At 44.0% G+C, this 47,038-nt stretch carries 36 protein-coding genes and 1 pseudogene; 20 read left to right on the top strand and 17 right to left on the bottom strand.

Annotated elements, in window-relative coordinates:
• Window positions 1–656: 656 nt before the first annotated feature.
• The gene (locus QUA00_RS23330) at window positions 657–2,168 is read left to right on the top strand and encodes a mechanosensitive ion channel domain-containing protein (RefSeq protein WP_333411268.1); all 1,512 of its coding nucleotides are present in this window, start codon (window positions 657–659) and stop codon (window positions 2,166–2,168) included.
• Between the two features lie 10 nt (window positions 2,169–2,178).
• A complete protein-coding gene (locus QUA00_RS23325; RefSeq protein ID WP_333411267.1) occupies window positions 2,179–3,354 on the top strand; it encodes a flagellar assembly protein H in 1,176 nt (391 codons plus the stop codon).
• A gap of 88 nt (window positions 3,355–3,442) precedes the next feature.
• On the opposite strand, the gene QUA00_RS23320 is transcribed toward QUA00_RS23325, so the two are convergent.
• Window positions 3,443–4,051 (bottom strand): TetR/AcrR family transcriptional regulator, encoded by a 609-nt coding sequence (locus tag QUA00_RS23320; protein ID WP_333140798.1) that lies wholly within the window; start codon window positions 4,049–4,051, stop codon window positions 3,443–3,445.
• A gap of 115 nt (window positions 4,052–4,166) precedes the next feature.
• Here QUA00_RS23320 and QUA00_RS23315 point away from each other — a divergent pair, with 115 nt between their 5' ends.
• From QUA00_RS23315 to QUA00_RS23305, 3 genes are all read left to right on the top strand, one after another.
• Entirely contained in the window at window positions 4,167–5,594 is a 1,428-nt protein-coding gene (locus tag QUA00_RS23315; RefSeq protein ID WP_333411266.1) for an HlyD family efflux transporter periplasmic adaptor subunit, read from the top strand.
• Window positions 5,595–5,760: 166 nt separating this feature from the next.
• The gene (gene devC / locus QUA00_RS23310; protein WP_333411265.1) at window positions 5,761–6,945 is read left to right on the top strand and encodes an ABC transporter permease DevC; all 1,185 of its coding nucleotides are present in this window, start codon (window positions 5,761–5,763) and stop codon (window positions 6,943–6,945) included.
• 237 nt (window positions 6,946–7,182) lie between these two features.
• Window positions 7,183–7,899: a DevA family ABC transporter ATP-binding protein gene (locus QUA00_RS23305; RefSeq protein WP_333411264.1), complete on the top strand. Its 717-nt coding sequence runs from the start codon at window positions 7,183–7,185 to the stop codon at window positions 7,897–7,899.
• A gap of 80 nt (window positions 7,900–7,979) precedes the next feature.
• On the opposite strand, the gene QUA00_RS23300 is transcribed toward QUA00_RS23305, so the two are convergent.
• Together QUA00_RS23300 and QUA00_RS23295 are read right to left on the bottom strand one after the other, a co-directional pair.
• Window positions 7,980–8,993 carry a glycoside hydrolase family 104 protein gene (locus tag QUA00_RS23300; RefSeq protein WP_333411263.1) on the bottom strand — a complete coding sequence of 338 codons (1,014 nt, stop codon included), beginning with the start codon at window positions 8,991–8,993 and terminating at the stop codon, window positions 7,980–7,982.
• Between the two features lie 404 nt (window positions 8,994–9,397).
• Entirely contained in the window at window positions 9,398–10,306 is a 909-nt protein-coding gene (locus tag QUA00_RS23295; RefSeq protein WP_333140811.1) for a YihY/virulence factor BrkB family protein, read from the bottom strand.
• Window positions 10,307–10,419: 113 nt separating this feature from the next.
• Here QUA00_RS23295 and QUA00_RS23290 point away from each other — a divergent pair, with 113 nt between their 5' ends.
• The gene (locus tag QUA00_RS23290) at window positions 10,420–11,505 is read left to right on the top strand and encodes a hypothetical protein (RefSeq protein WP_333411262.1); all 1,086 of its coding nucleotides are present in this window, start codon (window positions 10,420–10,422) and stop codon (window positions 11,503–11,505) included.
• Window positions 11,506–12,024: 519 nt separating this feature from the next.
• On the top strand, window positions 12,025–12,921 hold the full coding sequence (locus QUA00_RS23285; RefSeq protein WP_333411261.1) for a CNNM domain-containing protein: 897 nt from the start codon (window positions 12,025–12,027) through the stop codon (window positions 12,919–12,921).
• Window positions 12,922–12,932: 11 nt separating this feature from the next.
• On the opposite strand, the pseudogene QUA00_RS36910 reads toward QUA00_RS23285, so the two are convergent.
• Window positions 12,933–13,103 (bottom strand): annotated as a pseudogene (locus QUA00_RS36910) (Rieske 2Fe-2S domain-containing protein); the annotation flags it as partial.
• Window positions 13,104–13,189: 86 nt separating this feature from the next.
• Between QUA00_RS36910 and QUA00_RS23280 the strand changes: the two are divergent.
• Window positions 13,190–13,381: a hypothetical protein gene (locus tag QUA00_RS23280; protein WP_333140819.1), complete on the top strand. Its 192-nt coding sequence runs from the start codon at window positions 13,190–13,192 to the stop codon at window positions 13,379–13,381.
• 112 nt (window positions 13,382–13,493) lie between these two features.
• Here QUA00_RS23280 and QUA00_RS23275 read toward each other — a convergent pair whose 3' ends face one another.
• From QUA00_RS23275 to QUA00_RS23245, 7 genes are all read right to left on the bottom strand, one after another.
• On the bottom strand, window positions 13,494–14,057 hold the full coding sequence (locus QUA00_RS23275; protein ID WP_333140821.1) for a DUF7638 domain-containing protein: 564 nt from the start codon (window positions 14,055–14,057) through the stop codon (window positions 13,494–13,496).
• 340 nt (window positions 14,058–14,397) lie between these two features.
• Window positions 14,398–19,887, bottom strand: coding sequence for an O-linked N-acetylglucosamine transferase family protein (locus QUA00_RS23270; protein ID WP_333411260.1), 5,490 nt, complete (start codon window positions 19,885–19,887; stop codon window positions 14,398–14,400).
• A 27-nt stretch (window positions 19,888–19,914) separates the two neighbouring features.
• Entirely contained in the window at window positions 19,915–20,787 is an 873-nt protein-coding gene (locus QUA00_RS23265) for a GDP-mannose 4,6-dehydratase (protein WP_333411259.1), read from the bottom strand.
• Window positions 20,788–20,790: 3 nt separating this feature from the next.
• Window positions 20,791–24,288: a methyltransferase domain-containing protein gene (locus QUA00_RS23260; RefSeq protein ID WP_333411258.1), complete on the bottom strand. Its 3,498-nt coding sequence runs from the start codon at window positions 24,286–24,288 to the stop codon at window positions 20,791–20,793.
• A gap of 36 nt (window positions 24,289–24,324) precedes the next feature.
• Window positions 24,325–25,584, bottom strand: a complete 1,260-nt coding sequence (locus QUA00_RS23255) for a class I SAM-dependent methyltransferase (RefSeq protein WP_333411257.1) — start codon at window positions 25,582–25,584, stop codon at window positions 24,325–24,327.
• A 16-nt stretch (window positions 25,585–25,600) separates the two neighbouring features.
• Window positions 25,601–26,056, bottom strand: coding sequence for a hypothetical protein (locus tag QUA00_RS23250; protein ID WP_333411256.1), 456 nt, complete (start codon window positions 26,054–26,056; stop codon window positions 25,601–25,603).
• Between the two features lie 352 nt (window positions 26,057–26,408).
• Window positions 26,409–26,792 (bottom strand): hypothetical protein, encoded by a 384-nt coding sequence (locus QUA00_RS23245; protein WP_333411255.1) that lies wholly within the window; start codon window positions 26,790–26,792, stop codon window positions 26,409–26,411.
• A gap of 285 nt (window positions 26,793–27,077) precedes the next feature.
• Between QUA00_RS23245 and ftsH3 the strand changes: the two genes are divergently transcribed.
• On the top strand, window positions 27,078–28,916 hold the full coding sequence (gene ftsH3, locus QUA00_RS23240) for an ATP-dependent zinc metalloprotease FtsH3 (protein WP_006633639.1): 1,839 nt from the start codon (window positions 27,078–27,080) through the stop codon (window positions 28,914–28,916).
• 319 nt (window positions 28,917–29,235) lie between these two features.
• Here ftsH3 and QUA00_RS23235 read toward each other — a convergent pair whose 3' ends face one another.
• Window positions 29,236–29,397, bottom strand: coding sequence for a hypothetical protein (locus QUA00_RS23235; RefSeq protein ID WP_333140834.1), 162 nt, complete (start codon window positions 29,395–29,397; stop codon window positions 29,236–29,238).
• Window positions 29,398–29,776: 379 nt separating this feature from the next.
• Here QUA00_RS23235 and QUA00_RS23230 point away from each other — a divergent pair, with 379 nt between their 5' ends.
• Window positions 29,777–30,415, top strand: coding sequence for a bifunctional 4-hydroxy-2-oxoglutarate aldolase/2-dehydro-3-deoxy-phosphogluconate aldolase (locus tag QUA00_RS23230; protein ID WP_333411254.1), 639 nt, complete (start codon window positions 29,777–29,779; stop codon window positions 30,413–30,415).
• Window positions 30,416–30,516: 101 nt separating this feature from the next.
• Complete coding sequence (locus QUA00_RS23225; RefSeq protein WP_333140838.1) at window positions 30,517–31,038, top strand: L,D-transpeptidase; 522 nt, start codon at window positions 30,517–30,519, stop codon at window positions 31,036–31,038.
• Window positions 31,039–31,383: 345 nt separating this feature from the next.
• Here the strand turns inward: QUA00_RS23225 and QUA00_RS23220 are convergent, their stop codons facing one another.
• Window positions 31,384–32,211: a YwqG family protein gene (locus tag QUA00_RS23220; RefSeq protein ID WP_333411253.1), complete on the bottom strand. Its 828-nt coding sequence runs from the start codon at window positions 32,209–32,211 to the stop codon at window positions 31,384–31,386.
• Between the two features lie 73 nt (window positions 32,212–32,284).
• Window positions 32,285–33,874 (bottom strand): Hsp70 family protein, encoded by a 1,590-nt coding sequence (locus tag QUA00_RS23215; protein WP_333411252.1) that lies wholly within the window; start codon window positions 33,872–33,874, stop codon window positions 32,285–32,287.
• A 74-nt stretch (window positions 33,875–33,948) separates the two neighbouring features.
• On the opposite strand from QUA00_RS23215, the gene QUA00_RS23210 reads away from it, so the two are divergent.
• The 3 genes from QUA00_RS23210 to QUA00_RS23200 all read left to right on the top strand — a co-directional run bounded on the left by QUA00_RS23210 (window position 33,949) and on the right by QUA00_RS23200 (window position 36,788).
• A complete protein-coding gene (locus tag QUA00_RS23210; RefSeq protein WP_333411251.1) occupies window positions 33,949–35,280 on the top strand; it encodes an AAA family ATPase in 1,332 nt (443 codons plus the stop codon).
• A 1-nt stretch (window position 35,281) separates the two neighbouring features.
• Window positions 35,282–35,827 carry a hypothetical protein gene (locus QUA00_RS23205; protein ID WP_333411250.1) on the top strand — a complete coding sequence of 182 codons (546 nt, stop codon included), beginning with the start codon at window positions 35,282–35,284 and terminating at the stop codon, window positions 35,825–35,827.
• A gap of 271 nt (window positions 35,828–36,098) precedes the next feature.
• On the top strand, window positions 36,099–36,788 hold the full coding sequence (locus QUA00_RS23200; RefSeq protein WP_333411249.1) for a type II CAAX endopeptidase family protein: 690 nt from the start codon (window positions 36,099–36,101) through the stop codon (window positions 36,786–36,788).
• 28 nt (window positions 36,789–36,816) lie between these two features.
• On the opposite strand, the gene QUA00_RS23195 is transcribed toward QUA00_RS23200, so the two are convergent.
• Entirely contained in the window at window positions 36,817–37,050 is a 234-nt protein-coding gene (locus QUA00_RS23195; protein ID WP_333306161.1) for an ATP-binding protein, read from the bottom strand.
• A 1,348-nt stretch (window positions 37,051–38,398) separates the two neighbouring features.
• Between QUA00_RS23195 and QUA00_RS23190 the strand changes: the two genes are divergently transcribed.
• The 5 genes from QUA00_RS23190 (at window position 38,399) to QUA00_RS23170 (ending at window position 44,468) form a co-directional block, all read left to right on the top strand.
• The gene (locus tag QUA00_RS23190) at window positions 38,399–39,559 is read left to right on the top strand and encodes a glycosyltransferase family 4 protein (RefSeq protein ID WP_333140846.1); all 1,161 of its coding nucleotides are present in this window, start codon (window positions 38,399–38,401) and stop codon (window positions 39,557–39,559) included.
• Between the two features lie 436 nt (window positions 39,560–39,995).
• Window positions 39,996–41,117, top strand: a complete 1,122-nt coding sequence (locus QUA00_RS23185; RefSeq protein WP_333140848.1) for a glycosyltransferase family 4 protein — start codon at window positions 39,996–39,998, stop codon at window positions 41,115–41,117.
• Between the two features lie 105 nt (window positions 41,118–41,222).
• Window positions 41,223–42,590, top strand: coding sequence for an O-antigen ligase domain-containing protein (locus QUA00_RS23180; RefSeq protein WP_333140850.1), 1,368 nt, complete (start codon window positions 41,223–41,225; stop codon window positions 42,588–42,590).
• Window positions 42,591–43,035: 445 nt separating this feature from the next.
• Window positions 43,036–43,830 carry a WecB/TagA/CpsF family glycosyltransferase gene (locus tag QUA00_RS23175; protein ID WP_333411248.1) on the top strand — a complete coding sequence of 265 codons (795 nt, stop codon included), beginning with the start codon at window positions 43,036–43,038 and terminating at the stop codon, window positions 43,828–43,830.
• Window positions 43,831–44,024: 194 nt separating this feature from the next.
• Window positions 44,025–44,468 (top strand): DUF4079 domain-containing protein, encoded by a 444-nt coding sequence (locus tag QUA00_RS23170; protein WP_333140855.1) that lies wholly within the window; start codon window positions 44,025–44,027, stop codon window positions 44,466–44,468.
• Window positions 44,469–44,548: 80 nt separating this feature from the next.
• Here the strand turns inward: QUA00_RS23170 and QUA00_RS23165 are convergent, their stop codons facing one another.
• A complete protein-coding gene (locus QUA00_RS23165) occupies window positions 44,549–45,457 on the bottom strand; it encodes an alpha/beta hydrolase (protein WP_333411247.1) in 909 nt (302 codons plus the stop codon).
• 365 nt (window positions 45,458–45,822) lie between these two features.
• Between QUA00_RS23165 and QUA00_RS23160 the strand changes: the two genes are divergently transcribed.
• Window positions 45,823–45,981: a hypothetical protein gene (locus tag QUA00_RS23160; protein ID WP_333411246.1), complete on the top strand. Its 159-nt coding sequence runs from the start codon at window positions 45,823–45,825 to the stop codon at window positions 45,979–45,981.
• Window positions 45,982–46,002: 21 nt separating this feature from the next.
• Here QUA00_RS23160 and QUA00_RS23155 read toward each other — a convergent pair whose 3' ends face one another.
• Window positions 46,003–46,740: an alpha/beta hydrolase gene (locus QUA00_RS23155; protein ID WP_333411245.1), complete on the bottom strand. Its 738-nt coding sequence runs from the start codon at window positions 46,738–46,740 to the stop codon at window positions 46,003–46,005.
• Window positions 46,741–47,038 lie beyond the last annotated feature (298 nt).

Raw genomic sequence — 47,038 nt, 5'->3', positions numbered from 1 at the left:
TTGAACGTGGGTGGGGGGCCCCGCCCGTCCAAAATGGCCGGGGGGGACGCCCATCCTACAATAACAATTAAAATTGTAAGTTATTTAATTCGCGATCCTTAGAAATAAACAAGACGGACACCACTGGCAGAGTAATAGCGATATCTCTCCCACCAGTTAAAGTCATTGTAATACTTGGATATTTGACTTGTCCACTTAAATAGTTATTGAATAATCCCTGCTTGAGTTTATAAGGGGAATTCCAAAACAAATTAGTGGAGAGTATCATAAAATCGCCTTGAGTTAATGTTGAATAAATTTACTATAGCAATCCTTGCAGGAGTCGTATTTTTTTACCCCACCCCAACCCTCCCCCCGGGTTCGGGGAGGGAGTAAGAAGTTCACAAATGATGCGATGATTGCTATAGAGCAATCACTTTAATAATAGATGAGTCGGATCTCGTCTCGCGCAAAAATGGCACAATAACCGCAGGTCTGGGAAGACAACGTATCCGAAAAATTGGAAATAGGGAGAACTGCGTAGTATGAGGAACCACATATCTATGTAAAAACTTCAGTTTTTTTACCAAAATAGGCTAACATTTGTGATAAAGACTTCAGTATTTTATTTTTAACTTGGGTACTGAGGACTTTATTCTTTACTACCCACTTAAAAAATGACAACATCAAAAACCTTAGAACCGGAATTCAAATTTAATACAATCCCAGAAGAAGTATTGACACAGATATCGCAAATATTTACAGCTACCCTATTTAAAATCGGTGAAAATCCTGTATCCATGCAGTCACTGGTGGAACTGATTGTATTGTTTATGGCTATCCTTGTCATAGCACGCTCTTTTACGAACTTTCTTAAGGAACGGTTGCTAGTCCGACTGGGAATTGACGAGGGAAACAGGGAAGCCATCGCAGTAATTATTGGGTATTTAATAGTAGCTTTGGGGGTGATAGTCGCCATCCAAAGCATCGGTTTCAACCTCGCTTCTTTTGCAGTAGTCGCGGGGGGATTGGGAGTCGGAATTGGCTTCGGAATCCAAGATTTAACAACTAATTTTGTCAGTGGCTTAACGCTGCTTTTAGACAGACCTGTGAAAGTCGGAGACTTTGTGGAATTAGAAGGATTAATGGGAATCGTCAAAAAAATATCGATTCGATCGACCATCCTACAAACTACTGAGGACTCTAGCGTCATAGTTCCCAACAGCAAAATGATTAGCAACAAAATTGTTAACTGGAGTTACGAAAACTCCCTACTCTGTCTGCGAGTTCCCGTAGAAGTAGCCGAGAATAGTAACCCGCTGTTAGTGACAGAAACTCTGTTAAATATTGCTTACGCAGAAGCTGGAGTCTTGTACGAACCGAACCCGAAAGTATTGTTTGTCGAGTTTGGTGATGATAGTTTTAAATTTGAACTTTTAGTGTGGACGGACAGGCCGACTGAAAGAGAATTAATTAAAAGTTCTTTGAATTTTGCAATTGAATACAATTTCCGCCAGCAAAAAATCGAATTTCCGTTCAATGACAGAGAAATTTATTTGCAAAACCCCGAAGTTCTGTTGTCAATGTTAAACAAAAAAGAAACTGCAATTGACCTCCCGAACAGTTACACGGAAAATGAGCAAAAACCGCCAATTTTTGCAGAGAAACTCAAAAAGCCATCGTCGCTTAGCGGTTTGCTAAGAGAGGTGGAATACTTTGAAAATCTGACCGATCTGGAATTGCGGCAATTGATTGAAGTTGGATACCGCAAACGGCTGCGATCGCAAGAATATTTGTTTCACGAAAACGACCCCGGAGATGCTTTTTACATGATTCTTTCAGGTTCAGTAGAAGTTTTTGTAGAAGCTATTAACAAACATCTGAATAACCTCGGTTCTGGTCAGTTTTTCGGGGAACTTTCTTTGATGTTGGGCATCCCCAGAACAGCTTCGGTGAGAGCTTTAGAAGAAACTATTTTGTTTGCCATCAATAAAGAAGGTTTCCAGAAAGTTTTAACTGAAAGACCGGATTTATCTGAACAGATTATTAAAGAAATAGTCAAACACAAAGAAGAACTCAGCGAGAGACAGCAATTATTGCGAGAAATGGAATTAGTAGAGGCAGCAGAAGAGGAGGAAAATCCTGTAGAATGGGTGAGAAAACGGCTAAAAAATCTATTTAGTGTTTGAAATAATTCCTATGACGCGATTTATTCACGATCTCTTTGCAAAAGAATACCTGGAGGAATTGCTGTCGCCGCTCGGAACGGTTAATATCGGCCGCGATGTGAGTTCCGAAGTTCGAGAAATCGATGTTTATTTCACTCCCAGCACCGCAATTCCCGAATACTCAGAAACGTTGGGATTGTTGGGAAAAATGGCACAGACAACTGCAATTTTTGAACCGTTTCGCAATCCGGCAAACGTCAGCGAAATTTGTAGCTGTCTGGGCAAGTTATTGGACGTGCGAGGTGAATTGGAGCGAAAATTTAGAAGAGAAAATACTCGCTATGATGACGCTCAGTTACCAAAACTGTGGATTTTGATGCCCACAGCATCGAAAGCATTGGTAGATAGCTTTAATGCGATACCAGACACAGAGAATTGGATGCAGGGAATTTATTTCTTGGGGGAATCTTTGCGAACTGCAATTGTGGCGATTCACCAGTTGCCAGAAACTCCAGACACCCTGTGGTTGAGGATTTTGGGCAAAGGGGGAGTGCAGCAAAGGGCTATTTCCCAATTAAGCGCTTTAGCAACAGACGATCCGTTGCGGATTATCGCGCTAGAATTGCTGTATCGGTTACAGTCAAATTTGGTAACCGATGCGCCACAAGAATTACAGCCAGAAGAGCGGGAGTTAATTATGGCCATTGCACCACTTTTTCAACAACAAATACAAGCAGCACAGCAACAAGCTAGAGAAGAAGGACTAGAACAGGGACTAGAACAAGGGCTAGAACGAGGGCTAGAACGGGGACTAGAACGAGGACTAGAACAAGGACTAGAACGAGGCAGACAAGAACAACAGCGCTTAATCTTAGAAAACTTTCTGCGAGTTCGATTTGGAGAATTAAGCCCAAAAATGACGGCTTTTCTATCTCCAATATCAAAGTTGGCGGCAGCGGAATTTACAGTGCTGTTGTTGGCAATATCGATGCTGACAGTCGATGAAACAGGGCGGGAATCAGCGGTTAAATTGTTGGCTGAAAGTGCGTTGCAAATACGATCGCCTGAATTGGGCGATATTCTGCCTACAGTCGTTACTAATTTATTGGCCTTGCCTGTGGCAGAATTGACATTGTTGGTAGAACAACTGCTGCCACAGTTATCGGCTGAGGAATTGAGGGACAGGTTAGGGAAAACACCTGACTAAAACCTGCGATCGCAGCCATAAAGGCATCTCGCTCTTTATGGCATTTAAATCATTCTCAAATAAAATTCCTAGATTCTGTCGATCGCACTTAGGAATTGGACTGCGGGGATAAAATCAAGTGCAGCAGAGCGTCGATCAGTCGATCGCGCTCCATTGGGATAATATCTTTGCCGTGCATCATATGCTGCGTTAACTGGAAATATACCAGCGATCCAATAAAAATCCGCGCCGTTGCCTCCGCATCGGATAATTTTAACTCTGGATGCGATGCCAAATATTCAGTGAGCCGCTCGATCCCCGGTTTACCTAAGTTTCTCACAAAAGTCTGCGCTAGCTGGGGAAAACGCCCCGACTCCGCAATCACTAACCTCACAAAATTGAGATATTCTGGTTCCTGGGTCACCTGATCCAATATAGTTGTGGCAACGAATCGCAGCGCTACGGCGGGTTCTTCATCCAGAACCGTAAAATGGACTTTTTTTCGCGCCAGCCGCTGTACCAAGGCCGCGAATAATCCTTCTTTATCGGCAAAATAGCTGTAAACCGTGGCTTTGGAAACTCCTCCCGTCTTCGCTACCTTGTCCATACTCGTCCCCGCGTAGCCGTGGGTTAAAAATTCTTGCATCGCGCCTTGCAGGATTTGCTCGGTTTTGTCACTTGCTGCGGCGTCTGCTTCGATCGGTTTTGTCCTTGCCATACCTTGCTTCTGTAATTTTTATTTGGGAGCTTGACATTATTATACTGAACGGTTTAGTATGAGAAGACCTCCTAACTAAACCGTTTAGTTTCATTTTCTCACAAAGAGGTATGTCATGGTAAACCAACCAACAGCAGACGGCTTATCCTCAAATCCATCCCTAGTTAAACAACTCCTAGTTGTGGCAGCAGTAGCAACCCTGGGGGCAGCGGGAACCACAGGCTACACGATCTGGCGATCGCGCATACCCGATCCCAATGCAGTAGCCGCAGCAGCAGCCGTCACAGCATCCCAATTAACCACAGTTACAGCCTTGGGGCGACTCGAACCCAGAGGAGAAGTAATTAAAGTCTCCGCCTCCGGTGCAGCCGAAGGAAACCGGATCGATCGGCTTTTGGTAAAAGAAGGAGACAGGGTGAAAACAGGCCAGGCGATCGCAATTTTGGACAGTCGCGATCGCCTCTCGGCCGCCCTCGACCAAGCTCAAGAACAAGTGCGCGTCGCCGAGGCAAACCTAGCAAAAGTCAAAGCTGGAGCCAAAAACGGCGAGATTCAAGCCCAGAAAGCCACCATTGCCCGCATAATGGCCGATCGCAGCAACGAAATCACAGCGCAACAGGCGATCGTTGCCCGTCTAGAAATCGATCGCAGCACCGAAATGGCAGCGCAACAAGCCACAATTGCGCGCATCAGGGCCGAACAACAAGGAGAAATTCAAACCCAACAAGCCACAATTGCCCGTCTACAAGCCGAACTCCGCAACGCCATAAGCGAGGATCAGCGCTACTCCCAACTGTATGAACAGGGAGCAATTTCCGCCTCAACTAGCGACAGCAAAAGCCTCGCCGCCGAAACAGCCCAACAGCAAATCAACGAAGGAAAGGCAAAACTGAATCAAATTCGCCAATCCCGCCAACAACAAATTAACGAAGCCCAAGCCAAACTAAATCAAATTCAACAATCTCGCCAACAACAAATTAACGAAGCCCAAGCCAAACTCAGCCAAGTTGAGCAATCTCGACAACAGCAAATCGACGAAGCCAAAGCAAATCTCGATCGCATCGCCGAAGTGCGTCCCGTTGACATAGCAGCAGCAGCAGCCGAAGTCAGTTTGGCCGCAACAGCCGCCAAACAAGCCAAAGCCAATCTGGATCTAGCTTACATCCGTGCTCCCAGAGACGCCCAAGTCCTGAAAATTCACACGCATCCGGGGGAAAAAGTCGGAAACGACGGCATTGTCGAACTCGGACAAACTCGCGAGATGCTGGCTGTTGCGGAAATCTACGAAAGCGATGTGGACAAAGTACGCCTCGGACAAACCGCCAAAATTACTAGCGATGCTTTGACCGGCGAATTGCGGGGAACTGTCGAACATATTGGTTTGCAAGTGCAGCGGCAAAACATTGTTAACACCGATCCTTCTGCGAATATTGATAGTCGAATTGTCGAAGTAAAAGTGCGCTTAGATGAAGCTTCCAGCCAGAAAGTAGCGGGATTCACCAATTTGCAAGTCAAAGTGGCGATCGGGGAAATTAAAGATTAAGTAAAAAATGTTACTTTCTCCCCGGTAAAAAACTCTCTACTTCTTCCTCTCTCTTCCTTCGTGTCCTTCGCGTCTTCGCGGTTCAATAATCACATATTCTTTCAGTACGAAGAGAGTAAACCATCAGCCCTATCTCTTCAATCCCAAATCCCAAATCTAAAATCCTATGCTTGGACTCATAAAACCATTACAACAGTTAAGACGCAGAACTTCCCTCGGATGGCTGCAACTGAGTCACGACAAAGGGCGAATGCTGGTTGCAGTAGCAGGAATTGCCTTTGCTGACGTTTTGATGTTCATGCAGTTGGGCTTTCAAAATGCGCTTTACACCAGCAATACGCGGCTGCACCAAAGCTTGGAAACAGACTTAGTTTTGATTCACCCCCAAGCGCGAAATTTGATTAATTTGTCTTCCTTCCCCAGACGCAGATTGTATCAAGCAATGAACGTACCGGGGGTGAAATCAGCCGAGCCGCTTTACGTGAAAATTGCTAACTGGAAAAATCCCGAAACTCGGCGCGAAACGTCGCTGATGGTGGTCGGTTTCAATCCCAACCACCCGGCGTTTGCGCTTCCAGAAGTTAACCAAAATTTGAGCGCGATTAAATTGCCGGATACCGTGTTGTTCGATCGAGCTTCTAGGGGAGAGTACCAAAAAACGATCGCACAAATCGATCGAGGCCAAGCCGTTAAAGCTGAGGTAGAGCGACGCACGATTAACGTCAGCGGTTTATTCACAGTTGGAGCATCTTTTGCCGCCGACGGTATTTTGATGACTAGCGATCAAAATTACCTGCGCCTGTTTGCGAGACAAAACGCCGCGAGTGTTAATGCCGGATTAATTCAACTGCAACCGGGTGCTGACCCCGTGGAAGTTCAACAAGTTTTGAAAGCATATTTACCGCCGGATGTCAAGGTACTAACTAAACAAGAATTTATCGATTTTGAGAAAAACTATTGGGCTAAGAATACTGCGATCGGCTTTGTGTTTAATTTAGGCGTCGCGATGGGTTTTGTAGTTGGTGTCATTATTGTTTATCAAGTTCTCTCAACCGATGTCAGCGACCACATGGGAGAATACGCTACTTTCAAAGCGATGGGCTACCGCAATGTTTATTTACTGGGCATCGTTTTTGAAGAAGCTCTAATTCTTTCCGTCCTCGGTTTTTTGCCAGGAGTGGGAGTTTCTTTCGGACTTTACTCTTTAACTCGCAAAGCTACAAATTTACCCCTTTATATGACGCTGCTTAGAGCAGTTATAGTATTACTTTTGAACGTGATTATGTGCAGTATTTCGGGAGCAATTGCCACTCGAAAACTGCAAGCAGCAGACCCGGCAGATATGTTTTAACGGAAAATGAAGAATAGAGGGCTAGAAACCTGTTTATAAGACTCGGCGGTTGAAACCGCTACTACACAAACGAAGTCCGCCTCCGCGGACTAAAGAATAAAGGGGGTATTAAAGCCAGATTTTGTATAAACTCCTGACTACACACATATTTTTTGTAATCATTCTCTTTTTTTCTCTCGGCATTTTCGGCGAATAAAGCTGTTTATTCTTAAATCTAAAACCTCAAACCAATAACTTATGAATTCTACTACTAGCTCCCCAAAAACCAACGCCTTACAGATTCCTACGCCTATAATTTCCGCGCACCAACTCGACCACTACTTCGGTCAAGGTCAACTGCGAAAACAGGTACTTTTTGACATTAATCTCGACATTAAAGCAGGTGAAGTTGTGCTAATGACGGGGCCTTCCGGTTCTGGAAAAACTACGCTTTTAACTTTGATTGGCGGATTGAGATCCGGTCAATCGGGAAGTCTCAAAATTATCGGTCAAGAAATGTGCCATGCGAGTGCAGACGAATTGGTAAAGGCGCGGCGCAAAATTGGCTATATTTTTCAGGCGCACAACTTGCACCGGAGTTTGACGGCGCTGCAAAACGTGCAGATGGGTTTGGAAGTTCACGGGAATTTGTCGCGTTCTCAAATGCGCGATCGCTCTGCAAAAATGCTAGAGTTAGTAGGACTGGAACAGCGGCTTAACTATTATCCAGATGACTTATCAGGGGGACAAAAACAAAGAGTTGCGATCGCCCGCGCTTTGGTCAGTCAACCGCAAATTGTTTTAGCTGACGAACCGACAGCCGCGCTGGACAGCAAATCCGGTCGCGAAGTGGTGAATTTGATGCAGCAACTGGCTAAAGAGCAGGGTTGTACTATTTTGTTAGTAACCCACGATAACCGAATTTTGGATATTGCCGATCGCATCGTTCACATGGAAGATGGAAAATTAGCATAAATAGTTATTAGTTAGTTGTTATTTGTTGGTTGTTATTTGTTGGTTCTAATAACAAATAACAAATAACCCATAACAATGAACTAATTGCTAACAACTAATCCTTGCCGATAAATCCCCAAGTTTTGCAGGTACATTGCTTCGAGTTTGGGCATCGACGATTCCACGGAACCGCCATAACGCCGAAAAGAAGGCCAGATGTAAGCGAGTTTTCTGACTGCTGACTCCAATCGACCCGCTTCTATATCTTCTAATGCACCTTTTTCTCGGATTAACTCTATAGCCATCAAATCTTGATTTTCTGGGCTGAAATCGCGGACGCCAAATTTTTTGGCAAATCTGTCCCAAGTTGTGCTGAGAAACTGATATCGCCCCGCTGCGTCGGAACAGAGTTTTTTGCCATAGCGGCGGCCGCACCTCATTTCTCTGGGATGATCTTGAAAGCTGACAAATTTTGTACCGGTGTACTGGGTGCGGTAGCCGTCGGGGCTAGCGGTTCCTTCGGCGGCTGCTATGGTGTCGAGAAAGGCTTTGACTCGAAGTTCGGGCGCGATGCTATCGAGTCTGCTATCCTGTATGGGCTCTGGTGAATTCAGGGTTGCAGTTTCGGGCGATCGATCGCGATCGATGTTATCCTCTCCTTTGTCTGGTGAGTCGATCGCCGCAACTTCCGGCAGGCGTTTCGGGGTGGGCGAGCTTTCTGCCGAGACCGATTGCCCCCACAGTCGCGGCGTCATTCTACCTAAGAAAAAGCACAAACAGATTAAGAAACCCCAAGAGAGTTGAAAACGAAGGCGTTTGGAGCGATTCCCGCGCAGAACCGGCCACCGGTGAAGGGGGAGTGTTGCGGGCAAAATTTTCGTTTGCTGGCCGAAGGCGAACAGCGATTTCAGCGCTACCAAGGTTTGCTGGTAGAAACGCGGTGGAAGTTTCCGAGCTCTCATCGCTGCGGCGAAAGTCTCCACATCTGTCAAAGTAACTTGTGCCAGTGGTTTTGCGACAAACACTCGAAAATGGTTGGCCGCCTGCCAGCTAAAGCGCCGGTTGCGGGGGGATTTACCGTTTACCCACAGGCGAATTAGCTCCATGTCTGACATAGGGAGCAGGTGGCTTCCCAGATGTTTTGATGCGTACAAAAGTACCTCCTGATATGAGTTCAGGTTGAAATATCCCTGTTTGTGGACTTGAGATTGGTTTCACCGTTGAAATTCGGGACTGGCAAGGAAACAAATCTTTTTCGGGGCGATCGCAAACTTCAAATTTTTCGGTCATCACCGAAGGGCAGCGACAGGGATCAAGATAAACTGGTTTCAACCATATCCAGTGATACTACTAAGTGTTCGCCCGGTCAAGTTCATGGGCAGATTTGGCGATGGGTTGAGTCTAAAATTTAGTGATTCCACAGGCCTCGCCGTCCCAACTGACATAGGTTTCAAGGTGCTGGCATCCGGCTGACTCAAAAGTGAGCGATCGCATTTTTTTGTATCTAATATTAAGAATTCTACCGGTGTTTGGGCCCGGAGGATTCCTCAGCTTGAATGCCGATCAAATTTTTGCGTTTTGCCAGCATCAGGGAACCGTAGCGGTTAGCCCAAACTTGAGTAAACTCAGCACCTAAGAAGAGAATCTGAGCTGAATAATTGATCCAAAGTAAGATAATCACGAACGATCCCGCAGCACCGTAGGTAGAGGCAATACCGCTACCTCCGAGGTAAACTCCAATTATGGATTTGCCAATAGTAAACAGCACTGAGGTGATGGCGGCGCCGATCCAAACATCATTCCAGGCAAGATGGACATCGGGCAAAAGTTTGTAAATTAAGGCAAAAAGCAGCGTAACTACGCCAAAGGAGAGAGCAAAGTCCACAATCTGCCAAATGCCGACTGGTAATTGCAGCAAGCCGTTCAACCAATAGCTGACGGCGGCTAAAATGGCGCTAATGACTAAAGATACTAGCAGTAGAAAGCCTATGCCTAAAATCATTGCAAAAGACAATATGCGGTCTTGCAGGAATCCCCAGATGCCTCGTCCGGGGGGCGGTGAAACATTCCAAATAGTATTGAGGGCTTCTTTGAGATTAGTAAATACGTTGGAAGCCCCCCACAAAAGTGTAGCGATACCTACTAAAGTCGCAATCATTCCCGACTTTGGTTCGGAGGCTTTGAGGATGAGTTCTTGGACGGTTTCGGCGCCTTCTTTGCCGATTAAACTTTGGAGTTGGGTGACGATTTGACCTTGGGCTGCGTCTGCACCAAAGACTAAACCGGCGATCGCAATTACGATAATTAGCAGCGGGGCGAGGGAGAAGACTGTGTAATAGGCTAGGGCGGCGGCTAAGGTTGGCGCTTTATCTTCTTGCCATTCAGTAAAAGTTTGTTTTAGGAGTGATATCACTGTTTTTAAGTTCACGGTCTTGGGTTTCCTTATACTTAGCGTTTACCAGGGATTTTAAGAGGTTAGGAGTTTTTTAGCGTCGGCCACAAGATAGATTTATCGATTACCCAATTCGGAAAATTACTTTTATGTCAGATTCCCACACAACTGTTAACAACACCGATGTAACATTGTCTAAAAAAGCAATTTCTTGGGCTAAATTAAGCGCATTAGTAGCGGTAGTTAATTTCTTGCTGGTGCTTTTCCATTTCAGTTACCTTCAGTTGCGCCCTGTTTATCAGAGCTTTTTTCCGGGTTTAGTTAAAATTTATGACCCGATTAAAGGCATTGATTCGAGTTTGCCAAATCCCGAATATTTGAAAAGCGCTGACCAGTTTTGGCGAATTGATACGTTTTTTATCGGTTTTTTTGGGGCGGAGTTTTTGATTAAAAGTCTGTTCCACACCCGCCGTAAACCGGGGGTAACTTGGTTTGATTTTCTGCTAAGGCGCTGGTACGAGGTGTTTCTGGTGATGCCGATTTGGCAGGGGTGCCGCATTCTGCCGGTATTGGTGCGGCTGCACAAGTCGGGTTTGGTGAATCTCGATCGCGTAGTTGCTCAAATTACCTACGAACCGGTGGCTTATTTAGCCCATACGATGTCGGAATACATGATGGTGCGGTTTATCAATCAAGCTAAAACTTCGATAAAACAGGGCGACGCGGCGCAGATGTTGCTGGCGCAGCAGCCGTACCTTCACGTCAATCAGGAAAATACGATCGAACAAATTACCAAGCGGATTTTGGATCTGACAATTTACAAAGTTTTGCCGCAGGTACAACCGGATTTAGAAGAATTGCTGCACCACAATTTGGAAACAACAATCAAACAGTCGGATTTCTATCAAATCCTGCAAACTTTCTCTCCGATTAATATTTTGCCTACGGAGATGACGGAACAGCTAGCGAATTATTTGGCTCAAACTGCTGTTGATGTGGTATCTACTACTTATGAAGACGATAAAGGTAGAAAAATTCTAGATAATTTCAGCCAAGAATTTAATCAAAGTTTGCGGCGGGAATTGCAAGATGAGAAAACTCTTGGGGAATTGCAGTCGCTGCTGTCGGATTTGTTAGAAGAAGTGAAGTTGAATTACATTCAAGGCGGGTTGAAGTCCGATCCGGTGCAGACTTTTACGGAAATTAACTCGCTCCGGGGAGTAAGGGAGAGTTGATACAGCAATCAGTTCCGGTGTTGTGAATTAGATTTTTTTTTACTCACATCTTGCACCATTGTCAACAACAGGCTTTCCGGCCTGTTCCACAAGAAAATTCATCTCTTGTGGAACAGGCCGGAAAGCCTGTTCCTAAACAAGTAATTGAGGATGGTACAATATCTCAGTTAAAACTGATATCTTGCACCATTGTCAAGAACGGGCTCTCCGGCCCGTTCCACAAAGAATGAGTCTTCTTGTGGAACAGGCCGGAAAGCCTGTTCCTAAAAAAGTAATTGAGAATGGTGCAATATCTCAGTTAAAACGAACCGCTTCGAGGTGCGTTAGCGAAGCGGCGCGTAAGCGCTAGGGCGCGAAGGAAGAGAAGAGAAAGAGTTTACAAGTTCTACGGGTAAGGTGCAGCCGCACCTACGAATACGGGTAGTGCGGAGATCCACAATGTCTGGCGATCGATCTATCTCAATCCCCAGCTAAAATAAAATAATTAACTTAAAACATCTATCATATTAGATATCTATCTTGAACAACCTTACTTGCCTGGAAATAGAAGTCGCTCAAACAACGCTGAGATTAGCAATGTTGGCGGGCTTAACACTTTTAATCGCCTTTTTTGTGGCGTCAGAACTAGCATTAGTATCAGCAGATCGCCATCAAATCCGCCAACTTGCCCAGTTGGACGATCGCCCAACCGCTAAAACTGCCGAACTCGTCCACCAAGCTCAAAACAACATACCGCATTACCTGTCTGTGACTCAAACTGGCACAACAGCAGGGAGTTTGCTGTTGGGTTGGTTGGGTGAGGGCGCGACTGTACACTGGATCGAACCGTGGATCGACAAATTGCCGATCGGTCATTTTTCGGCCGTGCTGACTGCTCATTCGATCGCAGTTCCCGCAGCATTCATCTTAGTAACTTACGTCGAGATAGTATTAGGAGAACTAATCCCGAAAGTATTAGCAACCCACGCCCCAGAACGCACCGCTTTGCTGTTGATGCCGGCCCTCGAACTCTGCTCAAAATTACTGTGGCCGCTGCTAGCAATTCTCAACGGTACCGTCCGGCTGCTGACCGGTTGGATTACCAGTAAAGAGTCTCAACCGCTGCTGTTACCTTCCGAAGCAACTCTCGTTCAAAAAGATGCTCATTCGGCACTAATTTCTGGCCTATGGGAAGTGACAGCAGTTAACGAAAAACTCGGGTTAAACCTGCCGACTAACCAAGCTTACCAAACAATCGCCGGATTCGCGATCCACAATTTAGGTAAAATGCCCAATCAAGGCGATCGGCTAGTGTGGGGCGAGTTGGAAATAGAAGCAGCAAATGTAGTAGAAGGCAGTTTAGAAACCGTGCTGCTGCGTCAGGTAACTCGCCCCTTATTTGAGACTCAGCAGCCAGAATTCGCAGTGAGTAGATAGCAAATCGGGCTTCAAATTTGATTGTAGCTCCAATCGTGATAATGGCATTGCAATGCGCCGCTACAAACCTTTCCTGCGGATAAAGGACGGCAGCGGTGCAAACAGCGATCGCGTAATGTCGCAGCTTGTCCATCTTGTGGGCGAAAAATTGCTAGCCACTCCCCGTCAGGCGCTCGGGCTAAAACAGTGTTAGGTTGTAATTAGTCGCTCAGTGCGACAATGTACCAAAAATCTGCAAATTGCATAAAGCACAGTTTATGAGGTGGATATGCTGAAAACACTTTGGGCTACTGTTCGACAAGGGAAAATTGAACTGCTGGAGTTATCAGAGTTACCCGAAGGGGCAAAAGTATTAGTAACACTCTTACCTGATGATGAAGCTGAGTTTTGGCTTCAAGCGAGTCAAACATCACTAGATAGAGTTTTGGACAATACTGAGGATTCAGATAGTAGTAAATGAGCTGTCAAATACATGAGTATGTCATTGCGAGTGAAACGAAGCAATCGCAAGGTTTATTATAGCTTTACTTCTTGTGATATACCAAAGTTTATTTACACATACCTACCTTCGCTTAATTTAACCGTTCCAAGATCCATTCATAGTGCCTCTTAAAGCTTTCTAGAACTTTCTGGGAAACTTCTGTATCTTCGATACACATTCTGATAGCAGAATCTTTACAATCCATATCACCAAGCACATAAATTCTCAGATGTTTGGGAATAGCATTGTAAGCTTCTCGCAAGCTACTTTTATTTTCTTTTGTTGGGAATGTTAGGAATTTAGCAAAGGCTTGAACACAAGTATCTGCAACTGTTTGCTTTCCCTGAAGCCGGTTTATCGTATCTTCTACTTCTTTTACAAAATCATCAATCTCTATATAAAACTCTAAAGTCGAATTTCCGTAGTAGAGATGGTGACAGCTTATCCTCGCACCCTTGGGAACTTGGGTAACAACCCATCCCTCGGCAACTTTGGTTTTGAATTCCTCAAAGTTAACCCATTCCCAACAATCGATCATACCGTCTTCAAAAACTCGGATGATGGTTTGGTAGTAGTCGCCGTTGTGTATAAAGGCCGACAACCCTTTACCCCGAATTATTTCTCCATTTTCACCGTTTCTATATAATTGAAGCATTTCTTTTGCCCTTAACAATCAAGCGTATTCCAGTAGGGAAACGGCACTGCCGTCTCCTCTTACGGACACGGCGCCGTGCCCAAGGGGTGTCAACTTAAGGTAAAACCCATAGTCCGGCAAGGGTTGAAACCCCTGCCTCAAAGCGAAAGTCCTCTCAAAGAGGACTAATGAGTTAAGAATTCTTCTTCTCAGTCCTCTTTCAGAGGACTTTCGCTATTAGACAGGGAATTCATTCCCTGGCGGACTGCCGGGTGAGCGGGAGAACTGGCGGACTAAAAGCTTAAGTTGACATTAATGGGCAGTGCCGTTTCCCTACAGATATCGCCTACTCCGCCTTCGTTTACCCCACAGCCACCTTAACGGCACCCCCAACCAACTGCTCGTAATCCGCCAACAACCACTCCGGCAAACAAGTATTCGCATCCTGAACCCGTAACAGTCCAGGGCGACAAAACAGCATCGCCGCCAACAAATTATTCACCGCATTAGGCGTTCCAAACCCTTTACTCAACTCAACAACCAACGAGTTAAAAAACTCGCGATCGCTCTCATTCAATGGCTCCTTAATAAACCCGCTGCCCAGCATTGCTTTGTAACCCTTACCAAAATCGCTCCGGTACAAAACTTCTACTTGTTCGCCGGAAACGCTCAGCCACAAATCGGCAATTTGCTTGCGAATATGCCGCAAATCTGCTATTACCAATTCAGCCGTCGGGTCGATTTCATAGAGATTGACCGCAGCAGTTAATTGATTGAGAAACTGCGGCATATAATCTTGTTTGACAACTGTTGGTTCTGTTGTCGCGAATGCGCTTTCAAACACCTTTTCGTAATCTTCAAGCAACCACTGCGGCAAGCGGGTGCGAGCATCGGGAACCAGCATTTTTCCGGGTACAAAATACAGCATTGCCCCCAGCAGAGCATTGATAGCTTGAGGCTGCACCAACCCTTTGCTAATTTCAGTCAATCTCTGCAAAAACTGCTGTTCGGCTTCAGTCATTGATTCTGCTTGCAAGCCGCAGCTAAGTATTGCTTGATATCCCTTGCGAACCTCTCCTCGGTAAAAAGTTTCGAGTTTCTCTGAAGGAACAGTCAGCCAAAAATCAGCCATTTGTTTTCGGATTTGGCGGAGTTCCAAAACAACCGATTCGTCTGACGGATCGATGCGGTAAAGATTGACGCATCCTAACAGTTGATTCGCAAATTGTGGCGATTGAATGTATTGAGCTAGCAAGTCAGAAGTAGACTCAGACTTGGCGGCGGCTTCCGTCTCAAAAACTTGTTCGTAATCCCCAATTAACCAGTGCGGCAAGCGGTTGCGAGCGTCGGGAATTCGCATGGTTCCCGGCGGGAAATACAGCATCGCGGCAAGCAAGGCGTTGACAGCTTTGGGATGCACTAATCCTTTGCTAATCTGGGTTAATTGCTGCAAAAACCTTTGTTCGCTTTCGATCATCGCTTGACGTTGGAAGCCGCTCTTGAGCAGGATTTGATAGCTCTTACCTGAAGCGCTTTTGTAGGCTGCTTCGAGGTTTTCGGCGGGAACGTTCAGCCAAAAATCAGCGATTTGTTTGCGGATTTGACGCAGTTCGGATATTGCTGAGATGTTTGAGGAGTTTCTTTGGTAAAGGTTGACGGTGTTCGAGAGAATTTCGTCGAAATCTGGCTGCTTGGGAATGCTATCCTGTAAGTGGCGCGATGCTTCCAGGTGGCTGCTTTGCCATTGGCCAAAGAGTTCTTGGAATAATTTGCCGATCGCCCCAGAGTATGCCACACTGTCAAAACAAGCCGGATTAGCTTGCATTTTCTGCTGAATTTCCTGGCGATAGCGCTGCCGAAGTTCAGGATTAGTGCCGAGGGTAACTGCTAGTTGAATGTAAGATGCTTCGCTATTGGCAATTAAATCAGGCATAGAGAGCGATCGTACCACCGCAGCCCCCATTCTCGATCGCAAAGTATCACCATCCCTAACCACAGTTGGAAGTCCCACCTCTAACGGATCTACAAGCGAAGTAGTCCCCGCATAGGGATAGGAATCTAAATAAACATCTCCCAACTTCAAAACTTCTTTAACATCCGCACGGTTAGGAAAACTCTTCAACACGCGCAAACGATTACTCTCAATGCCATACTTAGCAAAAACGGCTTTCATATTATTCACAAAAGCCCCCCCAGGATAATGATTAGTCCAGCTAGGGCCGAAGGGCATTAAAAACAGCACAGAATTAGGAACAGCCGCCATAATCTTTGCCCATGTTTCCCTTAACTCCGGCACTAGCTTATACAAGTTCGCACTCGAAATAAAGACCACCGATTCCTCGGAAATGCCGATACTATTTCTGGTGAAATTAATGTTAGGAGTGTAAGGTTCGAGGGTATAGCTAAAACAGCAGCCAGGCCCGTCAATAGTTGCTAATTGCTCGCGATAATGCTCCTGTCCTTCAAGTGCAGGTTCCATCAACTTACCAGCAATGTAATAGTCAATGTGTCGCATTCCTGTGGTAACGGGAGAATTAAAACAGGTAGTTTGTACCCGCGCTAATCGATGCAGCGCCAGTAAACTAATCGGATGAGTGACCGCAGTAATATTGGTAGCAATCAGCAGAATATCTAAGTCATCAGCGCGGATTGTCTGAACTTGACTGGGCAAGTCATTAGACAGTTTAACCAGTCTGTCAGCGCGACTCTGACAATACTGTTCTAGTTTATTCCCGTCGAGATTGAGAGCGTACAAAATAATTTCAAATTGCTCTCGATTCAGATATTCAAAAGCTGGCAAAGTAGCGAAAGTTTCCGTCATCGCCCCGAAATGTTTAGTCAGGACACCAAGGCGAATTTTCTGCCTGTTCGCAGGTCTAGCCGGAAAAATGCAATCAATCGCAGCGCCACGATTTTTCATGGCATATTCAATAATATCTGCGCGCTTTGTGTATATATCCTTGAGATTTTCACTATTGAAGTACAGAGGAATAAAGTTAGCGCTTTGAGTGAAAAACCAGGCGATGTCCTGCCAGACTTGTGAGTTTGGGTTCTTGAAGATATTGCTATGCAAATAACTGACCCATCCCTGCACATACCGACAATAATTGTCAGCCTCTCCTATTTCTTGAAAGAGAGTAGGCGCAGCAAACATAAATTTGAGGTAGTCGTTGACAAACCAGTTAGGTATAACTGCATTTTCATAGTTCAGCATTAACTGATCTGCACGACGATAGAGGGCGGCTGCTAGTAGGTAGTTAATATCTTTGGGATTTTTAACTCCCTGGCAGAGATGCGATGCTAGTCGATCGATAAATGTTTTTTCTGTGTCCGTAAATGGGTCATCTTTAATGGCACTATTGAGTAGCATTTGATGTGTCTTGCCTAGTTCGCTGGCATAAGCATTTTCTAGTTGCTCAATAGGTAAACTCAGCCAAGTTTCAGCAAGTTGTTTGCGAGATTTATGTAGTTCATTAAGAGGCTGTGTTGTTAATCCAGGATGTTGTTTGCCTAACGCTGTATACTTATTAAACGCTTCCTCTCTTAAGTTTTGAGGATAGCGATCGTCTACATGAATTTTGTGATAAAATTTATACCAATCTGATAAAATAGTCTGTCTAGTTTCAGAATTTTTCCGAGTTTGTTGACTAGGATGAATCCGAAAATGAGAAAGAGTCTCATAGACAAACCCAATTTTATATTGGCTCATAATTCGGAGCCACATTTCAACATCCACAAGCTGACATAAATCAGCATCAAAAACTCCTACTCGATCGAAGACGTTCTTCTTAATTAATATCGTAGTTGGTTCTCCTATTTTGTTAATAGGATCGCTCAATAACTGAGGTTTTTCTAGCAGTTCTTGTCCTGATTGAATCGCTTTCAAATTCAACCAAGCTTTGTAGGTGTCTTTGGCATTTTGATAATCTGGCATATAAGCAGAATTAGCTTCAGCACCCCCAGACATCAAAATATTACGAGGTGAGAAAACTAAGCCGATTTGTTCGTCTTGTTCCGCTAAATTCACCATTTTTTCTATACAGTCCGGTTCTAGTAGATCATCTTGGAACAAAAATTTAATATATTTCCCTTTAGCTTGGGATATACAGAAGTTCCAATTTTGGACTAATCCATATTGATGATGATTTAAGATCGTAATTTTAGCTGGATACTTTTGTTGAAATATTTTTGCTATTTCTACTGTTTTGTCAGTTGAGTTATCATCGGAAACAATTATTTCTATGTGAGAATAAGTTTGGGCAATTGCACTTGCTAGCGCTGCTTCTAGAAATTGTTCACCATTGTAAGTAGGAATACAAACACTGACTAAAGGCATTTGTCTCGCTAGCTGTTTGTTAGTTTTAACAGCCTCTTGAGGAGTTTGTGGCTTTTCTTTGCTGAAAATGAAATCTTCTAAGAGTTTAGTACACACTTCATCAGAGAGAAGTGGGGGCGTTTGTACACCTAATGTTGGCATTAATTCTGTCTGAATAAAGGTTTTAAGCTGCTGATGCCAGCCATATCTTGCTACTGTATTTAGAAGTGAGCGAGATGCTTTGACATAATGTGGAAAAATAAAACTGCGAACATGAGTGAGATAAAAATTAAAGTCTACTTGTATTTTTTGATGAAATTTTAGACGAGCTTCGGCAAATCCTCGTGTCAGCGCCAGGTAAACACATTCAATCAGTCTTTCTGGAGGCAAATCAGTCATTTCTAAAACTTGTTCTGATGACAGTCCCCAGTATTCTAAGTCATGTGCGATCGAGGCATATACTGATGTTGATGCCAGTAATAACTGAATCATGGGCAGTGGTTTTGCCCAATCTGTCAATGCTGTTTGTGTCACTCCACTCGAACAACCGATAAAAAGAGAACAATATTTTGTTAATTCTGCATTTTCTCGTAGACTTAAGGTGCTACCATCAACAATTCGCGCATCTACTACCGGAACTTTAGATTTAGATGAAAGAATAATACTACAATCTGGCACAAGAGACAGCAATCCCTGGGCAAAGGACAAAGCAAAATCAAGTGTAACAAATGATTGATTACTGCTGGATGCACACTCAAACAAAATTATATTACGGCGGTTCTGTAGGTTGTGTTGTTCGGCAAATATTCGCACTTTTTCTACTTCCGTTTGGCGTAGTCTCAAGATATTTTGTAAAGGAACTGTAATTGGTTTAGGATAGCCTCGCAATAGAGAAACTTTCGTTGTCCCATCATAATTTTGAGTATTTCCTGGGTAAATTTGTGTGAAAAATAATTCATCAAATTCACCCTGCTTAACCCGCTTTTGTAATTCCTGTTCAAACTGATACCAAGCAGCAAATATTTGATTCCAATTTTCGGCTGGAAATTCCCAAATTTCATCCACGAAGGGATTTTCTTCGATTATGCTACGACAAAGAGATGAAATTGCCCAAGTTAGATGACATCCTGGATAGTCATGCTTGATTTGTCGAGCTACAACAGTAGCATGAAGACAATCACCATTTAAACCTAGTTGTCCCAACAAAATTCGTTTGCCAGAATTATTTTTCGGAAAATCAGGAGTAAAAAAACCAGACCAAGAACGTTCTGTTTGCAAACGCGGTATCTCAGTTTGGAGAAATTTTGCGCTTCCCTCCATAACCACAACTTGGTCAAGGCAAGGATTATTTTGCAACATAATCTCACTTTCGGAAGTAATGAACCATGTAATTATGCAGTTTGGTTCGCTATTTTTTAGATTTTGCGCTGTTTCCAGATAGGACAATATTTCCTGTGGTCCAAAAACCGCAAAACCGTAATGTTTGTGCATCGGTGTATAGGGATAAGAAGCGGGCTGAGATAATGGTTTCATCATGGAAATACCTAAAGGTGGATTATGATTTTATATGGCGTCGATCATCATAGCTGCGAGTTGTCGCAGGTCTATTTTGGGTTGCCAATGTAGGCTGTCCATTAGCGCAGGATTGGATACTAATCGTTTATATTCCGGCTGAAAATTTTCAGCTTGTTCTAGATATCGAGTCCAATCCAAACCCAGGTGTAAAAAGCAGACTTCTATCCAATCTTTTATAGAATGAGTTTTGCCGGAACCGATAACAGCTTCAAAAACATTTTCCTGTTCTACCAGCGTCATAATTCCCTCTGCTACATCACCGGCAAACGTCCATTCTTTCTCTACATTAACATCGCCAATTTGAAGTTTTTTCTCAGATCCCTGAACAATACGCTTAGCGGCGACTACAATTTTTTGGCTGACATGATTTGGCTTTCTGAGAGGGCTTTCATGATGGAATAAATATCCTACATAGGCTTTGATACCGAGACTTCTGTAATATCGGGCAGCATAAACTGATTGGATTCGAGCAACGGCATAAGCACTACTTGCTTCAAAAGCAGTATCCTCAGAAATAGGATTGCCATCATTATAGAATTGAACGCCGCTACCTGTAATAAAAACTTTAGAGGTGGGGCTGTGCTTGTAAACTGATTCTAAAATATTCAGTGTACCAGTCGAAATTGCTGCATGATTTTCAAACAGCGCATCATGTCGCGTCGTTGATTTAGCAGCTAAGTGAAATATATAGGTTGGTTTGTATTCTTTTACGAACTCCTCAACCTGCTCGCAGTCAGATACATCGCCACGAATCCAATCTCCCGATCGCGATAAGCCTGTAGATTTGATTCCTTTGGACTTGCACAACTCACTGAGATAATATCCGTCTTGTCCGTTAGCACCAAAAATCAGAGCATTCATAATTTATTTTTTTTGAAAGACCAGCATTCCAAATGTGTATTGTATGCTTAAGTCTGGAGAATGATAATTAGGGTTAATTACCGCTTCTCCCAAAGACCAATCTACTTCATCAACTAAGTGTAAGTTTTTCTCTTTACACTCTTGAATTAAATTGACTAATTCACTTTTATCAAAAATATTCCATTGTTTGTCAAATATTCTTAATTTCGATACAACTTTGGGGTTCCAATAATCTACAGTTATATACAGCTTGCCCTGCTCTGCCAAAATTCTAGATACTTCGCTTGCAAACCTTTTAATATCTACTTCATGCTCCAGCACGGAAAGACAAGTGATGTTCTGAAAAAACTTATCCGGTAGACCAGTATCCATCAAGTTACCAGTAAAATATTTTACTTCATCTAAAGGAACATCTGGTTTTTGAAGATCGATCCCGTATTTATATCCACGTAAACCCTTAATCAAAGCATTTTTTAATAGATATGAATCAGAACTTCCCATATCTAATAAATTCCCATCGGACAAATCCTCAATGATATTGGCTAAATCCCAATCTTTGCAACCAAGCCTATGTGATACATAGCCCCTTTCTTTTAAGTATTTTGTACTTTCATTAACCTCAGTTTTAGATTTGAGAAACTTACACAGACCTTTTTTCTCAGCATTAATATGCAATTGAGTGACAGAAGTTTGTTGGTTCCTACTATGGTTCGGATTTGCTAAAACTTTATTTAAAATATTTTCATAATCTACAATAAAGCTATCTTCACTCCACTCATTATAAAAAGGAACCAAGGGTGCAACACCATTTTGTATAATTTCCTTTAAGGTTTTATGCTCAACAGAAATATTACTGATAACAGAGGATAAGTGCCTCAATACTTTGGTCTTAGTAACAGCTATTGGCCGCTGCACGGCAAGAGCCCAGTCAATGACAGTTGAAAGTCCTCGATACTTTAATGGATCGTATAAGAAAGCATTGATTGTATTGCTTGCCAAAAAATTGAGCAGTTGTTGTTTACTTAAAAACTCGTGGTTGATGATAAGCTCTATGCCTGTTTTAGAAATAATCTTGCGACAGTTCTCCGCAGTTGCTAGGGCGTATTGTCCTTGGCGATCCACAACATTGTTAAAAGGCAAATGAAGCACGATTTTTGCCCGTTCCAGCTCTTCCTGTACAAGGCTAACCAAACGCTCACAACCTTGGTCGCTGAATCCAAAACCAAAACTTCCTATAGTGACAATATTAGGAACATTTTGAGAATTAATATAAGCAGGAACCAATCGTTTTGTCTTGAAAACAATAGGATTATTTTCTACCAAAGTTGGATCTGGACATAAATGCCAGTCAAATAGTTCTCGCGTAACTTTGTCAGCATCCTCCTGGGTAAAATCGTGCATGATACCTAGCTGTGGTATCTGATACTGTCTTACCATCTCTTTTGTCAGCCAAGGCATTGTTGTCTGATAGTAATTGTAAATAATTGCAGCCGGATTTGTTTGAGCTACTGCATTCTTAAGTTCTGTGTAATTGGAACACTCCGCATAAGCAAAGGCATAGCGATCGGATTTTTGCAAAGCTTCTGTAATGTTGACACCGTACTGGTAAATACCGCATTGTTTTTGTTTGTGAGAAACAATGAGTATAGTGGTTTTAGGCGATTCTTCAACTTTAATCTGAACTTCCTTCCGTTCAGTTTTGGGAAGCACTCCAAAATCTTCTAATACTTCTTCAAATTTTATGGCAAAGTTTTGGGGATGCCAGTCTTTTTGCATTTGCTGCACTTGCGGTACAGAGGATGCGATCGCATCCCTTAAACTTTGGAACGGATACGGCTTAATGTAGCGATGAATGTGCCGAAATGTTTCATTAGCTGAAATTGCTAAGGGTCTTCCACTGGATATGGCTTGATCTGTAGTTGCAGAAAGCCCCGGCTGATTTCTGTTGTAAAGAAAACAATTCAGCGTATTCTGGCTGCACCACTCAATGAGTTGGTCTTTAGTCAGAAACTCATTGGTAATAATTACTTGTACTCCGTTCTTGGCTACTTTATTGCACAACTCACTTAGATACTCTGCATAATTTCTCTGATACATTTTCCACATATGGGGATCGCCATAGGTGGATGTAGGAATATTAATCCTGACAATTGCCTCCTTAAATTCTTTATTAACAGCATCCACGACCAATTCAAAGCCTTTACCAACCGTTGCAAATCCAAAAGTACCAATCACAGGAATTGATGATTCACGGTAAGGAGTGACTAAGGTAGGAACTTCCAAAGGGCGTGGGAAAGCATACACTCTCTTGTCTGCCACCTTCATGGTCGGATCGATCGCTAAATAAGCATCAAAATCCTCAGCAGGACACAGAACAAAGGGATTATTAGTCAACGTTTCCAGCACTAGCGTAGCTTTTAATCCTGGCAGCAACCCTACTTTTTTTGTGTTGAGCCAGCTCATCGTTTGATGATGATAATTGAAAATGTAAAATTCATAGTTATTTGGGATCTCACAAGCAGTTTGGCTAATTTCCAAATACTCAAGCTCGTACTTTCCAGACAGCAATAAACATTCATAAGCCATTTTGCCAGACTCGTAGATGCTGCAATTGGCTTTAACTGTATTCAGAAACAAACCGCGTGGTTTTCTTAAGCTGGGAGTAAATATTACAGAGTCAGGTAATGCTGTATTTTCCGCTACACCTAAACTAGAAAGGAATGCTTTTAGTTCACCATAATTTTTAGCATAAACTACCGGATTCTCCAAGTTATCCCAAAGCTTCTCTGGTAAGTCCCAGCCAACAATACAGCGAGGCTTATATCTATTAATCTCCGTTTGGGAAGCCGCGTTTATAGCACTTCCTTTCATCAACAAACCAATACATTTATCTCCCACTTGAGATAACTCTTTAAGGTTCATTCCGCTGCAATCAATAATATTACTAGCGGTAAATTTAGGTTGATCTGAACAGTAAAAATTTAGTTGAGGGAAATCTGAAGCTATCTGCTTCAGGTGTTCGTTTAAATAAAAATAGTTTTGATGAGAAAAAACTACTCCATTTTCTACTAAAATGCTATTTTCTCTAACTTCTATTTCTTTCTCTGGCTGCCCCAAAAAAGTAATCATGGGGGTGTAAATCGGTATCGGCAGCAGGTATTTATGATTGAGATGCTGCTGATACATCTGACGATTAAAGGTATGAACGTTATTTTGGTAAGTCATACCGTAGAGTTTCAAAATATCATCAAAAACGCCAAACCACATATTGACAAATATGGCATCAGGGGGGCAGTTTGGCGTTGGTTCTGTGCCTTGGTATTCGCTGCCTTGATACAGCGCGATCGGCAAATCTAAATCCTGCCAAAGATAAGTAGAGACTTCAGGGCACTCCAGGGTAATTTTAACCCCCGAGAAACTAATTCTAACCGCCTGAATTACGGCTCTTGTCAAAATTACATCGCCGCTGTGAAAACTGTTATGAATGAAGAAATGTGTCATAGCTTTATCCTATTGTGCGCTGTCTTGTTTCTTGACTTAGTATTTGATAATTTCCACGTTAGGCAAAGGGAAGATTAGACCAACACCCCTTTGCAGTATTTCTTCCTCGCGCTTGAGAAATTCTTCCTTAAAATGCCACGGCAAGACTAAATAATAATCCGGCTTCATTGCCCTTGAATCCGCTTCGCTGACAATCGGAATGTCAGTACCGAGCGTATAGGCGCCGTATTTATCTGGGTTTCTCTCCGCCGCTACATCTATAATGCGATTGTCGATGCCGCACCACTGCAAAATTGTATTGCCTTTAGTCGATGCACCGTAAATGTGAATGCTCTTACCTTCTTTTTTCAACATTTTTAGCAGCGAAACTAACTGCTCTTTATGCACGTTGATCCTGTCTTGAAAATTTTTGTATGGTTTGTCGGTATCCAGCTCCATGTCAAATTCTGCCTGACGTAATAGCTTGATGCGCGTCACAGCTTCTTGTTTCTTGAAGGCAAAGTTGTCCAGATGCGTTGCATAACAGCGAATGCTACCGCCGTTGATATCGTTAAGTACGGCATCTACTATTTTCAAGTCAGCTTGTTTCAGTATATATTCCAGCACTGCTAAACTGTAATATTCCAAATGCTCGTGACAAATTGTGTCGTAAGAATTCATCTTGAGCATGGATGGCATATAAGACATCTCAAAGACCCACAAACCACCAGGAGCAAGCGCTTTTTTGATTTCTTTGCAGAAGCTTACCGGATCTTCCAGGTCATAAAACATGGCGATTGACGTAATAATGTCAAATTTTTCGCCTTGTAAAAGCTTGGTGAGTTCTTCTGAAGGAAAAATGTCTTGAATTGCAGTAATGTCTCCGGTTATTTCTTGAGCTACGTCTGACGGATCGACACCAAATTTGATAAAGTTTTGCGGATAGCACTTTAGTAAAGTGCCGTCATTACAGCCAATATCTAAAACACGAGCATTGCTTTTGCCAATCAGGGATGCTGCTTCTTCAGTAATTCCATGCAAGTGATTTCGCATGGTTTGGTTCGTGCCGGAACGATACCAGTAGGCAGAATATAAAACTTCCGGCGGAACCGTATGTTCCATCTGTAATAAACCGCAGGCTTTCTCATCTTTGGTGGGATCGCAACGCACTAGAGAAAGGGAAATTTTTCTCAGTGGTGGTTCTTCTTTCCCTGGCTTGACAAAGGAACCTTGCAAATACTGTTCGCCTAAATTAATGACTGGGGTGAGGGCTGAAGAACCGCATACCCGACAAGTTTTACGATGACCTAAGTGCATTGTTTTACCTCTAAAATTAGTTATTTTTTTGAGAGCCTAGCTTTTCTACCAGTGCTTTGAAATTTCCATCTATTCCATCTATACACTTATTCCGTTCTAAGTTCAAGATCGCTAGCTGTTTGACAACTCGATCTTTTTCTGAGGCTGCCACTTTTTCAAACTCATAGACTTTTTCTTGTTCGTGCCACAAGTTGCAGTTAACGTGGGCGAGCTGCGAGAAGATTTCGCCTATGCTGCCAAGGACATCAGGCACATAATTGCCTTCTTTTTTATAAACTTTATTTGATGCGAAAGTCAGGCGCTCGCTCGGAATTTGACCCGATATAGCAGCGCTAATAAATTCGTTCATTTCCTGCTGAAGCTGTTTTTCTTGAACAGCAAGGCTCTTGAGTCTGATTTCGTCTTCGGAATGCCACTGTTTCAATTTAACAATTGTCAATTTGTCGCAGAGAGAGCCAAGTGTTTCTGCCATAGGTAAAATGTGATTGGTTTAAAAGAATCTAACTGAGGATGTTTGGCGATAGCTCGTTTTTTCTAAAGGAAGTTTCCGCACATCACCCTGTAACCCTCGCTCCTGCCTTAGCGCTCAGTCATACACTAAAGATTTTATCGTAGTTGTTACCGCCAAGCTACTAATATAGATCGTTTGCTAACAGACGAACACCCATTTTGGTTGTTCCCAGAATAGTCCCTACTGTTTTATACAACGTTTTTGCACGCACACAGGATTATTTTACATAGAAAACGCTGCTGGTTGAGACATCCGATCGCCAGCGAGCAGCTTTAACATCACTCTCTCTCGTTCCATTGACAAATTCAACGCTCTACTCTATCTCAGCCATAGGCATATTCGGAGAGCGCGGATTTGGATATATTTGCAACCCTCTGGGCTCGACAATCAAATCCAGCGTCTCCATCACAATAGCACCGAGTAAAGCATACTTTTTCCCCGGTGAGACGATTGCTTCCAACCAACCTTTCCTACCGCACACTTCGACTTCAACCCCACCAACAATATCTCTTTGGGCCGTCTGCTCGTTAGCATACTTAACTATCTGCTTCCTAATCTTAGCGAAGTTAAACTGTGCAGCAGTTGATTCTGGCAAAACTAGCATCGTCGCTCCTGTATCTACTTTTGCCTCCAGATCCACTATCTCGCTGTCAGTCAAAAAATTTCTACTTTTTAAGGTACTGTAGGTAATTTGCATCGCTGCTCACTTCTTGGTTTCTACTAGATTAACTGAAAATCGCCCGCCGAGCGCCGAAAACCTTGTGGGCTGGGGGGGCGCCAACTCTTGACAAAAATCATTTAATATTGTAATTGATGGCTTACTCGCGGGCAGATGAGAAGTTCCGTTCCCGCGACCTGAGACCGCCCCAGCATGGCCGGGATTCCTCACCACACAAAAACAAGTTACAATTACGTTAAGATTGATGAACATAAATAAAAATTCCCAGATCGCAGGGACTAAAAATTAGGAGGATCGACCTCGGTGAATAAACGGTGGAGAAACGCTGGCCTGTACGCACTGCTGGCTATTGTAGTCATTGCCTTAGCAACGGCTTTTTTTGACAAACAGCCCCCAAGCCGCGAAGTTTGGAAGTACAGTCAATTCATTCAGGAAGTCGAAGGCAAGAGAGTAGACAAAATAAATATCAGTTCCGATCGCAGCAAAGCCCTGGTCACAGCCCAGGACGGCAACAAGGTACTCGTTAACCTGCCCAACGACCCCGAACTGATCAACATCCTGACCAAGAATAACGTAGATATTTCAGTTCTGCCCCAAAGCGACGAAGGCTTCTGGGTAAAAGCCCTCAGCAGCCTGTTCTTCCCAATTCTGCTTTTGGTCGGACTGTTTTTCCTGGTGCGGCGCGCGCAAAACGGGCCCGGCAACCAAGCCATGAACTTCGGCAAATCCAAAGCTAGAGTCCAAATGGAGCCACAAACTCAGGTGACTTTCGGCGACGTGGCCGGCATCGAACAAGCCAAGCTAGAGCTCGCAGAAGTCGTGGACTTCCTGAAAAATGCAGACCGCTTCACCGCAGTCGGAGCAAAAATCCCCAAAGGCGTACTGCTGGTGGGCCCTCCCGGAACTGGCAAAACCCTGCTGGCAAAAGCAGTGGCTGGAGAAGCAGGCGTTCCCTTCTTCTCGATTTCCGGTTCAGAATTTGTGGAAATGTTCGTGGGTGTCGGTGCTTCCCGCGTCCGCGACTTGTTTGAACAAGCTAAATCTAACGCTCCTTGTATCGTATTCATCGATGAAATTGACGCCGTAGGTCGCCAGCGGGGCGCTGGTTTGGGCGGTGGTAACGACGAACGGGAACAAACCCTGAACCAGTTGCTGACAGAAATGGACGGCTTTGAGGGCAATACAGGCATCATTTTGATTGCTGCCACAAACCGCCCCGACGTGCTCGATGCGGCGCTGCTGCGTCCGGGTCGCTTCGATCGCCAAGTTGTAGTCGATCGTCCCGACTTCGGAGGTCGCCTAGAAATTCTCAACGTTCACGCCCGCGGCAAAACTTTGTCGAAAGACGTGGACTTGGAAAAAATTGCCCGCCGGACACCCGGTTTCACCGGTGCGGATTTGTCCAACCTACTCAACGAAGCAGCAATTTTAGCCGCCCGTCGCAACTTGACCGAAGTCTCGATGGATGAAGTCAACGATGCGATCGACCGCGTGCTCGCTGGCCCGGAAAAGAAAGACCGCGTGATGAGCGAAAAGCGCAAAACTTTGGTAGCTTACCACGAAGCCGGTCACGCTTTAGTCGGCGCGCTGATGCCCGATTATGACCCCGTGCAGAAAATTAGCATTATCCCCCGCGGCCGCGCTGGCGGTTTGACTTGGTTCACACCAAGCGAAGATCGGATGGATTCTGGCTTGTATTCTCGGTCTTACTTGCAAAATCAAATGGCGGTAGCTTTGGGTGGCCGCATTGCTGAAGAGATTGTCTTCGGCGAGGAAGAAGTAACGACTGGGGCGTCGAACGACTTGCAGCAAGTGGCAAGAGTAGCGCGGCAAATGGTGACTCGCTTCGGAATGAGCGATCGGCTAGGCCCTGTAGCTCTCGGTCGCCAACAAGGCAATATGTTCATGGGTCGCGATATCATGGCCGAACGCGATTTCTCCGAAGAAACCGCAGCGACGATCGACGATGAAGTGCGTTTGTTGGTAGAGCAAGCTTACCGTCGCGCTAAAGATGTACTCGTCGGCAACCGCCATGTCCTTAATGCTTTGGCAGATATGCTAGTTGAAAAGGAAACGGTGGATGCGGATGAATTGCAAAATTTGTTAGCTAATAGCGATGTGAAAATGGCGACGATCGCCTAATCGATTTTACAATTTAGATTTTGGATTTTAGATTTAATCTAAAGTTTGAAATCAATAATTGGGGTGATTCTGGGATTGTCTGGAATCTCCCCGATTTTTTTATGAGTGCGATCGATCGATTTTAAATTTTAAATTTTGGATTTTAGATTAAATCTAAAGAATGATATTATGTCCGGTCGCTTCGCCCGAAATCAGGTAGGGGCGGGTTCACCAATAATATCGGCCAATAATTGACAATCTCAAAAACCCGCCCGGCCGGGATATTATGGTCAATCGATCGGACATGATATCAGACATTCAGCATACCTTTTTCCAGCAGCTAGCGCTTAAATTCTTCCCAGGGAACTCTTGGTTCATCTTTTCTAGATTCAATAATCACACAGTCGTAAACATCCTCCCAGATATCGTCTGGGTACTGGAAGTCAAGCAGCACCGGGACTTTTGAGCCTTGCGACTCAACTAATATCAAATCCGTTGGCATCGTCCTGTATTCATCTCTCTCTTCCCTTTCTCTGTATCCTCTGTGTCAAGAGCGGTTTCATCATTCCGATACAACAGGAATTGATATAAAAACTGAAAGTCTGTCGGTTCGCCGCATTCAGCCAGCACGTCTGCTCAAAAATCTCTGTGGTTTTTGAGGTCAACAATTGCAGCGGTTTTGTTGCCTAGATTGTCCGTTAAAAATTGAAGGCCGCACATATTGTAATTTGCCATATATCTAAGTTAGCAACCTGTATTAAAATTATAGGCGAGTCAGAATGATATGAGTTTCAAATTTGGGATCTGCCCAATTTAAAATCCTTCGACTGAGCACGCCGAATTCTAAAATCTAAAATCTAAAATCTAAAATCTAAAATTGTATGAATCATCAATCTTGGTTGACACTACTAAAAAAACACCGCGCGATCGCCGTCATTCGTTCCTCCGAAAAAGAACTCGCTCGGCAGATGGCATCATCGGTAGCAGCAGGAGGAATCCAGTTTATTGAAATTACTTGGAATACCCACAAAGCTGCTGAATTAATTGCCGAACTCCGCTCCCAATTCCCTACTTTTAGTATTGGTACCGGCACTTTATTAAACTTAGAACAGTTGCAACAAGCAATAGACTGCGGCGCTCAATTTCTGTTTACTCCGCACACCGATGTAGCGATGATTAAAACAGCCGTTGACGCCGGAGTGCCGATCGTCCCAGGTGCTTTTTCTCCCACGGAAATTGTCACCGCGTGGCAAGCAGGCGCTACCTGCGTTAAAGTGTTTCCGATATCGGCTTTGGGAGGCGCGGCTTACCTGAAAAGCCTGCAAGGCCCCCTGGGAAACATTCCTTTAATTCCCACTGGCGGGGTGACGCTGGAAAATGCGAAAGTATTTATTGACGCTGGGGCGATCGCCGTGGGTTTAGCCGGAGACTTATTTCCTAAACACTTAGTGGAAAATCGCGATTGGCGGGCGATCGTCCAAATTGCCCAAACTCTCGCCCAAAATTTAACAACTTGTTAAGCCCTGTTTCCCAATCCAACTTTTCAAATCTACAATCTAAAATAGGACAAGCCAATCTAAAATCTAAAATCTAAAATCTAAAATAGTACGAGGTGTGAGAAATGAACAGCATTATCAACTCAACTTACTTCCGTCGCGCTGGAACTTTCTGTGCCGGCTGCGCCCTCACTTTTGCTACATTCTGCGGCGGTTCAATGACCGCATTTGCCAGCGAACAGCACAACATAATTGCCAATAAAATTATGCTGTTGCAGCAATCCAACGAACGCTGGATTGAAATAGATTTGTCAAGACAAAGGTTAATAGCTTGGGAAGGAAATACACCCGTTTACGCGGTGATTATTTCCAGCGGCAAATCATCGACTCCCACCCGCACGGGAACCTTTGCCGTTGAAACCAAACACCGCGTTACTAGAATGACTGGGCCGGACTACGACGTGCCCGACGTTCCCTATACAATGTATTACGACGGAGGCATGGCAATTCACGGCGCTTACTGGCACAATTTGTTTGGCAATCCCGTTACTCACGGCTGCACAAATGTAGCTGTCAATCATGCTAAATGGCTATTTGAATGGGCATCGGTGGGAACACCCGTGGTGGTGCACAAATCTCAGGTTTAGGGAATTGGGAATTGGGCATCGGGCATCGGGCATAGTCGAACATTATTAGAACTTATGGTGGTCAGAAACCGGGTTTTTTTGCGAAATACTGCGTTACAGCCCTAGATTCGGTCAAAAACCCGGTTTCTTCGATCGGAGTTCATCAGTTCTGGTTTTTTTTAGCTTGCTGACTTTACTGCTGTTTTTATACTAATTCTCAAAACTCATGCAACAGTATCTGTAGGGTGCGTCGCCCTCAAAAATCTTAAAGAATATCCACAATCTTTGAGCGACGCACCTTACACGAGCGGGTGAGCGTAAACAAACCCACACTCATCATTGTTGCAAGACTTTAGATAATTGGTATTAACCACAATCCCAATTGTATAAAACTTTACTAAAATCTAATTGTCTGAGTGCTGATTCATTAATAAAAAAGTTACCTATACCCATATCTCCCCACTTGATATCTACTGTATCATTGCGATCGGTATCCATTTGGAATAGAAGAATATCTGACTTATGTTCCCGATCGCATTTACTGCTATATTCTCTAACATCATTTTGTACAAAATCAGGATAACCACCTATTTTATGACCACCAAAAGACGCTATTTTTAGGTATTCATCCTCTATTTCATGATTCATAAATAACTCATCAATTTCCGAGCCTAAAATTTCGGTACATTGGTAATCACTTGTACTAATCGGCGCATATTTTTTAGTAAATTGTAAGCTGCAACAGCCTGAGATAGGAAAAAGTTCGGGTTCCGGCAAAAAATCATAATTGGTAATGATGTTTTCAACTTTGAAGTCTGGCTGAGGAAAATACATTATTTTGAATCTGTCTTCGACTGTGGGATTATCTACATCGGCGGAATTGCCGAATTCTAAACCATATGGTTCATCGTCGGCTATATAAAACTGCAAAATCCCCCGATCGGGAAAACCATCTAAAGGCGGTATTTCATCAAAGTTGAGTTGCGCTAGCAAAAATAAATATTTACCGTCACAAGTTTTGGGATATTCAAAGCCTTTAGGTAAATAAGGAAATCCCCCAAATTTACTCTGCCACCAATTAACGTCATCATTATTCTGGGTTTGAATTTCGATGTAAGGTTTAATGGTAGCTTCGATTCTGTCGCGATACTTTTCTAGTTCTGGAGAGAGTGGACATTCTAGTTTGTAGTTCATCTGCTTTTAACAATTTTTTTTGAACGCAATCAGTAGGGTGCGCCGAAGCGCACCTTACCTGTAAAACCTATTCTTAACTTAGCTGCACCACGGGTTTATCCTCTAACAAAGTTTCATTTGTCAGCAAATCTTCCACGGTAATTCGCAAAAAGCGCTGTGCGTCCACGCGGAACAAAACTTTTATGCGATCGCTCCCCGGATACCCAGGCGGCGTCAATTGAGCGATGCTGCGTGCTCCTTCTTTATCATTTAGGGGCTGTACCGATGTTTGACCCGCGAGTTGGCGAGTAATTAGCCTGTCGCCGTCAAAATATATCTCCGTGCCGCCAGTTTCCGCTCCCAATTCGCCGATAATTAATTCTATACTAGGCTGATTTTCTAAAGAAGCTCCCAAGACTAATTCTACTGGTTCGCTCATCGGATAAGACTGGCCAGATTTAATTAAACTGTGCCAACTGTGGCAATTTTCGCGGCGGTTCCAGTAGCGAATTCCGTAACTGTGATAGAGAAAATCTTTGATTTCTATGCCTTGACTCAGTTGCAGAGCACCTTGGGCGATCGCCTCAAAGGGTTTGTCGCAGCGAATTTTTGCAGGATCGAAATATTGCTGCACCCAACGCCCGACAGCGGGAATTTGCACAGTACCGCCAACTAGCAAAACTGCGTCGATGTCGCCAATTTCTAAGCCTTGGCGCCGCGCTTGCTGCAATACTTGATTCATGCACTCGTCCAGTTTGTCAAAAAACTGATGTTCCGCGAGGATAGATTCAAAACGAGTTCGGTCTAATTCTAATTCGTAACTCTCAAAATTTTCGTCATCAAAATAAACCTCAACCGCCTGATTTACTAAAGACAACTGAATCTTTAACCGTTCTGCCAATCTCGTTGTAATGGGAGATTTTGCCAGCCCTTTTGTTTGCACAAAATAGTCAACCAGCCAATTATCAATATCAGAACCGCCTAAATTTTGTCCGGCTTTAGCCAAAACCCGGGCAACTTTTGTTTTTTGCGCTGAAGATTCAGCTAATAACTTTTCGCCCCACTTAAGAATAAAACCGAGTGGCTTTTTGTCGGAGGAAGCGTCCAAACGCACCAAAGAAAGGTCTAGAGTTCCGCCGCCGAAATCAATGACTAACAGATTTTCGCGATCGGCTAAACCGTAACCCAAAGCAGCCGCCGTAGGCTCGTCCACCATCCGCACCTGTTCTACTTGCAGAGATTGAGACACTTTGCCCAACCAATGGCGGTAAGCTTCAAAACTATCTACAGGCACTGTAAAAATCAAAGAGTCGATCGGCAAAGGCAGTTCCCGAATTGAGTTCACAATTTGGCTCAAATACCACTCACCTACTTGTTCAAAAGTAATAAGTTTCCCATCAAGTTCCGGCACAAAACCCTGAACAGAAGTGCCAATTCCCCGCTTAAAATTGCGAAAAAACCGAGAATCTCCACTCAAATCCCGGCCTTTGTCGCGGACTTGCTGACCGAGTATGACTTTACTTTGAGCAGCGTCCTCAACGTAGAGTAAACTGGGAATTAGGGGCGGATTTTGAGCCGAGATTGCCGACAATCCCGGTAATTTCAAAGTTTCGGGCTGCTGGAGGACTTGATTCCAGCGAGCGACGACGGTGTTGCTAGTTCCAAAGTCAATTGCGATCGTCATTCAGCCAAAATACACAGCTACTAGGGATTAGATTATATTATGGTATTTATAGCCGCAAATACAACCATAATATTATGACTCAATCCACTTTCTTTGAAACCGAGAACGAAGAGCCTGTACAGGGAATTACTGAAATTGCAGTATGCGGCTACAAGTCTATTTACGAAGAGTGCCAGATTGAAGTGCGATCGCTGACAATTCTAGCCGGTGCCAACAGTTCTGGTAAGTCTAGCATCATGCAGCCACTATTGCTGATGAAGCAAACGCTAGAAGCCCCTTACGACCCCGGTGGTTTAAAACTTGACGGGCCTAATGTTAAATTTACATCAGCAGAACAGGTATTGTCTAAACTGTCACCTGAAAACTACAACGATGAGTTTTACGTCAGGGTTAATCTAGAGAGAGATAATTTTTTGAAAAGCGTTTTCAGCAAGCAGCCAAAACCTGGTATTAGAATTGTCAAGGCAATTTACTGTTTTCCTGATAGCGATAAAATTATTACTATTTATCCGGGAATGCGACATCAAGAAGTGATTGAGCTTCTTCCCGAATACTTGGCGGAAAATTACTATACCTTATTAGATAATATTGAGGAAGAACCGCCACTATGGAGGGTGAGTAATGTGCGAGGTTTTCTCGACTTGCGACTTGGCGAAAGTCAGTTGGATTCGTCCCATTTGGCAATAAACTTTCAAAAACATATTCGCCAGATAATTCATGTTCCCGGATCAAGAGGCAATCCAGAACGCACCTACAATATCGCAGCATTTGGCAGTGAATTTACTGGAATTTTTGAAAATTATGTTGCTAGTATAGTTAATTCCTGGCAAGAAACGTGGGACGATCGACTGATAAAATTGGGTCAAGCCTTAGAACTCCTGAGACTCAATTGGAAAGTTGAAGCCAGACAGATTAATGACGTACAAATTGAACTGCTGGTAGGTCGTTTCTCCCGCAGCGGGAGTGCAAGCGATACGGTTAGTATTGCTGATGTTGGCTTTGGGGTATCGCAAACTTTGCCTATTTTAGTTGCCTTGCTTGTAGCAGAACCAGGACAATTAGTTTACCTAGAACAGCCGGAAATTCACTTGCATCCTCGCGCTCAAGCTGCTTTAGCAGAGATATTAGTTGATGCTGCAAATCGAGGTGTGCGAGTAGTTATAGAAACTCACAGCGAATTGCTGCTTTTAGCAGTTCAATCGTTAGTTGCCGAGGGTAAAATATTACCGGATTTAGTAAAACTTCACTGGTTTAAACGGCGCGACGATGGTGTTACAGAAGTCAGCAGTGCCGATTTAGACGAGACGGGAGCTTTTGGAGATTGGCCTGAAGATTTGGGCGATGTTTCTTTGCATCTAGAAAACCGCTATTTGGATGCAGCAGAAGCTGTTTTGTGGAAGCGTTAACATGGCAGATAAAGTTTCTAAACGCCTGGTAATAGATGCTTCTGTTGCGCGTGCTGCTGGTGGAGAAGATGCAACCTATCCCATATCGGTGTACTGTCGGGATTTTCTCGAAGCTGTCTTGCATCTTTCTCACCGAGTTGTGATGACTCCAGATATTAGAGATGAGTGGAACAAACATCAATCAAAATCTGCTCGTATATGGCTGCGCCGGATGGTGGCCAAGAAGAAATTATGTCCCTGCGATATCGCGGTAGATAATGATTTGTGGTGTCAAGTAGAAGCAATAGCCGAGAGCGATAAAGAGCGGGAAGTAATGGTTAAAGATTTGCGGTTGGTGGAAGCTGCGATCGCTACCGATCGCACAGTAATTTCACTTGATAACAAAGTGAGACAAAGTTTTGCTAAAGTAGCAGTAGATATTGATCCGCTTAAAGATATTATATGGGTAAATCCAGCCCAAATAGCAGAAAAACCCCTTGATTGGCTGCAAAATGGTGCTCAACCTGAAATAGAACGATCGCTCGGATTTCAGAAAGCAGACAACTGAGTAGATTTAGAGTAATTCCGGGTTAGTAGGATCGTCCGTGCGATCGCCATTTTACCAATTTTTAGTTGCAACAAATAAGCGCCACTTTTATAAGCGGCACAAAACTCATACCATTTTAAATTTTAGATTAAACACTTGGGAATGGCTGACGGCATAAGGGTTTGGAACACTGGCCTACAGTTGCATTGTTTCTTGAAAATGGTATAATCTGTCGGGCGCCACCAAGCTTTTTCGTTTGATCTCAATCCTATTTTTAAATGAAGCGTGAAAAATGCTGGATATGGGCGATCGCAAATCAGCACTATTGGCTCTAACACTGCTTGTACCTGCGGCTAGTATTGGTATCATAGCAGCCTTGTATATTGCCCCTGGAAGCTGGGGACAAACACTGTCAGTCTTTTGTCAAGTTTGGTTGCTAGTTTTTCCGATCGCGTGGTCTGTTTTTGTCGATCGCAAAAAGCTGCGTTTATCCCTGCCCAAGCGCCAAGAATTGCTGGATGGATCTATTTGGGGAATATTCATGTTTGCGGTAATTCTGGGTATCTATAGCCTTTTTGGCCAGCACTGGATCGATCCTGTAGTTGCTAAAGAAAAATCGTACCAATTAGGTATTAGCAGCCCTACTATTTACTTGATTGTAGAAGCATATTTTGTGCTAGTTAACTCGCTGATTGAAGAATTTACTTGGCGGTGGTTTGTCTGCAACAAGTGCCAGATTCTCATACCGGGCACAAAAGCAATATTTCTGAGTTCGCTATTTTTCAGCCTCCACCACATTTTTGTAATAGCAGCTTACAGCGACTGGCCGGCTGTTCTCTTAGGTTCCTTAGCTGTCTTCGCCGCCGGGATAATTTGGTCGCACTCTTATGTGACTTACCGTTCGCTTTGGTCGAGTTATATCAGCCACGCGATCGCAGATTTGGCCTTGGCAATTATTGGTTGGCAAATCCTCTTTAACTAGCTGCTTTTTCAGCGAGTATCGTCGGCAATTATACAGTAAAAATTGACACTTTTCCCAACTCGTTCTCCCGACTAATATCTCCCCCCCTCATCTGACAGAATTTCTGGGCGATTGCCAATCCCAAACCCGTACCGCCGTATCGGCGAGTAGTAGACTCGTCCGCTTGCCTAAAAGCTTGAAATACTCTCTCAATTTGCTCTGTATTCATTCCAATTCCAGTATCGCTGACTTTAAAACTAATCCATTCTTCAGCATCAGTCAATATCCGAACTCGGCTATTGACTGATGCTGTGCAATAATCGAACGTTCATATCTTCCCACAGGAAGATGCCTGCGGTTAAGGCATTTGCTTTTAATTCTAGGTTCGGTTTTGCTTGCGATCGCATAATTTTAGCTGCATGAAAACTGGCCCACATATCGCTACAAGCATCGGCGGCCCGGCCCCCAAGATCACACCGATTGTCATCTGGAATTGCCTACTTAGGAAAAATTATGCTTTCATAACATCAAATTTTTTGTAGGCGAAATCGTTTGATACATATCACGAAGCTGCTGCTACTGCTTAGGAGTCAAAGTTTGCACGATATAGGCCGATCCCCCTTGAGTATTCCTTTGATCTTTATAGGGTCATTTGATAAGTTGCTGCTCAAGTTTTGTTACGGTAATTACTTAGACTGGAATTGGGCAGGAACGCTACATATACTCTGCCCGGCAGTGGCAGTTTCTTGTGGCAAATTTTTCAGGCGATCGCCTTTTATTAACAAATTTAAAACTCAGGCAGCTAATTAAATTTATATCGGTGAAACTCTATGTTCTGTAGCACGATTGGGCAACCTATTTTTTCAAACAGTGGACGAATCAACCAGGTTTTTTCATGAACATACGAAAACTGAGGGCGAGGGATATCGCTTGAAAAACAGGGTTTCTCCCCTCATTCGCGCGTCCACGACGCTGATTCGGGCGATCGCGCCCCTGCAGGTATCTGAGAAAACCACCATCTCTGAATCTTGAAAAAATAGGATAGTGTATCAAGCAATACCGACACCACAGTTACCAAAAAATCATAGCCACCGATCGATATTTAGATGTGTTATATCGATGGGGAAATCACCATTCTCAAGGTAAGAATTTCCCTCTTGAATGCAGTATAAAATTTGGCCAAAGGCGATGTCAATATCCTGCGTATTGTTGTTAATGCTACCTTTATCCCCACATTAAAAGTTGGCTGATATTCGGTTTCCCGTACATCCCTGTCCGTTGGATAGTAAATGATGTTATCTTTAACAGATGCTGTGGTCTAGCTTGGTGTTTGTGGCGAACAAAGCTCCTACTTGATGAGGTATCCATCTTAGGGAAGAAATTTCGCTTACCTGCAAATTATCCCTATGGGAACTGTTCCGTGATCGCATCCATCGTTATTATCATTGCAATGACAGCGAAGTTTTGGTAGATAGATATTGGGGTGTTGCGAACAGTCACTCGGTTAGATTCTATGTAAACACCAGGAAAGCGGTAATTAATATTCACCCGCCCCTCTTTCCTTTAGGGCTCTAAAATCAGCGCTGGTAGCAGCGTCGTACGCGAGCCGGAGTCTTCAGCGGGACTTAAAAATGAAAATCACCTTTGTTCTTCCTACTCTGTCTCTGACTGGTGGAATACGAGTAATATCTATTTTCGCAGAACGTTTGAGAAAGCGAGGACACTCCGTGTTCGTCATCTCTCTACCCCACCCCCAACCGAGTATGCGCCAGCAAGTCAAGTCGCTGCTGCGGGGACGCGGTTGGATTTCCCCACCTGAAAACGAACCCTCATTTTTCGATAACTTAGGTGTAGAACACAAAATTACCGATCACTACCGCCCGGTAGAAGACAAAGATGTACCTGATGCTGACGTAGTAGTTGCAACCTGGTGGGAAACCGCCGAGTGGGTAGCCAAACTCTCTCCCAGCAAAGGAGCCAAAGCTTATTTTATCCAGCACCACGAAGTTTTTGACTATCTACCTCAAGGTAGAGTAGAAGCAACCTGGATGCTGCCCATGCACAAAATTACGATCTCTCAGTGGTTAGTTAACCTAGCTTGGACTAAATATGGCGATGACCAAGTTTCCTTAGCTCCTCCTACCGTGGACACCAAGCAATTTTACGCCTGTCCTCGCAACAAACAATCGGTTCCTACAGTTGGCATAATGTACTCTACAATCTACTGGAAAGGAACCGACATCGCCCTCAAAGCTTTTTCCCTAGCAGCAGAAAAGATCCCCAACCTGCGTTTGGTTGCCTTCGGTACAGGGGCCCCCTCCTCGGAATTGCCCTTACCGGCCAATGCTGAGTATGTAATTCAACCCGACCAAGACAAAATCAAAGACTATTACAGCAAATGCGATGCTTGGCTGCTGGCGAGCCGCTCAGAAGGCTTTGGCTTGCCCATTATTGAAGCGATGGCGTGCCGCACTCCCGTCATCAGTACCCCCGCAGGCGCTGCTCCTGAAATTTTGAGCGGCGGTACTGGCATACTTGTAAGACCAGAAGATCCCGAAGAAATGGCAAAAGCCATAGAGCGTATCTGTCAGATGCCAAATTCCAAGTGGCAAGCCATGTCCGAAGCCGCCTATGCCAAGGTGAACAATTATACTTGGGATGATGCCGCGGCTCATTTTGAAGCGGCATTGAAAGTTGCTGTAGAGAAATCTAAGCAGCGCGAGGTTAACATAGATTCCTTTTCTCCCTATGCCGACCCAGTAGTGGCAAACCCACCAATTCCGGTTTGCTAACTGCAGCCATTTGAAATTCTGCGCTAGCCACTCGCTGTGGGGCGGGATTCTCAGCAGAAACTCAATATCGTTTGGTGGGGTGCTTCTGCCAAAACTAAAATCGCCCATATCCTGTTTTCTACCCAGCAGTCTAGAGACGAATTCTGACTGCAGCGACGAGGGAATACTGGTTATATATTGATGCCAAAATCTGAACCAGAGGGCAACGGAGGTTTTAAGGCTGGCTCCGTTACAGGTTAAACTTGTCTTGTCGTCAAACATCTGCCCATTTGTAATTGGGAAAAGTCCCTGACGACAAAGTAAGATCGGCTTGACTATCAAGTGACGATCCCTCCTGCAGACACCCGCACCCTGCAGAAAAGCCAAAAGAGGCTGGTAAGTGCGAACTTGCTGTTATGGAGGAGTTTTAACCAGTATCCATCTTCAGCATCTACTCATGAAAATTACTTTTGTCCTTCCTACCCTTAGTCTTACAGGTGGCATGAGGGTGTTATCTATTTACACAGAACTGCTGCAAAAGCGAGGACACAAAATATTTATCGTCTCTCAACCCCCGTGGCAACCGGCTTTGATCCAACAATTGCGCTCGTTGCTGAGGGGTAGGGGTTGGGAGTCCCCTCCCAAGACACCAAAGTCTCACTTTGATAAAGTGGAGGTCGAAAGTCGAGTTCTCGAAACCAACCGCCCAATTACCGATGTGGACGTACCTGATGCCGATATTGTCATGGCTACTTGGTGGGAAACTGCCGAGTGGGTGGCAAAACTCTCTCCCAGCAAAGGAACGAAAGTATATTTTCTCCAACATTATGAGGCTTTTGACTACGTACCAAAAGGTCGAGTAGAGGCAACTTGGCTGCTGCCGATGCACAAAATCGCTGTGGCCCAGTGGCTGGCCGACATAGCTCGGAATAAATACGGCGATTTGTCTGTATCTCTCGTCCCTCCCAGCGTGGACACCAAACAGTTTTACGACCCCCAGTCGCGAGCGAAGCAGCCGCGAGGCAAGCAATTAGTTCCCACAGTCGGGATGTACTATACTACAACTCCTTGGAAAGGCTGCGCTCTGGCCCTGAAAGCTTTCTCAATAGCTGCTGAAAAAAATCCTAACCTTCGTTTAGTTGCCTTTGGTTCCGGCGATACTCCTCCTCCCAATTTTCTGCCGCCTGGTACTGAGTATAATAAAGCACCTACTCAAGACCAACTAAAAGAATTTTACAGCAAATGCGATGCTTGGCTGTTTGCCAGCAGCTCCGAAGGCTTCGGCTTGCCAATTTTAGAAGCTATGGCTTGCGGCACTCCAGTCATCGGCACTCCTGCTGGTGCGGCTCCGGAACTACTTGCTGGCGGGGGTGGCATACTTGTCAAGCCAGAAGACCCAGAGGATATGGCAAAAGCGATCGAGCAGATTTGTCACTTGCCTGATGCCGAATGGCGCGCAATGTCCGAGACTGCTTTGGAGACGGTAATAAATTATTCTTGGGAGGATGCAACTAATCTCTTCGAGGCGGCACTATACACTGCTTTGGAACGTCAGGCACAATTAACGAACAAGACGTAAAATTGAGGTTGATTTAAAAGATTGGGGTTGGGCGATCGTTTAAGCGACAATTTTTATCGGGCAATTTGAGTTGTCTTTCTACAATTTTACTGCCAAAAAAGACCTATGGTTGCATTAATCCCAGTTGCTATGTTCGGCTTTATTCCAGTCGTTTTTTACCTGTTTGTGAGGTTTCCGGCTCAGCGGGCGGTAATTATAAGTTTTGTGGCAGCGTGGCTGTTTTTACCGCAAGCTTCTTATCCCATCCCCCTATTGCCAGCGTATACCAAAATCTCCGCAGCTTGCTACGGCATTTTGCTGGGGACTCTTATCTACGATACTTCGCGCATCACCTCTTTTAAGCCCGGTTGGCTGGACGTGCCAATGGTAATTTACTGTTTGTGCCCAATCGTTTCACAACTTAGTAATGGTGGCAGCCCGATTTCTCCGACTCTCAACCAAATCGTTGCTTGGGGTCTGCCTTATTTTTTAGGACGCTTGTATGTGGGTAGTTTAGACGGGCTGCGACAATTGGCGATCGGGATTTTTGCAGGTGGGTTAGCCTACATCCCTTTTACTTTAATTGAAGGGGTTAAGGGCCCAACTCTGCACCAAATGGTTTACGGCGTCAATGCCTTTGAGGACTGGGGTCAAGCAAGGCGTTTGGGGGGGTGGAGACCAGTAGTGTTTATGCAGCACGGTTTGATGGTGGGGCTGTGGATGATGACAGCCGCCTTAATTGCAGTTTGGCTTTGGCAAACAGGGACGCTCAAAAAGTTTATGGGGCGTAACATCAAGACTTTAGCAATTATATTAACTATCGCTTTTTTCCTGTGCCGTTCGACTGGCGCCTACAGTTTATTTGTATTCGCGTTGATCGTATTATTCTCTGCCAAGTGGTTTCGCACCTCTTTGCCCCTACTATTCATAATTGGATATATAGTGTTTTATCTGTACATAGCTGCATCGGGTCAATTTTCTAGCAAAGACGTGATTGGCTTCATCACTCAAATATTTGGCGAAGAACGAGCCGGCTCTTTGAAGTTTAGATTTGACATGGAAGAGATTTTGGGGGAAAAAGCGCGGCAAAGCTTTCTTTTTGGCTGGGGCGATTCCGGCGGGAACCGTGTGTATAGCGAGTGGGGTCAAGATATCTCAGTCACCGACAGCTTATGGATTATTGCATTTGGCGTCCACGGTGTAGTCGGTTTAGTTAGTTTATTTTCTTCATTGTTACTTCCTGTTATCGTCTTTTGCGTGAAGTATCCCGCCAGAACCTGGTCTAATCCCAAAGTAGCGCCCGCTGCCGCCCTGGGAGTAGCCTTAACTATGTACGTGTTTGACTGTGTTTTGAACGCTATGACTAACCCGATTTTTGCGCTGATTGCTGGAGCAATATCGGGTCTGGTCTTAAAAGCTCCAGAAAGTCTTAAGCCCAAGAAAACCAGTTCGCCACCAAGAAGACAGTCGCTGGTTCAGCAAAAATTAGGATGATTTTCAGGAATGCGATCGCCGCTTCACTTCAAGCTTGACACTATCTTGCCTTCCGTGGAGACAACAACTAAAAAATCTACCATTTTTGCATGAAATCAAGTTCGGAAGTTGCGAGATATTTCTCACTAGGCTAAAATTTTAATCTCATAAACTCTTTTTTACATTCAGTTGCCATGCTTCAACAAGTATGAGCACGGGATGGCTTTTTTATTAAAACTGTGTTGCGAGTTGTAAACTTAAAAATTCGCTTTATACACTTTTTCTAAAACGAGCTGATTCTTTACATAATCTTTAAAAATCCTGAGTAGACAGGTAGGGTCTAGGAGGATATACTGAGAAAAGTATGTTCACTGAAGCCCCCAAGTAGTTAAAACCCGAAACTGTATTGTGGGTTATAATAGTTTGAGTTGTAGTTTATTAATCTAAAGCGGCAAGGGCATCATAAATGAAAACAGTTAATTTATTGAATGTCTCGATAGATAACTTCTCAATAACAGAGTTGTTTGAAAAACTCGACTGCGAAGGCGGTGTTGTATTTACGCCAAATGTAGACCACTTGATTAAGTTGCAGAATGACCGCGACTTCTATGAAGCTTACAATAAATCTAGTTATAGAGTCTGCGACAGTCAAATATTGATGTATGCCTCGAAGTTTTTGGGTACTCCTCTCAAAGAAAAAATTTCAGGTTCGGATTTGTTTCCTGCATTTTATATGTATCACAAAGATAACGAGAAGATTAAAATATTTTTGCTAGGAGCTGCTGAAGGTATTGCTAGGAAAGCCCAGGAAAAAATTAACCAAAAAATTGGTAGAGAAATAGTGGTTGAAGCACTTTCTCCTTCTTTTGGCTTTGAAAAAAATGAGGAAGAATGTGAAACAATAATTGACGCGATCAATAAATCAGGAGCGACAGTTCTGGCAATAGGGGTGGGGTCCCCCAAGCAAGAGAAGTGGCTGGTTAAATACAGGAGCAAATTTACACACGTCAAAATTTTCTTAGGGATAGGTGCAACCATTGATTTTGAAGCTGGTTCCAAAGCCAGAGCTCCCAAATGGATGAGCGAAGTCGGCATAGAATGGGCGTACCGACTGTTAAGTGAACCGAGAAGGTTGTGGAAAAGATATTTGATTGAAGGTCTGCCTTTTTTCCGATTAATCTTAGAACAAAAATTAGGGTTTTATAAAATGCCTTTCATGGAGAGCAAAACCAGCCAGCTAGAATGGAAAGGTGGCTCCTAAAAAGGTGAGCGACAAATCTCTAGCGTAAATTAAGCTGAGTATCGGAGAAAGTTCGTTTGACTTCAAGGTAAGACTGATGCAATCTGTGGATAGTCCGATCGCACTTTCTCTCAAAATAATTCATTTTTGCTTTCAAGTGCAGGTAAAATCGGAAAGAAACCTTTTGTGGAAAATCCTAATTAGGGATGCAACCGATGAATCTGCCTTCTTTCTTGTGGTTGTGGAAAATAGCGGCTTGGTCAATGGGTGTTTCCCTGTTGGCTTACCTGTTGCTGGCCGTTACTGGAACGTGGATGTTTGCCGCTAGGAGTACCAAACAACCGCGCCCAAAATGGCTGCGTCCCTTTCATTTAGCCACTGGTGCGGGGATGGCGACTTTGGTAATTTTACTGCTGGGAATTGGTGTAGTCGGTACGCTAGGATACTACGGCAATTTGGGTCACTCGGCTCATTTACCGGCGGGGTTAGCTGTTGTGGCTTTGGTGTTGGTTTCTGTTGGAAGCGGGCTGCAAATTGGCCCTAAACATCCTTGGGCGCGTCCCCTCCACATCGGCACTAATGTGGCCTTGTTTGGGGGATTTGTGACTGTGTTGCTTACAGGATGGACGATAGTACAAAAGTATTTGCCGAAAGTTTGAAACCTGTCTATTTGAACTCAAAGTATACCAATGTGCAAGGGAAAACATATATGTAAGGTGCGCCGCAGCGCACCCTAGGTTTAATTTTTTTGCGTGAGTCCGCTTTTTGTGATGAATTCTAAAATATGCTGCGCGGTAATCTGTGGCTTTTCTAAGTGGGGAACGTGCCCGCAGTCGGGTATCCAAATTAGTTGAGAATTTGCGATCGCCCTGGCAAACTTTTCCGCATCCGCCGTCCCCAAAATCCGGTCTTGTTTTCCCCACAAAATCAGCGTCTGCTGCTGAATTTGCGATAATTTTTCCCCAAAACCACCGTAACCGCCGCTTTGGGTAAACGCAATTAAAGCTTGATTCCAGTTGGGCATTTCCAAATGTAAAGCAGCACAAGTTTGAGCGTCTAGAGAAGCCAAATTTTTATCGAAATAAGCATTGACGCTAATTCGCTGGCGAATTTTGGGATTGCGTAAAAATGAAGTTGCCAGATATCCTAAAGGAGGAATTAAAAACTTTCCCTTATTAGAACTGATGGCAAAACCTGCGCTATCTATTAACACTAATTGTTTTACAGCTTCGGGATAATTGAGAGTGAAATCAATTGCGGCTGCACCTCCCATTGAAGCACCGACTAAGATTACAGGCTGCGAAATTAGCGTTTTCCAAAAATAGTAAAGGTGACTTTCAATTGCCCTCGCGCTGAATGCCAAACCAGCCGATCTTTCTGTAAAGCCAAAACCCAACAAATCAACCGCCCAAGTTTCATTTTCGGCAGCCAGCAGCGGCAACAGGCGGCGGAATTCAAACAAGGAACTGTCGAAGCCGTGAAGTAGTAAAATCGGTGTGTTGCCGCTGCCTTGGCGCACGTAGGTTGTGGCAATTGGCCCAGAAGATAGGGGAGTTGTAATTGCCTCTCGTTGAATGCTTTGGGCTAAGGCAATTGAGGTAGATTCTGTGAGTTGTGCGATCGATTTTGGCAGAAAACTTGCTGGCATAATTCTTGATAAATTGTGAATCGGTAGGGGCGATGCCACTCTGTCCGCCCTAACATTTAAGTATATATGCTTGCTCGATCGCTATTTGAGGAGTTGGGGCGAGTCATTAAAATTCGATCGATACTCAGTATCCCTCAGCCCCCGCTAAGGCTGAGTTTGTTAACCGGATGTTAAAATATTTTATAATCGTTGCCAATAATTCCTTTTTAATCTCCTATTACCTTCCTCTGCATCAAGAACGCCTCTGCGTTTCATTCAAAAAAACTAATTGACAAATCCAATAAAATTAGCATACCATTTACTCACACATCTGAACATATGTTAAATATTTTTTACAATTATTCTAAAATCTCACAAATAAACTGATGATAACTCAAACTCCATCCCTCAAAACCCTACCAACTAAAATTGGCAGAATAAACTGGGGGAACTGCGGCAAAACAGTAGAAGCAGGTCTGCAAAAATGGCCCGAAATTTCCGAGATTTATCTAGTCTTGGCCACAGAAATTTTCGGTGTCACTTGAACAGGGAATAGCAATTGCGACCTAAAATTTAAAAGTTAAAATTGCTTGCCGGCTGTGTAGAGACAGCCAAAGATTCAGTATTTTTTCGCCCACTTGTTCTGGATAGAAGTGGTGAAAAAAATGCCTACCCTCTTTACATTCCCAAAGTCGAGATCCTTTTTTCAGAAACTTAAGCCAGCGGCGCATGACAATAGGGGATACTACAAAGTCTGTCTTGCTACTGCATAACAACAAAGGTACTTCTACCCCCTCATCGGATAAATTGGTCGTACTAAATAACGAGTGAGGCGAAGGCGAAAGTGCTAAATCTTTTTCAAAATATGATACAAATCTTTGATTGATATACTGATTTTGTTCTCCCAGCATATCGCCAACCATTTGAGTTAAAATTTGTTCGCGACTCCAGGAAAAAGCAGAAAGATGTGTATAGTAATGAGCTTGCCAATTAATAGCAGATGGCAAGCCGACAGCTAACAGTCCCAAAGAGCTGACTTTGTGAGGATAGCGGCGGGCATACATTAAACCAATTAGTCCGCTGGTACTGTGACCGATTAGATGAATTGGGCGATTCCGCGCTTTCAAATAGTGATGTAGTAGCTCAACGGCGACATCTAAAGAACACGCTTCATCTTGCGTTTGTTCGTATTCCCATATTTGTATTGGTACTGACTGATTTAAGTAGTTAAGGAGAGAAAGATCGAATAATTGCAAACTCGGACTGGCACTTAGCCACAGCACATCATCTGAAGTATATCTCATCACTTTCAAGTGGGAAATGGAGCTATTAATAATTTTAACTCGTTCCCAGGCTATTCTTGGAAACCGATATCCAAAGGCTTTGCCTCGCGGAGTAAAATTGGAGGCAGAGCCCCCCGATCTGCGTTACCAGGCCGATCCTGGTAAGTAGGTCGGCGGGAAAATCCATAAGTATGTAACAAAATATTAAGTCGGGTGACTGGACTTGAATTTAATACGTTGTGTAGGGTAATCTCCTCTTTTTCCTCTAACTTCTACTCCATGAATTACGGCGTAGGCGAGTTCTAATTCATCCTCAAAC

It is taken from the genome of Microcoleus sp. T2B6 (assembly GCF_036700475.1).
Taxonomy (GTDB): Bacteria; Cyanobacteriota; Cyanobacteriia; order Cyanobacteriales; family Microcoleaceae; genus Microcoleus.
The sequence above is the reverse complement of the archived record's forward strand: the minus strand, read 5'-3'. Positions and strand labels throughout refer to the sequence as shown.

Bases quoted from the DNA above. Each gene is read 5' to 3' on its own strand.
- QUA00_RS23330 (WP_333411268.1), top strand. From the start codon at position 657: ATGACAACATCAAAAACCTTAGAACCGGAATTCAAATTTAATACAATC.
- QUA00_RS23325 (WP_333411267.1), top strand. From the start codon at position 2,179: ATGACGCGATTTATTCACGATCTCTTTGCAAAAGAATACCTGGAGGAA.
- QUA00_RS23320 (WP_333140798.1), bottom strand. From the start codon at position 4,051: ATGGCAAGGACAAAACCGATCGAAGCAGACGCCGCAGCAAGTGACAAA.
- QUA00_RS23315 (WP_333411266.1), top strand. From the start codon at position 4,167: ATGGTAAACCAACCAACAGCAGACGGCTTATCCTCAAATCCATCCCTA.
- devC (WP_333411265.1), top strand. From the start codon at position 5,761: ATGCTTGGACTCATAAAACCATTACAACAGTTAAGACGCAGAACTTCC.
- QUA00_RS23305 (WP_333411264.1), top strand. From the start codon at position 7,183: ATGAATTCTACTACTAGCTCCCCAAAAACCAACGCCTTACAGATTCCT.
- QUA00_RS23300 (WP_333411263.1), bottom strand. From the start codon at position 8,993: ATGTCAGACATGGAGCTAATTCGCCTGTGGGTAAACGGTAAATCCCCC.
- QUA00_RS23290 (WP_333411262.1), top strand. From the start codon at position 10,420: ATGTCAGATTCCCACACAACTGTTAACAACACCGATGTAACATTGTCT.
- QUA00_RS23280 (WP_333140819.1), top strand. From the start codon at position 13,190: ATGCTGAAAACACTTTGGGCTACTGTTCGACAAGGGAAAATTGAACTG.
- QUA00_RS23275 (WP_333140821.1), bottom strand. From the start codon at position 14,057: ATGCTTCAATTATATAGAAACGGTGAAAATGGAGAAATAATTCGGGGT.
- QUA00_RS23270 (WP_333411260.1), bottom strand. From the start codon at position 19,887: ATGATGAAACCATTATCTCAGCCCGCTTCTTATCCCTATACACCGATG.
- QUA00_RS23265 (WP_333411259.1), bottom strand. From the start codon at position 20,787: ATGAATGCTCTGATTTTTGGTGCTAACGGACAAGACGGATATTATCTC.
- QUA00_RS23260 (WP_333411258.1), bottom strand. From the start codon at position 24,288: ATGACACATTTCTTCATTCATAACAGTTTTCACAGCGGCGATGTAATT.
- QUA00_RS23255 (WP_333411257.1), bottom strand. From the start codon at position 25,584: ATGCACTTAGGTCATCGTAAAACTTGTCGGGTATGCGGTTCTTCAGCC.
- QUA00_RS23250 (WP_333411256.1), bottom strand. From the start codon at position 26,056: ATGGCAGAAACACTTGGCTCTCTCTGCGACAAATTGACAATTGTTAAA.
- QUA00_RS23245 (WP_333411255.1), bottom strand. From the start codon at position 26,792: ATGCAAATTACCTACAGTACCTTAAAAAGTAGAAATTTTTTGACTGAC.
- QUA00_RS23235 (WP_333140834.1), bottom strand. From the start codon at position 29,397: ATGCCAACGGATTTGATATTAGTTGAGTCGCAAGGCTCAAAAGTCCCG.
- QUA00_RS23230 (WP_333411254.1), top strand. From the start codon at position 29,777: ATGAATCATCAATCTTGGTTGACACTACTAAAAAAACACCGCGCGATC.
- QUA00_RS23225 (WP_333140838.1), top strand. From the start codon at position 30,517: ATGAACAGCATTATCAACTCAACTTACTTCCGTCGCGCTGGAACTTTC.
- QUA00_RS23220 (WP_333411253.1), bottom strand. From the start codon at position 32,211: ATGAACTACAAACTAGAATGTCCACTCTCTCCAGAACTAGAAAAGTAT.
- QUA00_RS23215 (WP_333411252.1), bottom strand. From the start codon at position 33,874: ATGACGATCGCAATTGACTTTGGAACTAGCAACACCGTCGTCGCTCGC.
- QUA00_RS23210 (WP_333411251.1), top strand. From the start codon at position 33,949: ATGACTCAATCCACTTTCTTTGAAACCGAGAACGAAGAGCCTGTACAG.
- QUA00_RS23205 (WP_333411250.1), top strand. From the start codon at position 35,282: ATGGCAGATAAAGTTTCTAAACGCCTGGTAATAGATGCTTCTGTTGCG.
- QUA00_RS23200 (WP_333411249.1), top strand. From the start codon at position 36,099: ATGCTGGATATGGGCGATCGCAAATCAGCACTATTGGCTCTAACACTG.
- QUA00_RS23190 (WP_333140846.1), top strand. From the start codon at position 38,399: ATGAAAATCACCTTTGTTCTTCCTACTCTGTCTCTGACTGGTGGAATA.
- QUA00_RS23185 (WP_333140848.1), top strand. From the start codon at position 39,996: ATGAAAATTACTTTTGTCCTTCCTACCCTTAGTCTTACAGGTGGCATG.
- QUA00_RS23180 (WP_333140850.1), top strand. From the start codon at position 41,223: ATGGTTGCATTAATCCCAGTTGCTATGTTCGGCTTTATTCCAGTCGTT.
- QUA00_RS23175 (WP_333411248.1), top strand. From the start codon at position 43,036: ATGAAAACAGTTAATTTATTGAATGTCTCGATAGATAACTTCTCAATA.
- QUA00_RS23170 (WP_333140855.1), top strand. From the start codon at position 44,025: ATGAATCTGCCTTCTTTCTTGTGGTTGTGGAAAATAGCGGCTTGGTCA.
- QUA00_RS23165 (WP_333411247.1), bottom strand. From the start codon at position 45,457: ATGCCAGCAAGTTTTCTGCCAAAATCGATCGCACAACTCACAGAATCT.
- QUA00_RS23160 (WP_333411246.1), top strand. From the start codon at position 45,823: ATGATAACTCAAACTCCATCCCTCAAAACCCTACCAACTAAAATTGGC.
- QUA00_RS23155 (WP_333411245.1), bottom strand. From the start codon at position 46,740: ATGAGATATACTTCAGATGATGTGCTGTGGCTAAGTGCCAGTCCGAGT.